Annotated in this window: 56 protein-coding genes (1 of these 56 running past the window's edge); 26 read left to right on the top strand and 30 right to left on the bottom strand. The window is 50.4% G+C overall.

From position 1 onward, the window contains the following. Positions 1–185: 185 nt before the first annotated feature. The gene (gene dps / locus MNO13_RS17055; protein WP_064548375.1) at positions 186–689 is read right to left on the bottom strand and encodes a DNA starvation/stationary phase protection protein Dps; all 504 of its coding nucleotides are present in this window, start codon (positions 687–689) and stop codon (positions 186–188) included. 307 nt (positions 690–996) lie between these two features. Continuing rightward, a complete protein-coding gene (rhtA, locus tag MNO13_RS17050) occupies positions 997–1,884 on the bottom strand; it encodes a threonine/homoserine exporter RhtA (protein ID WP_064548373.1) in 888 nt (295 codons plus the stop codon). Between the two features lie 492 nt (positions 1,885–2,376). Here rhtA and ompX point away from each other — a divergent pair, with 492 nt between their 5' ends. Next, the gene (gene ompX, locus MNO13_RS17045; protein ID WP_064548371.1) at positions 2,377–2,883 is read left to right on the top strand and encodes an outer membrane protein OmpX; all 507 of its coding nucleotides are present in this window, start codon (positions 2,377–2,379) and stop codon (positions 2,881–2,883) included. An 85-nt stretch (positions 2,884–2,968) separates the two neighbouring features. Here ompX and MNO13_RS17040 read toward each other — a convergent pair whose 3' ends face one another. Both MNO13_RS17040 and mntS read right to left on the bottom strand, forming a co-directional pair. Next, the gene (locus tag MNO13_RS17040; RefSeq protein WP_241939042.1) at positions 2,969–4,555 is read right to left on the bottom strand and encodes a phosphoethanolamine transferase family protein; all 1,587 of its coding nucleotides are present in this window, start codon (positions 4,553–4,555) and stop codon (positions 2,969–2,971) included. A 314-nt stretch (positions 4,556–4,869) separates the two neighbouring features. Next, complete coding sequence (gene mntS, locus MNO13_RS17035; RefSeq protein ID WP_064548364.1) at positions 4,870–4,998, bottom strand: manganase accumulation protein MntS; 129 nt, start codon at positions 4,996–4,998, stop codon at positions 4,870–4,872. Between the two features lie 190 nt (positions 4,999–5,188). Between mntS and mntR the strand changes: the two genes are divergently transcribed. Further along, on the top strand, positions 5,189–5,656 hold the full coding sequence (gene mntR, locus MNO13_RS17030; RefSeq protein WP_064548362.1) for a manganese-binding transcriptional regulator MntR: 468 nt from the start codon (positions 5,189–5,191) through the stop codon (positions 5,654–5,656). 2 nt (positions 5,657–5,658) lie between these two features. Beyond that, positions 5,659–6,768: an SLC13 family permease gene (locus tag MNO13_RS17025; RefSeq protein ID WP_064548360.1), complete on the top strand. Its 1,110-nt coding sequence runs from the start codon at positions 5,659–5,661 to the stop codon at positions 6,766–6,768. Positions 6,769–6,844: 76 nt separating this feature from the next. Here the strand turns inward: MNO13_RS17025 and MNO13_RS17020 are convergent, their stop codons facing one another. Further along, positions 6,845–7,660 (bottom strand): Cof-type HAD-IIB family hydrolase, encoded by an 816-nt coding sequence (locus tag MNO13_RS17020; RefSeq protein WP_241939041.1) that lies wholly within the window; start codon positions 7,658–7,660, stop codon positions 6,845–6,847. Beyond that, positions 7,657–8,880, bottom strand: coding sequence for an MFS transporter (locus MNO13_RS17015; RefSeq protein WP_133522477.1), 1,224 nt, complete (start codon positions 8,878–8,880; stop codon positions 7,657–7,659). The genes MNO13_RS17020 and MNO13_RS17015 overlap by 4 nt, the downstream gene beginning before the upstream one ends. Positions 8,881–8,986: 106 nt before the next feature. Between MNO13_RS17015 and MNO13_RS17010 the strand changes: the two genes are divergently transcribed. Then, entirely contained in the window at positions 8,987–9,532 is a 546-nt protein-coding gene (locus MNO13_RS17010; RefSeq protein ID WP_064548353.1) for a TetR/AcrR family transcriptional regulator, read from the top strand. Between the two features lie 159 nt (positions 9,533–9,691). Then, a complete protein-coding gene (locus tag MNO13_RS17005) occupies positions 9,692–10,927 on the top strand; it encodes an MFS transporter (protein WP_241939040.1) in 1,236 nt (411 codons plus the stop codon). A 70-nt stretch (positions 10,928–10,997) separates the two neighbouring features. Here MNO13_RS17005 and MNO13_RS17000 read toward each other — a convergent pair whose 3' ends face one another. Then, entirely contained in the window at positions 10,998–11,795 is a 798-nt protein-coding gene (locus tag MNO13_RS17000) for an SDR family NAD(P)-dependent oxidoreductase (RefSeq protein WP_241939039.1), read from the bottom strand. Positions 11,796–12,049: 254 nt separating this feature from the next. Further along, the gene (locus MNO13_RS16995; RefSeq protein ID WP_064548347.1) at positions 12,050–13,732 is read right to left on the bottom strand and encodes an aspartate:alanine antiporter; all 1,683 of its coding nucleotides are present in this window, start codon (positions 13,730–13,732) and stop codon (positions 12,050–12,052) included. Positions 13,733–14,089: 357 nt separating this feature from the next. On the opposite strand from MNO13_RS16995, the gene MNO13_RS16990 reads away from it, so the two are divergent. After that, entirely contained in the window at positions 14,090–14,455 is a 366-nt protein-coding gene (locus tag MNO13_RS16990) for an inner membrane protein YbjM (protein WP_064548345.1), read from the top strand. 49 nt (positions 14,456–14,504) lie between these two features. Here MNO13_RS16990 and MNO13_RS16985 read toward each other — a convergent pair whose 3' ends face one another. Further along, positions 14,505–14,777 (bottom strand): GrxA family glutaredoxin, encoded by a 273-nt coding sequence (locus MNO13_RS16985; protein ID WP_034456459.1) that lies wholly within the window; start codon positions 14,775–14,777, stop codon positions 14,505–14,507. 181 nt (positions 14,778–14,958) lie between these two features. Between MNO13_RS16985 and MNO13_RS16980 the strand changes: the two genes are divergently transcribed. From MNO13_RS16980 to rlmC, 13 genes are all read left to right on the top strand, one after another. Next, positions 14,959–15,258, top strand: a complete 300-nt coding sequence (locus MNO13_RS16980) for a YbjC family protein (RefSeq protein ID WP_241939038.1) — start codon at positions 14,959–14,961, stop codon at positions 15,256–15,258. Continuing rightward, entirely contained in the window at positions 15,242–15,964 is a 723-nt protein-coding gene (nfsA, locus tag MNO13_RS16975; RefSeq protein ID WP_064548341.1) for an oxygen-insensitive NADPH nitroreductase, read from the top strand. The genes MNO13_RS16980 and nfsA overlap by 17 nt, the downstream gene beginning before the upstream one ends. A 154-nt stretch (positions 15,965–16,118) precedes the next feature. After that, on the top strand, positions 16,119–16,952 hold the full coding sequence (gene xapA, locus MNO13_RS16970; protein WP_241939037.1) for a xanthosine phosphorylase: 834 nt from the start codon (positions 16,119–16,121) through the stop codon (positions 16,950–16,952). A 43-nt stretch (positions 16,953–16,995) separates the two neighbouring features. Further along, positions 16,996–18,252: a nucleoside permease gene (locus MNO13_RS16965; RefSeq protein ID WP_133522562.1), complete on the top strand. Its 1,257-nt coding sequence runs from the start codon at positions 16,996–16,998 to the stop codon at positions 18,250–18,252. Positions 18,253–18,320: 68 nt separating this feature from the next. Next, positions 18,321–19,238: a LysR family transcriptional regulator gene (locus tag MNO13_RS16960; RefSeq protein ID WP_241939036.1), complete on the top strand. Its 918-nt coding sequence runs from the start codon at positions 18,321–18,323 to the stop codon at positions 19,236–19,238. A 64-nt stretch (positions 19,239–19,302) separates the two neighbouring features. Next, complete coding sequence (rimK, locus tag MNO13_RS16955) at positions 19,303–20,205, top strand: 30S ribosomal protein S6--L-glutamate ligase (RefSeq protein ID WP_064548418.1); 903 nt, start codon at positions 19,303–19,305, stop codon at positions 20,203–20,205. Between the two features lie 129 nt (positions 20,206–20,334). Then, positions 20,335–20,814: a YbjN domain-containing protein gene (locus MNO13_RS16950; protein ID WP_064548332.1), complete on the top strand. Its 480-nt coding sequence runs from the start codon at positions 20,335–20,337 to the stop codon at positions 20,812–20,814. A 380-nt stretch (positions 20,815–21,194) separates the two neighbouring features. Further along, entirely contained in the window at positions 21,195–22,307 is a 1,113-nt protein-coding gene (gene potF / locus MNO13_RS16945; RefSeq protein ID WP_064548331.1) for a spermidine/putrescine ABC transporter substrate-binding protein PotF, read from the top strand. A 113-nt stretch (positions 22,308–22,420) separates the two neighbouring features. Beyond that, positions 22,421–23,554, top strand: coding sequence for a putrescine ABC transporter ATP-binding subunit PotG (gene potG / locus MNO13_RS16940; protein WP_157092963.1), 1,134 nt, complete (start codon positions 22,421–22,423; stop codon positions 23,552–23,554). 9 nt (positions 23,555–23,563) lie between these two features. Then, the gene (gene potH / locus MNO13_RS16935) at positions 23,564–24,517 is read left to right on the top strand and encodes a putrescine ABC transporter permease PotH (RefSeq protein WP_241939035.1); all 954 of its coding nucleotides are present in this window, start codon (positions 23,564–23,566) and stop codon (positions 24,515–24,517) included. Beyond that, positions 24,514–25,359, top strand: a complete 846-nt coding sequence (gene potI, locus MNO13_RS16930) for a putrescine ABC transporter permease PotI (RefSeq protein WP_121813971.1) — start codon at positions 24,514–24,516, stop codon at positions 25,357–25,359. The genes potH and potI overlap by 4 nt, the downstream gene beginning before the upstream one ends. Before the next feature lie 111 nt (positions 25,360–25,470). Then, the gene (locus MNO13_RS16925) at positions 25,471–25,905 is read left to right on the top strand and encodes a YbjO family protein (RefSeq protein ID WP_269811517.1); all 435 of its coding nucleotides are present in this window, start codon (positions 25,471–25,473) and stop codon (positions 25,903–25,905) included. 45 nt (positions 25,906–25,950) lie between these two features. After that, complete coding sequence (gene rlmC / locus MNO13_RS16920; protein ID WP_241939034.1) at positions 25,951–27,078, top strand: 23S rRNA (uracil(747)-C(5))-methyltransferase RlmC; 1,128 nt, start codon at positions 25,951–25,953, stop codon at positions 27,076–27,078. Between the two features lie 570 nt (positions 27,079–27,648). Here the strand turns inward: rlmC and artJ are convergent. The 6 genes from artJ to MNO13_RS16890 all read right to left on the bottom strand — a co-directional run bounded on the left by artJ (position 27,649) and on the right by MNO13_RS16890 (position 32,152). After that, a complete protein-coding gene (gene artJ / locus MNO13_RS16915; protein WP_232886478.1) occupies positions 27,649–28,380 on the bottom strand; it encodes an arginine ABC transporter substrate-binding protein ArtJ in 732 nt (243 codons plus the stop codon). A 162-nt stretch (positions 28,381–28,542) separates the two neighbouring features. Continuing rightward, the gene (gene artM / locus MNO13_RS16910) at positions 28,543–29,211 is read right to left on the bottom strand and encodes an arginine ABC transporter permease ArtM (RefSeq protein WP_064548304.1); all 669 of its coding nucleotides are present in this window, start codon (positions 29,209–29,211) and stop codon (positions 28,543–28,545) included. Then, a complete protein-coding gene (gene artQ, locus MNO13_RS16905) occupies positions 29,211–29,927 on the bottom strand; it encodes an arginine ABC transporter permease ArtQ (protein ID WP_133522486.1) in 717 nt (238 codons plus the stop codon). The genes artM and artQ overlap by 1 nt, the downstream gene beginning before the upstream one ends. A gap of 5 nt (positions 29,928–29,932) precedes the next feature. Then, positions 29,933–30,664 (bottom strand): arginine ABC transporter substrate-binding protein ArtI, encoded by a 732-nt coding sequence (artI, locus tag MNO13_RS16900; RefSeq protein ID WP_241939033.1) that lies wholly within the window; start codon positions 30,662–30,664, stop codon positions 29,933–29,935. Positions 30,665–30,683: 19 nt separating this feature from the next. Further along, complete coding sequence (gene artP / locus MNO13_RS16895) at positions 30,684–31,412, bottom strand: arginine ABC transporter ATP-binding protein ArtP (RefSeq protein WP_064548321.1); 729 nt, start codon at positions 31,410–31,412, stop codon at positions 30,684–30,686. Between the two features lie 212 nt (positions 31,413–31,624). Then, on the bottom strand, positions 31,625–32,152 hold the full coding sequence (locus MNO13_RS16890) for a lipoprotein (protein ID WP_121813970.1): 528 nt from the start codon (positions 32,150–32,152) through the stop codon (positions 31,625–31,627). Positions 32,153–32,259: 107 nt separating this feature from the next. On the opposite strand from MNO13_RS16890, the gene MNO13_RS16885 reads away from it, so the two are divergent. Beyond that, positions 32,260–32,583, top strand: a complete 324-nt coding sequence (locus MNO13_RS16885) for a heavy metal-binding domain-containing protein (RefSeq protein WP_064548296.1) — start codon at positions 32,260–32,262, stop codon at positions 32,581–32,583. Beyond that, positions 32,580–33,425 carry an N-acetylmuramoyl-L-alanine amidase gene (locus tag MNO13_RS16880; protein ID WP_064548294.1) on the top strand — a complete coding sequence of 282 codons (846 nt, stop codon included), beginning with the start codon at positions 32,580–32,582 and terminating at the stop codon, positions 33,423–33,425. Before MNO13_RS16885 ends, MNO13_RS16880 begins: the two co-directional genes overlap by 4 nt. Positions 33,426–33,491: 66 nt before the next feature. On the opposite strand, the gene MNO13_RS16875 is transcribed toward MNO13_RS16880, so the two are convergent. From MNO13_RS16875 to aqpZ, 9 genes are all read right to left on the bottom strand, one after another. Next, positions 33,492–34,457, bottom strand: coding sequence for a glycosyltransferase family 2 protein (locus MNO13_RS16875; protein ID WP_241939032.1), 966 nt, complete (start codon positions 34,455–34,457; stop codon positions 33,492–33,494). A 34-nt stretch (positions 34,458–34,491) separates the two neighbouring features. Next, the gene (locus MNO13_RS16870; protein WP_237930119.1) at positions 34,492–35,505 is read right to left on the bottom strand and encodes an NAD-dependent epimerase/dehydratase family protein; all 1,014 of its coding nucleotides are present in this window, start codon (positions 35,503–35,505) and stop codon (positions 34,492–34,494) included. Positions 35,506–35,596: 91 nt separating this feature from the next. Beyond that, positions 35,597–37,045, bottom strand: a complete 1,449-nt coding sequence (locus tag MNO13_RS16865) for an SDR family oxidoreductase (RefSeq protein ID WP_064548292.1) — start codon at positions 37,043–37,045, stop codon at positions 35,597–35,599. 17 nt (positions 37,046–37,062) lie between these two features. Continuing rightward, positions 37,063–38,064, bottom strand: a complete 1,002-nt coding sequence (gene ltaE / locus MNO13_RS16860) for a low-specificity L-threonine aldolase (protein ID WP_064548290.1) — start codon at positions 38,062–38,064, stop codon at positions 37,063–37,065. 38 nt (positions 38,065–38,102) lie between these two features. Further along, the gene (gene poxB, locus MNO13_RS16855) at positions 38,103–39,824 is read right to left on the bottom strand and encodes a ubiquinone-dependent pyruvate dehydrogenase (RefSeq protein WP_064548288.1); all 1,722 of its coding nucleotides are present in this window, start codon (positions 39,822–39,824) and stop codon (positions 38,103–38,105) included. A 104-nt stretch (positions 39,825–39,928) separates the two neighbouring features. After that, positions 39,929–40,897 (bottom strand): NADH oxidoreductase, encoded by a 969-nt coding sequence (gene hcr, locus MNO13_RS16850; protein WP_241939031.1) that lies wholly within the window; start codon positions 40,895–40,897, stop codon positions 39,929–39,931. Between the two features lie 9 nt (positions 40,898–40,906). After that, entirely contained in the window at positions 40,907–42,559 is a 1,653-nt protein-coding gene (gene hcp, locus MNO13_RS16845) for a hydroxylamine reductase (protein WP_064548284.1), read from the bottom strand. Between the two features lie 143 nt (positions 42,560–42,702). Next, positions 42,703–43,602, bottom strand: a complete 900-nt coding sequence (locus tag MNO13_RS16840) for a LysO family transporter (protein ID WP_064548282.1) — start codon at positions 43,600–43,602, stop codon at positions 42,703–42,705. 159 nt (positions 43,603–43,761) lie between these two features. After that, entirely contained in the window at positions 43,762–44,457 is a 696-nt protein-coding gene (aqpZ, locus tag MNO13_RS16835; RefSeq protein WP_064548280.1) for an aquaporin Z, read from the bottom strand. A 417-nt stretch (positions 44,458–44,874) separates the two neighbouring features. Here aqpZ and MNO13_RS16830 point away from each other — a divergent pair, with 417 nt between their 5' ends. Continuing rightward, complete coding sequence (locus MNO13_RS16830) at positions 44,875–46,530, top strand: ATP-dependent endonuclease (RefSeq protein WP_064548278.1); 1,656 nt, start codon at positions 44,875–44,877, stop codon at positions 46,528–46,530. A 13-nt stretch (positions 46,531–46,543) separates the two neighbouring features. Here MNO13_RS16830 and MNO13_RS16825 read toward each other — a convergent pair whose 3' ends face one another. Next, positions 46,544–47,491: a VirK/YbjX family protein gene (locus MNO13_RS16825; protein WP_133522491.1), complete on the bottom strand. Its 948-nt coding sequence runs from the start codon at positions 47,489–47,491 to the stop codon at positions 46,544–46,546. A 140-nt stretch (positions 47,492–47,631) separates the two neighbouring features. Here MNO13_RS16825 and macA point away from each other — a divergent pair, with 140 nt between their 5' ends. Then, positions 47,632–48,747: a macrolide transporter subunit MacA gene (macA, locus tag MNO13_RS16820; RefSeq protein ID WP_133522492.1), complete on the top strand. Its 1,116-nt coding sequence runs from the start codon at positions 47,632–47,634 to the stop codon at positions 48,745–48,747. Further along, positions 48,744–50,690, top strand: coding sequence for a macrolide ABC transporter ATP-binding protein/permease MacB (gene macB, locus MNO13_RS16815; protein WP_064548272.1), 1,947 nt, complete (start codon positions 48,744–48,746; stop codon positions 50,688–50,690). Before macA ends, macB begins: the two co-directional genes overlap by 4 nt. Positions 50,691–50,791: 101 nt before the next feature. Here macB and cspD read toward each other — a convergent pair whose 3' ends face one another. Continuing rightward, a complete protein-coding gene (gene cspD / locus MNO13_RS16810) occupies positions 50,792–51,019 on the bottom strand; it encodes a cold shock-like protein CspD (RefSeq protein ID WP_064548270.1) in 228 nt (75 codons plus the stop codon). A 324-nt stretch (positions 51,020–51,343) separates the two neighbouring features. Here cspD and clpS point away from each other — a divergent pair, with 324 nt between their 5' ends. Then, positions 51,344–51,664 (top strand): ATP-dependent Clp protease adapter ClpS, encoded by a 321-nt coding sequence (gene clpS, locus MNO13_RS16805; RefSeq protein ID WP_034456405.1) that lies wholly within the window; start codon positions 51,344–51,346, stop codon positions 51,662–51,664. A gap of 27 nt (positions 51,665–51,691) precedes the next feature. Further along, on the top strand, positions 51,692–53,965 hold the full coding sequence (clpA, locus tag MNO13_RS16800) for an ATP-dependent Clp protease ATP-binding subunit ClpA (RefSeq protein WP_064548268.1): 2,274 nt from the start codon (positions 51,692–51,694) through the stop codon (positions 53,963–53,965). 116 nt (positions 53,966–54,081) lie between these two features. Here the strand turns inward: clpA and infA are convergent, their stop codons facing one another. From infA to cydD, 4 genes are all read right to left on the bottom strand, one after another. Next, positions 54,082–54,300 carry a translation initiation factor IF-1 gene (gene infA, locus MNO13_RS16795; RefSeq protein ID WP_002211347.1) on the bottom strand — a complete coding sequence of 73 codons (219 nt, stop codon included), beginning with the start codon at positions 54,298–54,300 and terminating at the stop codon, positions 54,082–54,084. 291 nt (positions 54,301–54,591) lie between these two features. Beyond that, positions 54,592–55,284 (bottom strand): leucyl/phenylalanyl-tRNA--protein transferase, encoded by a 693-nt coding sequence (gene aat, locus MNO13_RS16790; protein WP_121813961.1) that lies wholly within the window; start codon positions 55,282–55,284, stop codon positions 54,592–54,594. 53 nt (positions 55,285–55,337) lie between these two features. Next, positions 55,338–57,059 (bottom strand): heme ABC transporter ATP-binding protein/permease CydC, encoded by a 1,722-nt coding sequence (cydC, locus tag MNO13_RS16785; protein WP_237930126.1) that lies wholly within the window; start codon positions 57,057–57,059, stop codon positions 55,338–55,340. Further along, positions 57,059–57,671, bottom strand: partial view of a heme ABC transporter permease/ATP-binding protein CydD gene (gene cydD, locus MNO13_RS16780; protein WP_241939030.1) — the 3' end only. 1,154 nt of this gene lie beyond the right edge of the window; 613 of the gene's 1,767 nt are visible here — the last part of the coding sequence; the start codon falls outside the window, past its right edge — the gene reads right to left on this strand; the stop codon is at positions 57,059–57,061. Before cydD ends, cydC begins: the two co-directional genes overlap by 1 nt.

Genomic DNA, 57,671 nt, shown 5'->3' with positions numbered 1-57,671 from the left:
ATTGAGGAACGATGAAGTCTAGTTTTACCGCAGATTAAGGCGGTAAAACAATCGGCTGTTAACGATTGTGTGAAGTGATTATTACAAATGAGTAACTTTTGCGGCAGGGATAACCATTTTTATGCGCTAAAACAGTGCATCCATCCTCCCGGAAATGGGAGGATGAAGTAACAATCTGCTAGCAATTAATCGATATTTGACTCAATGAACCACAGGAACTTGTCCAAGTCTCGCGAAGCCGCAGTCAGAATATCGGCGGTATCTTCGTCTTTCGTTTCACTGATTGCCTTACGCACATCGTTCGCCACAATCGCGTAACGGTCGGCCAACTCTTTAAGGTGATCCTGAACACTGTGAATATCCAACGGATAGCTTTTCAGTGGTGTTTTACTGTTAATGACTTGCGTTGTACCCAGTGCGACACCGCCAAGTTGAACGGCGCGTTCTGCCATGGTGTCGAGATGGTCAGTCAGGGCGGTGCGGAAACCGTCAAGCATTTCATGAACGGCAATAAAGTTTGCACCACGCATATTCCAGTGCGCTTGCTTGGTAATTAACGACAAATCAATGAACTGGATGACCTGGCGATTCAGCAGCTCAACGGTGGCTTTCTTTTCGCTGTCTGAAACATCATTACGGGTATGCAGTAGGTTGGTAGATTTGGTTTTTACCAGTTTAGCGGTAGTCATAATCTTTCGTCCTCTTGATGTTATGTCCAATGAATTACCGGAAATAAGTATAGCACCTGATTTCGTATTCGAAGGAGCAGGTTGTACCTATCAGATTAATAGCAATGAAAGGATAGAATTTAGTAACTCATTGTTAGTCAATAAGTTTCAATTTTGTATTTCGAGTGGTAATTGAATTAAACAAAGAGTGATTGTTGAATGGGAATAATTATTATTTTGTGAAGGTAAGAGAGGGAAATATAAGTGGTTGAACGCAGAGGTTATTTACCGTGGGAATCGTAACCACGGTAAATAATATTAGAGTGGGCTACTTTACATCGACCTGAGTAATCTGCGTTTCACGCTTGAGAGTCAGCGTTGACCCGATGGATGCGGCAATAATGGAAAGCAATGCCAGCCATTGCACCAGAGTCAGATGCTCACCAAGGAACAGCATTCCCGACAGTGCAGCGAGCCCAGGCTCCATACTCATCAGCGTGCCAAAGGTGCGGGTCGGTAAACGCGTCAGGGCGATCATTTCCAGCGAGTAGGGCAGTGCTGTCGATAATACCGCAACACCGAGACCTAACGGTAAAAGTGACCAGTGCCAAAAAACATCACCCGCTTGCCATGCGCCAATCGGTACAAAGATTATTGCTGCTATCAGCGAACCGAATGCCACGGTTGCTGGCCCATGATCGACACCGGCTTTTTGTCCAAACAGGATGTATATCGCCCAACATGCCCCGGCTCCCAGTGCATAGGCGGCACCGGCTAAATCGACATGCGAAATTGACTGCCCCAGCGGTAATAAGAACCAGAGACCCAATACCGCCAGAATCACCCAGATAAAATCCACCGCTCGACGTGATGAAAACAGTGCCACGGCCAGTGGGCCGGTGAACTCAAGGGCGACGGCAATCCCCAGGGGAACCGTCTGAATCGATAAATAGAACAGGTAGTTCATGCCGCCGAGCGCCAGCCCGTACATCAGCAAAGGGATGCGCTGCTCCGCTTTGAAGCGCAAACGCCACGGCTTAAAGACAACCACCAGGATGAATGTCCCCAGGAACAGGCGCAAAGCGGTCACTCCTGGTGCTCCGACTAACGGGAAGAGTGATTTTGCAAGTGATGCGCCACTTTGAATCGAGGTCATGGCAATCAAAAGAACAACAATGGGTAACCATAAGGGGGTTTTACGTGGCGATAAGGGCATCCAGCATCCTGTCAGTCAGTGTCTATACCATCATCCTTCAAGTTGCAGGGGTGTTGGCCGCAGACGCTCGCCCCAGTCACTTACTCAAGTAAGCTCCTGGGGACTCTCGTCCTTGCCTCCTACCTGAAACTCGAATGCTAATGGGTATATTTAAGTAAAGAAAATAAAAAGTGACCCAGTGTAAATGATTAAGTTATGGCTGGTTGAGATTTCATTGAAAAAAATCATGGCCGGATGCAGTAACATAACTGTGTGATTGCGTAAGATTTGTTCAAAAGTGTTTAAGAATTATCTGGATGACTATGTTGCAATTCATGACAACAATTAGGTCGTTTTTTGATAAAAAGGCTATAAATTTAAGGGAGTAGGGTGTAATGGAAATGATCTGTTACAGGAAAGGATTCATTAGACAACGTAAATATCGAAGAGTTTCCGATACAATTTTGATATATTAAAAACTTAGAAGTTACTTGAAGCATATTGAGGTGGATTATGAAAAAAATTGCATGTCTTTCAGCACTGGCTTGTGTTCTGGCCGTTTCCGTTGGTACCGCATCTGCTGCAACTAGCACCGTAACTGGCGGCTACGCACAAAGCGATATGCAGGGCGTTGCTAACAAAGCTGGCGGTTTCAACCTGAAATACCGTTACGAAAACGACACCCCACTGGGCTACATCGGTTCTTTCACTTACACCGAGAAAGACCGTTCTGAGTCAGGCGTTTACACCAAAGGCCAATACTACGGTATTACTGCTGGTCCTGCTTACCGCATCAACGATTGGGCAAGCATCTACGGTGTAGTCGGTGTTGGTTACGGTAAATTCCAGAGCACCTCTTTCCCGAACAAAGCTGACACCAGCGATTACGGCTTCTCTTACGGCGCGGGTATGCAGTTCAACCCAATCGAAAACGTTGCACTGGACGTTTCCTACGAGCAGAGCCGCATCCGTAACGTTGACGTTGGCACCTGGATCGCAGGCGTAGGTTACCGCTTCTAATTTCACTCTTTTATCGAGTGAAAATAAAAATCCGCCCCTTGAGGCGGATTTTTTTATTTCTGAATTCCCTGATTAGGGGATTAGCTTAACGAGTCTTGGTATCAAACACATCCGTCTGCAGATGAGTATAGTCCACCTTCTTGAGCTTAAAGTTGGTGATGTAGATTGGCCCCGCTTTTTGCTCAGAAATGAACTTGTACTTCGGCGTTAACTCTTTGGTTTTAATCCCTGTCCACGCTGAGAAGAAATTCAGGAAATCATTCGCTGAACGGCGCGCTTTTATCTGGCGATGCACTTTATCGTCGCTGGACAGCACCATAAATGGGACCTGGAAGTTTTGTTGGAACTCGTCACCATGCGCCAGATATTGCACCTCAGTGCCGCGCTCTTTAATTGCCAGACCGTGATCGGAGAAGTAGACCATCGAGAAACTCTGCCCGGTATTTTGTAGCTGTTGGTAGAGCTGCTTCAGCAAATCGTCGGTTTGCGTCATGGTGTAGAGATAGCAGGACGTTTCTTTCGACTGGACGAAATCTTTGTATTTACCCTGCGTGCGGTCGCATGCTTGCGGGTGTGAACCCATCAAATGCAGCACAATTAATTGTGGCGTGGTTCGTTGTGTCGCGAATACCTGAGCGGTCATTTTCAACAACGCTTCGTCACGGGTATTTTTGTCGGCTTCAAAATCACCGTTTTTCAGGAACTGCACTTCATCGGCACGTTTGGCGATGCTGGCAATGGCGGTATCGTATTCACCAATTTGCCCCTGGTTCGAGAACCACCAGGTCTGGAAGCCTGCCCGGTTGGCAAGCGTGATAATGCTGTCTTGATATTGCGGTTTGCCGTCAATGACACGGTTAAGCGTCATGCCCAGCGATTTCTGCGTTGAGCCGCTGGCCGCCACATAATCCATGAATATATTGCCATTCACCTGGCTGGCAAACGGGGTGTTATCCCAATGGCCACCGAATGCGCCTAATGCGTCACGGCGCGCACTTTCACCAATCACCACCACGTAAGTTTGATATTTAGGTTTAACCGCCAGCACATTCCAGGTGTCCTTCATCTGTGCGAAGGCCTTCATGCGCGTTTGCTCATCAATCACTTCCTGGTTATTGACCACAACATCTTTTACGAAGCGGAATACCGGGTAACCAGAGTCTTTGATTTTAAATACGCCGCCATACGCCAGGTTTTGTACCGGAGCGACAAAGAAACAGACCACGCTGACAACCAGGCATAAGCTATCAAAATGGCACCACAGGCGTTTTTTAGGTGCAACTTTGCGGCGCAGCGCAATAACGCCAAGCACCAGAATAAAGATCGACACCAAATAGCTGTACCACGGGAAGATAGTCATCAGTTCCGTGGATTCTTCGAAGTTAGTTGAGTGTAGGGCAAGCAGGGTATTAAAGTTCGGCGAGCCGTAGGCCTGGCCAAAAGGGAAATACATTGCTGCAATCAGGCTGCAAATCGCCAGCAAGCCTTTTTGGAATTTGGGCGCACTGCGCCATAGCAGCAGTAATACGCAACTAAATGCCACTGCATACAGAATGCTAAATTCATAACCGAGCGCAAAGTTAATCAGTAAAGACTGCAGGAAATAAAAGCCAGTCCACGGATTAAGCGCCACTGCGCGGATCGTCAGGGAATCTTTAAGCGTTAAATTCATGTTTATCGAGATCTACTAAACGCCATGCGAAAACCCTGGCGACGAGGGTAAGAACCTGCCTGACAGACGGAAAAGAAGGGATACTGGACCGCATCTGCGAGCCGCTTCATGTGCAGGGCTGCAAGAAGATAGAGCGGTACGATAAGAAGATCAACTGATAAGAGAAATGTGTTTTGCGAAGCAGGTAGCAAATCCAACAAATGGTAAGGTTAAAGCGCTGTTGCGTGAGGTATTCACTGAATCATCATGAAATGAAAAGTTACAAATAGATGAGCCGTTCAGAATGACTAAACCCGAAAAGGCAGGGCGACTGCCTATGACTTAGGTTTTTCGCCCTGTTGTGGTTTCCCGGAAACCAAATCACACAACATGTTGAGCAGCATTAGCCGCACTTGAAACGGGGAATGTGTAAACACGCTCATGCACCTCTTAAATTCGTTCATATAACCCTCCTGTTCACTTCTGCTGCCCTTGTTTCCCTTTAAGGCTGTCTGCATTACATACAGATATAGCACAGGCTATATTGTATAGCTATTGCTAATTCGTTAAATTTTTGTGCTTCCGTGATGCTGGTTTACAATGGGGCCGAACGTCGTCATTGGACGATGCCGCGCCACTGCAAGAGGAAGCATCATGAGCCGTACGCCTGGCCAAAAAAATAAACAGAAAGTGACGCAGTTGGTAAACGTTGAAGAGCATGTCGAAGGCTTTCGGCAGGTGCGGGAAGCGCACCGTCGTGAATTGATTGATGACTACGTTGAGTTGATTTCAGATTTGATTCGCGAAGTGGGGGAAGTCCGTCAGGTTGATATGGCGGCGCGACTCGGTGTTTCTCAACCAACCGTTGCGAAAATGTTAAAGAGACTCGCCTCGGTTGGGCTGATTGAGCAAATTCCGTGGCGCGGTGTGTTTTTAACTGCTGAAGGTGAAAAGCTGGCGCAAATCAGCCGCGAACGTCATCAGATTGTGGAAAACTTTTTCCTCGCGTTGGGAATTAGCCCGGAAACCGCAAGGATTGATGCCGAAGGGGTGGAGCATCACGTCAGCGAAGAAACCCTGGCGGCATTTCGTTTGTTTAGTGAGCAGCGAGGATTTAAGTAGCGATGCTGTTAAGCCTGGTTCGCCCGTTTGCTCGCGATCGATTCCTTCATCTATTGCTTCTGTGCGGTGTGGTATTAAGTTTCATCGCGCCATTTCATCCAACACTTTGGGTTCATGCCATTGATTGGCACACCATTATTACGCTTGCGGGCTTAATGATGCTGACCAAAGGCGTCGAGTTAAGCGGCTATTTCGATGTGCTGGGCCGTCGCATGGTGAAACGCTTTGATAACGAGCGAACGCTGGCGATGTTTTTAGTCAGCGCGGCGGCATTGCTCGCCACATTTCTGACCAACGACGTGGCCCTGTTTATTATCGTGCCGTTGACCATCACGCTGAAAAAACTGTGCGCCATCCCGATTAATCGGATCATCATCTTTGAAGCGTTGGCGGTCAATGCTGGCTCAATGCTCACGCCGATTGGTAATCCGCAGAACATTTTATTGTGGGGGCGCTCGGGTTTATCGTTCGGGGAGTTTAGCTGGCAAATGGCACCAATAGCGTTCGCTATCATGCTCAGCCTGCTGGCGCTTTGTTGGTTCTGTTTTCCCAACAAAAAACTCGTCTACCAAATCCATGATAAAAAGCACGACTGGCAGCCACGGCTGGTGCTGAGTTGTGTGGCTCTGTACGTGGTATTTATTGTCGCGCTGGAGCTAAAACAAGACATCTGGGGGCTGGTGGTTGTGGCCATGGGTTTCTTGCTGCTGGCTCGAAGAGTATTGCTCAGTATCGACTGGAGTCTGTTGCTGGTATTTATGGTGATGTTTATCGACGTCTGGCTGATCACGCAACTTCCGGTGTTACAGCACGCGTTAGCGGGCATTAATCAGCTTTCAGCCACAGGATTATTTGCATTGGGAATCGGTTTGTCGCAGTTGATTAGTAATGTTCCATCGACCATTTTATTACTGAATTACGTCCCCGCTTCGATGCTGCTAGCCTTTGCAGTGAACATTGGCGGTTTCGGTCTGCTGCCCGGTTCGCTGGCAAATTTGATTGCTTTACGTATGGCTAACGATCGCCGTATTTGGGTGCGTTTCCACTACTATTCATTGCCGATGTTGTTATGGGCGGCTGCGGTGGGTTACGGTCTGCTGTATTTGAGATAAATGTCGGATGACGCTGCGCTTATCCGACCTACGAAGGGTCGTTGTAGGAGCGCGTCATCCACCACTTTACTTAAAATCACACGTTAAACGGCGCTTCTTTTTTCAGTACCTTTTCAATCACATCCAGCACCGCTTGCTGATTGCAATGTCCTGCCTGATAAGTCGCAACTTGCTTAATTTTTTCAGGGGCATTGGCCATGGCAAATCCGTACCTGGCCTGACGCAGCATTTCAATATCATTGCCACCATCGCCAAACGTCACGACTTCGCTGTCAGCAATGCCCCATTTTTCCTGCAGGATCCGCAAGCCGTTAGCTTTATGAATACCGGGAATGATCAGGTCAATCGAGCCATGGCCACTGGTAACTGGCACCATAATACCGTCGAGAATGTCTGTCAGAGCGCTCATGGTGTCGTCTAACATACTGTCTGGCAGATTCAGCGCAAACTTAAAGAATACATCATCCAGATTTGAGAAATTATCTACTAATTCAAGGCGATGGTAGTACATGCGCGCCAGTTGGATGAACGCATCATCGTAGCTATTCAATGTATAACCGTGGTGCTTACCACAAGCGATAATATCTACGTGAGGCAGCGTCAGCAGATGGTCGATAACGGTGTTGAACTGCTGTTTTGTCAGTTCACCGTTAAAGGTGTCCTTTTCTTCACTGACCACCCAACCCCCGTTATCGGCTACGAACGAAATCTCGTGGGCAATTTCCGGGAAAAATGAAATTAGCTGGTAATACTGGTTGCCGCTGGCGACCACGAAGCGAATCCCTTGTTCTTTCATTTGTGCATAAAGGTCTGCAAAACGCGTGCGGTTGTACTCTTTATTATCGTCGAGGAAGGTCCCATCCATGTCGACGGCAATTAGTTTCACACTCATCGATTTCTCCGTTGAATTAATTCGGGTACAAGGTCTGTAGGTTTTGCGACGGCTTTCGCAACTAGCGCTGCAACAACCATCAAACTCAGTACTACCAGCATAGCCAGACGCAGGCCGTAATGTTCGCCGAGGAAGCCCAATAGCGGCGGCCCCACAAGGAATGCAATATAGCCAGAAGCGGCAACGACACTGACGCGAGTTGCCGGGTCTGGGCCGGTATCGCCCGCGGCAGAAATGGTGAGCGGGAAGCCGAGCGAGGTGCCCAGGCCCCACAAAATCACGGAAATGCCAGCGACAAAGGCATTATCGACAAAGATGATTAAGCCGATGCCCAAAATCCCCATCACTGCACAGGCGCGAACCACGGTTACCCGGCTGTAGCGGTCGATAAACCAGCCGCCAGTGAAACGGCCCACGGTCATACCCAGCGTAAAGCCGACATAAATCATTGAACCAGACGTTGGGCTAAAACCATGACCATCGACCATCAGCAATGGCAACCAGTCATTGGCGGAGCCTTCTGCAAATGCCATCGCCAGCACAATAGTACCAATCAATATCAGTTGTAGATCTTTATAAAAAGGAGGGTGTGGCTCGTGGGTATCAGCGGAATTCGCGTCGGCATTGTCTTTGCCTACACCATGCGGGATGGCGGTAATCGCGATAATAATGGGGGTAATCACGATTAAGCCAATCACCAACAAATGCCCATAAGCCGTGACGTTAAAGGCTGTCAGGCTCATGCCAATACCTGCGCCTGCCAGCGTGCCAAGGCTGTAAAAACCGTGCATCATCGGTAACACTGTCTTTTTCAGCAGCCCTTCAACTATGGCGCCTTCTACGTTCATCGCCACTTCAGATGAACCAAGACCTGCACCTAAAATCGCCAGCCCCAGCGCAAACAGCCACGGGGAAGAAAAGAACAGTGCAACGCCCATCACCAACATGCCGGTGACCATTAGCGTCATACCGCTACGGATAATATTACGCGTACCAAAACGCTTAACCAGCCAGCCGGAAAAGAGAATGCCGCTCATCGAACCAACCGACAGACCAAACAGCACAATACCCATACCGGCGGTCGACACACTGAGCGTGTCCCGAATGGCTGGAGTACGTGTAGCCCAGGAGGCCATAACAAGACCAGGCAGGAAGAAGAAGGCGAACAATGCCCAGGTGCGACGTTGGGTTGCTTTACGTTGGCTAATAGCGGCAGACATGGAAATACCGGTTGGCGGTGAATGAGAATGACACTAGCAAGAATGTGTACATTTGTACACATTGCCTGGTAAACTCTTTTTAGTCCGGCTTAACCGAGTATAAATCATGAGCAAAGCCCCGCGCCGTAACGATCCAGACCGACGTGAAAGAATTGTGCAAGCTACGCTGGATATGCTGGTGGAACACGGTATTAGCCATATCACACACCGTAAAATTGCCGAAGCAGCAGGCGTTTCGTTAGGGTCGATGACCTATTATTTCGACGGTATCGAATCATTGCTCAGTGAGGCATTCACGCAGTTCGCCCACCAGATGTCAGACGATTACCGTAACCGTCTGGCGCAAGCCAGTAATCGCAATGAGGCCTGCGAAGCGATTGTCGACATGATCTGTGGCGAGAAAATTGCCACCTCTTATAACTTGCAAGTGATGTATCAACTGTATGCTTACGCTAATCGTAATCCACAGCTAAAAATCATTATGCAGGACTGGATGTGCCGCAGCCAACAAGTGCTGGAAGCCTTTTTTGACCCGATTACCGCCCGAACCCTGGATGCTTTTATCGAAGGCATGACACTGCATTACGTGACGGATCGGCATCCGTTGAGCCGGGCAGATCTCAGCAGAATGCTGGCAAAAATTGTCGGATAAATTTGGCAGGTGATTTTTTGCCTGTTGTTAGCTAGAGTTTGAAGCAGTTTCCTAATGTGAGTCCCTTACCAATGTAGTTGTCCCCTTAACGATAAACACAGCTTTAAAGCCGACGAAATCGTCGGCGACTTCTTTGTGCTTGTTGATAAGGGATAACACATGTTTTTTCTCATTCTGCGTACGCTTCGCCAGCACCGCTGGTTTGCCCTGCTTGGGGCGGCATTACTGCTTTCTTCTGTCGGGAATGGCCTGACTTATGTCATTGTTTTTGGGAAGCTCCTCGCACTCGAAGCAAAACCTTCAGTACTGACGCTTGCCTATATTCTCGCGCTAGCACCCGGCTTCCCGGGGAGTTATCTGGCAGAAAAATTGCTCACCAAAATGGCACCTATTCCGGTCATGATTTTGTCTGAAATCATCGGGCTGTTGGGATTGTCTCTGCCGGCGTGGTCGTTATATAGCGATAACCTGATCCTGCTGCTTTCAAGCCAGGCGGTGGCGGCCTTTGCGGGGGGCATGATGGTGCCGGTTTTAAGCCAGACGTTAAAGAGCGGCCTTAAACCCACGGAACTCCCCGCTGCATCGGGCCTGGAAACCTTTATCTTTGCGGCAAACGTCATCCTTGGCATCGGCATTGGTACCTTGCTTTATGGGCACCTGCCTGCAGTGGCTATTCTCGCTCTGGATGCGCTGAGTTTTGTTCTGGGTATCGTGCTGCTGTTCGCTACACACCGGGCATTTCGGCCAGTGTGTGTGCCGGAAAATGGTGAGGTTATAGGCAACCTCAGCTGGCGAAGACTCACACAATTACAACGCCGAAGTCTGCTTTTTCTCCCGGCGATTGCGCTTGTCGGTGCTCCAGCAATGGCACTGTTACCGGCACTGGCGACAAACTTTAGCGGCTCATCCACTGACACGGGGTTGATGTTGTTACTGGCTCGCAGTACAGGGCAGCTTATCGGCCCGTTGCTGTTGTCTGAAGCACAGCTGCAACGCCACTCGGGGAAACTCAATGTACTGATCATTTCGCTCGCGTTGTTTATCTGCTGCTACGCACTGGTTTCGATCACCGATAAGCAATGGCTGGCTATGTTGCTGATAGTTATGGCGCACATCTTCACCAACATTGTCTATGTGCTGGCGACGCTAAACATCATGCAATCGTTTCCTGCCTCTGTCACCGGCAGGGCGATGGCGAAGGCCTGGCGCGTACAACTGATTATCACCTTGATTCTTCCGGTAATAGCAGGCTTGGCAGCTGACACTTTCGACCCTGCGTGGGTGCTGTACCTCAGCTCTGGCGGTGGGTTTGTGGTGCTGATTTGTGTACTCGCCACGAATCATTTAGCTGGGCGAAGAGAGGGAACGGCTTTGAATCTTAAAAATAGTGGCTAATTCCCGGTAGTCGCAACAGGTTTTAGTCAGGCGGTAAGGAGCGGGGAGTGCCAACCTTTACCGCCTATTTTTAGTCGAGAGTTGTACCAGCAGTCATATTGACCACCGTTGCCGTCATTGCGCCTGCATGATCCGATGCCAAAAATGCCATGAGCTCGGCAATTTGCGAGAGTGTTGGCAGACGTTTCAGCATGGTGCTTTGCGCAGCACCCGCCACCCACTGTTCCACCGTCAAACCCGCTGCTTGTGCCTTTGGTGCAAACACTTCGCCGGTATAGGAACCCGCCTGAATAGCGCCGTCTAGCGCATGTGAACGCACACAGATGACTCGAATATTCTTTGGCGCTAGTTCGCAGGCCAGAGCCCTTGTGAAGGCTTCCATACCTGCGCTGCCGACAACATGACCCAGGTGGCCTGGAATTGCCATTGGCCCTGCGGGTGCGACCACCGAGAGGATGACGCCTGCGCGGTCACCGCCCATATAGGGAATGACTGCCTTGCATAGGTTGAATTGTGCTGCCAGGAACGGGTCTATTCCTTGCCTGAATTCTGTGAGGGATAACTCCGTAATTCCTTTGCCTTGATTATGGACAAAACCGGTGGCGTTTATCACCACGTCAAAACCACCAGTCTGTAGTGCAAGCTGTGCAACGTGCTCGCTGGTGGACTGCTCGTCGAGGACGTCGATGAGGAATGTTTCGGTCTTTCCACCCGCTGCGCGAATCTCATCAGCAACACTGCTCAATTTATCCTGGTTGCGTGCACCCAAATACACCTGTGCGCCCTCGCGTGCCAGAGCATGCGCAACGGCGCTACCGATAGCACCACTTCCACCGAAGATCACCGCTACTTTGCCTTCAACTAACATCGCGCAACCCCATTTAGCCCACCAGTATGACTCAAAAGTATGGGTGTTAAGTGATAGGTTGCAAGCGGAGGGAGTCTGCGGACACGGATTTCAGGCAATAAAAAACCCATCAACCTTGAACCAAAGAGGCGGGGTTGATGGGCTCCACAAATTGGGGACATCAAAGAAAAGCAGTGGCACTAATTAAGACTTTGCCCAAGGTAAAAAGTTCGCAATGTCTTAAAAAAATCTTTTTTCTTTGTCTGCGGCACAGATCACAAACCAGGCCATATGATTACGATAAGCGTCCCGGCCAGGGTTAACAACACGTTAGCGATAGCGTAGGTTCCGGCGTAACCCAGTGCCGGGATGTTGCTGCGCGCGGTGTCGCTGATGATTTCCATTGCCGGTGCACAGGTACGTGCCCCCATCATTGCGCCAAACAGCAATGCGCGGTTCATACGTAAAACGTATGCTCCAAACAAGAAGCAGATCACTACCGGAACAAGGCTGACGATCAGCCCGGCAACCAGCATTTGCCCGCCAATCGCACCTAAACCGTTGCCAATGCCGCTGCCTGCGCTTAAACCTACACCCGCCATAAATACCATCAAGCCGAATTCTTTCACCATATTCAGCGCCCCTTGCGGGATGTAGCCGAAAGTAGGGTGGTTGGCTCGCAGGAAGCCCAGCATAATTCCGGCGAACAGTAAGCCTGCTGCATTACCTATGCCAAAGCTAAAGGAGCTGAACTGGAAGGTGATCATGCCGATCATCAAACCAATAATGAAGAAGGCACAGAAAGCGAGCAGGTCGGTAATTTGGCTGTGAATTGAGATAAAGCCGATACGTTCTGCCACAGTTTTTACGCGTCGGGCGTCACCGCTGACCTGTAAAACGTCGCCTTTGTTGAGCACGATATTGTCGTCAATCGGCATTTCAATTTGGCTACGGATAACGCGGTTGAGGAAGCAGCCATGATCGGTCAGCTTTAATTGGGCCAGTCGGCGGCCAACGGCATTGTGGTTTTTCACCACAATTTCTTCGGTGACGATGCGCATGTCCAGCAGGTCGCGGTCGAAAACTTCTTTACCGTTACGGAAACTTGGGTCGAGGCGGGAATGCGCATCCGGATAGCCTACAAGCGAAATTTCATCGCCTTTTTGTAGTACTGCGTCACCATCCGGGTTTGCCAGAATGCCATTACGACGAATACGTTCAATGTAGCAACCGGTCTGGCGATAGATACCAAGTTCACGCAGATTTTTACCATCAGCCCAGGCGACCAGTTCAGAACCCACGCGGTAGGCTCGAATAACGGGCAGATAAACTTTGCGGGCGGCATCTGTATCTAACCCGCGTTCGCGAGCGATTTGCTGCGCGCTGGTTTGCAAATCCTGGTGCTGAAGTTTTGGTAAATAACGAGCGCCAACAATCAGGCTAACCAGGCCTATCAGATAAGTCAGGGCGTATCCGAGGCTCAGGTTATCCAGTGACGTGGCTAACTGGGCTCCGGCAACACCCGAATGGCGCAAAGTATCACCTGCACCAACCAGCACCGGCGTGGAGGTCATCGAACCTGCAAGCATCCCGGCGGTCAGGCCGATATCCCAGCCAAAGAGTTTCCCCAAACCTAACGCCAGCAGCATGGCGCTGCCGACCATCACCAGGGCCAACATCAGATAATTTTTGCCATCGCGGAAGAAAATTGAAAAAAAGTTTGGCCCAGCTTCCACGCCGACACAGAAAATGAACAGCATGAAACCCAAATTTAGGGCGTCAGTGTTAATCGAAAAATGTTGCTGGCCGAGTATTAAAGAGACCACTAAAACACCAATGGAATTACCCAGTTGGATAGAGCCAAGGCGTAATTTCCCCAGGCATAAGCCCAGGGTCAGAACAACAAATAATAACAGGATGTAATTCCCGCTTAACAAATCTGCGACGTTTATATTCACGAAGGCTAACTTCTTGTTTACTAGTAACTTGTTGAAAGAGATGGTTTTTTGGTTTAAGGTTTCTACTAATGACGACGCAATTTGATGTATTTTCTTTGCATTAAAATATCCAGTGCGCAGACCTGATAATGGCCAGTAGTTTAATCTTTATAAAGATTAACGGCTAGTAAGAATATTATGCTAATTGCGCGATGTATTTTTTTAGCAAGGATTGCTGAAACTTATCTGACTCGGGCAGATTCTGCGTGCAGAACTGTAATTTTAAGTTCTATACCCGTTAGCATTCGAGTTGCAGCCAACACCCATGCAGCTTGAAAGATGACGGTATATAGGCGAGCGTCAGGAGGATGTTTGTTCATGCGTGGACAACGTTGGTTTGGGGTCATTTGCTGCTTCGTGTTGTTTGTTGGCGTGTTTCTTTCTCAGAAATTAATGGCCGCCAACAGCTACCCGGGTGATAAGCACTCAGAGTGGGGAATGTTATTTTTTATCCTGCCTGGTGTTATCGCTAGCGTGTTTTCCCGCCATGGCAGAGTGATCAAACCGCTGATGGGCGCAGTACTGGCTTCACCGCTTTGTCTGCTAATCATTCAATTTTGGTTGTCGCCAACGCGAACGTTCTGGCAAGAAATGGCCTGGATGTTTAGTGCTGTGTTTTGGTGTGCTCTTGGAGCTTTGTGCTACTTGTTTTTACGTAGACTTCTCCGCCGTCAGCGGCGATAAAAAAAACGGCTCGGTTGCTTAAACCGAGCCGTTTTTTTTAGTTTGAGGCTTATTCTGCGTTCTGGAACAAACTCAGATGTTCTTTCGCGTAAGCTTCGAAATCAGTGCAACCACCAATGTGTTTCTGGTCGAGGAAGATCTGTGGAACGGTTTCAACCGGTTTACCGACAGTTTTTTCCAGATCGGCTTTGCTGATGCCTTCTGCATGGATATCAACATAACGGAAGTTGAAGTCGTCACGCTCAGCGGTCAGTTTCTCAGCCAACTCTTTAGCACGAACGCAATATGGGCAGCCTGGGCGGCCAAAAATTACTGCAAACATGGTATCTCCTTCATTTTTTATGGCCGAACGAAGCGGCGTATGGCATCTATAATGCCGCTAACTGTGATGAATGGGAAGAAGGTCTTGCCTGTTAGTCTGATACTCAGCACCTATATTGCGCGGACAAAACTGCTACCGGCCAGGGTATACTCAATCGATTATTGCCTATGGAGACAAGCGGATGCGCTCACTTGGTGCTTTGCCGAAACCGGTGTTAGTCCTTGAAGTTATTGGTATCGCTTTTTTACTGCTTTCATATCTTTCCTTGAATGGTTACGTCGTGTTGCCCGCTCCCATAGGCAGTGCCACTGCGGCCATAGTCATGGTTTTCGTCGGCATTGCGTTGATGATTCCAGCAGCAGCATTTATGGTGTGGGCGATGGCGCAAAATGTGGCACCGCTGCTGACTAAAGGCCAGCTACCCGTCGATAAATCTCTTTCAGAAAAGCCAAAGGATAAACGCAATGACGCCGACCATTGATCTGCTGCGTTCACACCGTTCCATTCGTCGTTTTACCGACGCTCCCATTACAGACGAACAGCGTGCAGCCATTATTGCCAGCGCCCAGGCGGCTTCAAGTTCTAGTTTTTTGCAATGCAGTTCGATTATTCGCATTACCGATAAATCACTGCGTGAACAGCTTGTTGCGCTGACGGGGGGGCAAAAACATGTGGCTCAAGCCGCAGAATTCTGGATATTTTGCGCCGACTTTAACCGCCATTTGCAAATCTGCCCTGAGGCACAGCTCGGTCTGGCTGAGCAATTACTGCTGGGAGTGGTGGATACCGCGCTACTTGCGCAAAACGCTTTTACTGCGGCGGAGTCTCTGGGTTTAGGCGGTGTCTATATCGGCGGTATTCGTAACAGTATCGAGACGGTGACCGAGCTATTAGCTTTGCCAAAACATGTTCTGCCATTGTTTGGTTTGTGTCTGGGTTGGCCTGATGAAGATCACGACATCAAGCCTCGTATGCCTGCTGCGATGGTAGTGCATGAGAATAGTTATAAGCCCGTCGACGCCGAGGTATTGGCGCAGTATGACGAAGAGATGGCGCAGTACTATCTTTCTCGCGGTAGCAATGCTCGCCGTGACACATGGAGTGACCACATTCGTCGCACCATCATTAAAGAAAACCGTCCTTTCATCCTCGATTATTTGCATAAGCAGGGTTGGGCAACGCGCTAGATCATTAAGCGGTGGCTCCCGCCACCGCCAATCAATACATTTTTACTATCAATCACCCGCCTAAACGGTATTGGTGGTGCGTAGTCGCGAGTCGGTATAACAGAGCTAGCCACACTTTCTGTGATTATTTCGACACGATGACAAGGAACACCCGATGCCGATGACGACTCTTGATAACTCCTCGTTTTACGCCGCAGATATTATCCGTTCACGTATTAATGGCCTGGTGCCACGCGTGGCTTTCATTCTGGGATCCGGGCTTGGCGAATTGGCTGAGAAAATCGAACAACCAGTGGTATTCCCATACGACGAATTGCCTGGATTCCCGGTTAGCACGGTACACGGTCATGCTGGCGAATTAGTGGTTGGTACTCTCGCCGGTGTTCCCGTCGCTTGTATGAAAGGGCGGGGTCACTTTTACGAAGGACGTGGCATGTCTGTGATGACCAATGCGATCCGTACCTTCAAATTGCTCGGTTGTGAAATCCTCTTCTCGACTAACGCGGCGGGTTCACTGCGCCCTGAAGTTGGCCCAGGTCAACTGGTTGCGCTTAACGACCACATTAATACCATGCCGGGTACGCCGACCGTTGGCCCTAACGATGACCGTTTCGGTGAGCGTTTCTTCTCTCTGGCGAACGCTTACGACGCTGATTACCGTGGCATTTTGCAGCATGTGGCTAAAGAGCAGGGCTTCCCACTCACTGAAGGGGTATTTGTTTCTTATCCAGGCCCAAACTTTGAAACAGCAGCCGAAATTCGCATGATGCAAATCATTGGCGGTGATGTGGTGGGGATGTCAGTGGTGCCTGAAGTGATCAGTGCTCGCCATTGTGGCCTAAAAGTGGTGGCGGTTTCGGCAATCACTAACTTGGCTGAAGGCCTCGGCAGCGTGCAGCTTTCCCACGCGCAGACTTTGGCGGCGGCAGCACTTTCGCGTCAGAACTTTATCAATCTGATCTGCGGTTTCCTGGGCAAGCTCGCCTGAGGCCATTCCAACACACCGGGTAAAACACATGGCGATTAACTCTATGGCGATAAAACCTCGCTTGAAAATCATGTTGTTTTTGCAGTATTTCATTTGGGGAGCCTGGCTGGTCACGCTGGGTTCATACATGATTAACACCCTCGGGTTCCGGGGCGCTGATGTGGGCATGGTCTACAGTACCAAAGGTATTGCTGCACTGTTAATGCCGGGGATTGTCGGCATTATTGCCGATAAATGGCTGCCTGCGAATCGTGTGTATGCTCTCTGCCACCTGGTGTGTGCGGCAATGTTGGCCTGGGCGGCCAGCATTAACCAGCCGGGGCTGATGTTTTGGGTGATGCTGGGTAATGCGATGGCATTTATGCCAACGATTGCACTGTCGAATACCATCTCTTATGCCAGTCTCGAAAAGGCAGGGCTGGATACCGTCAGCCATTTCCCGCCGATCCGCGTATTTGGCACCATCGGTTTTATTGCCGCGATGTGGACTGTCAGCCTGATGCGCTTCGAGCTCAGTAATCTCCAGTTATATATTGCTGCGGGCGCTTCTCTGGCGCTGGCTTTGTATTCACTGACTTTGCCAACTATTCCAGTGGTAAAGGGCGGCGTATCTCGCACGTGGGTGAGCCGCCTGGGGTTAGATGCGTTTGTGTTGTTCAAAAACCCGCGCATGGCCGTTTTCTTCCTATTTGCCATGTTGTTAGGTGCGGTTTTGCAAATAACCAATACCTTTGGCAATCCGTTCCTGCATGATTTTGCTCGCCAGCCTGAATTTGCCAATAGCTTTGTGGTGCAATATCCATCGATTCTGCTGTCTGTTTCTCAAATGTCCGAAGTGGCGTTTATCCTCACCATCCCATTTTTCCTACGTCGCTTTGGTATCAAACAAGTGATGCTGATGAGTATGGTGGCATGGGTGTTGCGCTTTGCACTTTTTGCCTGGGGCGACCCATCAGCGTTTGGCTTTGTGTTACTGCTGCTCTCGATGGTGGTATACGGTTGTGCCTTCGATTTCTTCAATATTTCCGGTTCGGTCTTTGTGGAACAAGAAGTGGATTCGCGCATTCGCGCCAGTGCTCAAGGGCTGTTCATGACGATGGTTAACGGGATTGGCGCATACGTGGGCGCGATTCTTAGCGGCTACGTGGTGGATTACTTCAGCGTGGACGGTGTGAAAGACTGGACGACCATTTGGCTAGTCTTCGCCGGATATGCGTTGGTGCTGGCGATTATTTTTCACTTTAGTTTCCAGTATCGCCACACGCCTTCGCTTAAGGCTTCGGCACCGCTCGCACATTAAGCGTCGGCTGGATTACAGCGCGTGGCAGGAGTGATAACTTATGGGGCTGCCAGAGCATAGGGAGCCTCATGAGTACTTCACAGCGAACATATCGTACCGATTTAAAACTACTGCGCTATTTTCAGGCGGTAGCGGAAGAGCTGCATTTTGGAAAAGCTGCCGCGCGGCTCAACATGTCGCAACCGCCGCTAAGCTTCCATATCAAAGAATTAGAATCCCAGCTCGGCACCGTTCTGTTTATACGCCATTCCCGTAGCGTCGCCTTGACGTATGCCGGTGAAGTGTTGCTGGAAGAAACCCGGCTGCTGCTCGATAGTGCAAACCAGGCCCTGGCTCGCGTGGAACAAATCGGCCGTGGGGAAGGTGGGCGAATTCATCTGGGCATTGTCGGTACGGCTATTTGGGGTGGTCTGCGTCTGCGGTTACAGCAATTTATCGCCGATTATCCCGCTATCGATATTTTGTTCCGTGAAAAGTCACCAGGTGACCAGCTTGCTTTGATTGACCGTCACGACATTGACGCCGGAATCTGGCGCATGGAAACCAATCCGCCTCCGGGTTTACGCAGCGAAAAACTTCACGACGCTACGTTTTTGGTCGCGTTGCCGGAAAAGCATCCTCTGGCAAAACAATCCGCCATTAATATTGAACAATTGCGCCGTGAAGCCTTTGTCACCATGACGGCAGTGCATTCTGACTGGACTTTTTTGCAGGGTGTTTGCCGCGAGGCTGGGTTTGTCCCACATGTGGTCAGGGAAGCGGTGGAACCGCAAACCGTACTGGCGCTTGTCAGTATTGGAATGGGGTTGACCATCATGGCCGACAGCTATGCGCAAATGAACTGGCCGGGTGTCACTTTCCGCCCACTGGCTCAGGCGATCCCCGCCGATCTTTACGTGGTGTACGATCCGCATCATCTGGCTTCCACGACGCGCCATTTAATTGACGTATTAAAACAATCGCCAGGCACATTGCCCATTCGTTGAAATGTCATGGCAGTGCTATGATAACCCCGCTTTCATTATTGGACTGGAAACGCTGAGGTACAGGGTGAAAATCGCCATTTTATCCCGGGATGGAACGCTTTATTCTTGCAAACGTCTACGTGAGGCGGCCTCTCGCCGTGGTCACGTCGTCGAAATCATCGATCCCCTTTCTTGCTACATGAACATCAATCCGGCGGCCCCCTCAGTGCACTATAAGGGACGTCAGCTTCCTCATTATGATGCGGTGATCCCGCGTATCGGTTCTGCTATTACGTTCTACGGCACCGCCGTGTTACGCCAGTTTGAAATGTTGGGCAGTTATCCGCTCAATGAATCGGTGGCGATCACTCGTGCACGTGACAAACTGCGATCGTTACAGTTGATGGCACGTCAGGGGATTGATTTACCGGTGACAGGTTTTGCCCACTCGCCAGATGACACCAGTGATTTAATCGACATGGTTGGTGGTGCGCCGCTGGTGGTGAAGCTGGTGGAAGGGACGCAAGGAATTGGCGTGGTGCTTGCGGAAACGCGGCAAGCGGCCGAAAGTGTGATCGACGCATTTCGCGGTCTGAATGCTCACATTCTGGTGCAAGAATACATAAAAGAAGCCAAGGGCAGGGATATTCGCTGTCTGGTGGTCGGCAACAAAGTAGTGGCAGCTATCGAACGCCAGGCAAAACCAGGGGATTTCCGCTCCAATTTGCACCGTGGGGGGGTTGCGCATCAGGTTACTATTACAGAGCGTGAACGCGAAATTGCCCTGCATGCTGCTGCAACTTTGGGGTTGGATGTGGCTGGTGTCGATATTTTACGTGCCAAACGCGGCCCGCTGGTGATGGAAGTGAATGCGTCACCGGGTCTTGAAGGTATTGAAAAGACCAGCGGTATCGATATTGCGACCTTAATGATCAAGTGGATTGAGCAACAAGCGCAACCCGGTTATTGCCTGAAAACGGGTGGCTAAATTCCAGCATCGGCACCCATGGGCGCATAATCATAGTATGAAGCGCTGTTTTTGCGTAAGCTATGGCGCGACTTCGAGCCTGTTTAGTCAGGCTCTAAATTACCCCCTTTAAAAGAGGCTACGGCATTTATGGATTCACTCGTTGTCCCTACTCTGGACATCTTACGCCGCTGGCTCGATGAAATCGGCGTGACCATTTTCGAGTGCGATACCTGCCAGGCGCTCCATCTGCCACACATGCAGAATTTTGATGGTGTCTACGATGCGAAAATCGATCTGGTCGATAATATCATCTTGTTTTCAGCCCTGGCTGAGGTAAAACCCTCTGCGTTGCTGCCCCTGGCATCCGATCTCTCGTCTATTAACGCCAGTTCGCTGACGGTGAAAGCCTTTTTGGATATCCAGGACGACAATTTACCTAAACTCGTGGTTTGCCAGTCGTTACAGGCCGAAGTTGGAATTACTCGCGAGCAGTTTGCTGCCTTTGTAAAACAGAGTGAAGAGCAAATCTCGATGGTAATTCTGGAAGCTTGCGCGAACCAGTTGCTCTTTATTTCCGACGAAGAAGAGCAAGACAGCACCGTTATTCAAACCCATTTCCTGCACTAATCGTTCCTTTCCTGACCGCAGCGGCTGCCATGTCCGCTGCTCTCCACATATTTTTATTCTGCTTTATTAACCACAACCAGCATGACTCTCGCCACTATGGCCAATTTGGGGCCATACCATAGATGTTTTATGGTTAAAAAATTGATAAAAGTCACTTTTCTGACTGGGCTATAGTCACTAAGTCTGGCTACAGTTATTCTTGCGGAGCGCTTAAAGCGTGCAATGTCTGCTGGGAAGGCGTCAGCCTTTTTTCACGGCAGTTTGAATAGAGATGCATGATTCTTGCATGTCCCAACGGCGAGAAAAAATGCGTAAAAGCTTGATTGCGTAAATTATGCTCGCGAAAGCGAGAATTGCCCTTTATTCAGAAGGAATAGACTATGTTCGCCCAACGTAAAAAATTGCTATCGGGTATGGTGGCGGGTTTGTTGATGACCGTGTCTGCCACCGCGTTTGCCGCTGAACAGAAGACGCTGCACGTTTATAACTGGTCTGATTATATCGCTCCAGATACGTTGGCAAACTTCACCAAAGAAACCGGTATTAAAGTGGTGTACGACGTCTTCGACTCCAATGAGGTTCTGGAAGGGAAGTTGATGGCGGGCAGCACAGGTTACGATCTCGTCGTGCCTTCTTCGCAATTCCTTGAGCGACAGGCTCAGGCCGGTATTTTCCAGCCACTTGATAAGAGCAAACTGCCGAACTACAAAAACCTCGATCCGGAAATGCTTAAGTTGGTGGCGCATAATGACCACGACAATAAATACGGTATTCCGTACATGATGGTCACTACCGGTATTGGTTATAACGTCGAAAAAGTTAAAGCGGCGTTAGGTAAAGACGCGCCAGTTGATAGCTGGGATCTTATTCTGAAACCAGAAAACCTTGAGAAGCTGAAAAGCTGTGGTGTTTCGTTCCTTGATGCGCCAAGTGAGGTTTATGCTAGCGTGCTGCACTATCTGGGCAAAGATCCTAACAGCACCGATCCAAAAGATTACACCGGTGCGGCGAATGATTTGCTGTTGAAATTACGTCCGTCAATTCGTTACTTCCACTCTTCCCAATATATCAACGATTTAGCCAACGGCGATATTTGCGTCGCGATTGGTTGGTCTGGCGATATTCTGCAGGCAGCTAACCGTGCCAAAGAAGCAAAAAATGGCGTGAATATTGCTTATACCATTCCTAAAGAAGGCGCGATGGTGTACTTCGATATGTTCGCTATGACTAATGACGCGAAAAATAAAGACGAAGCGTACCAGTTCCTGAATTACCTGATGCGCCCGGATGTGGTAGCGAATATCAGTAATCACGTTTATTACGCTAACGCGAATAAAGAGTCTACTCCGCTGTTGAATGCAGAGATCCGTGATAACCCAGGAATTTATCCACCGGCTGACGTGCGTGCCAAGTTGTTCACTCAGGGTGTGCAATCGCCAAAAGTGGACCGCGTGATTACCCGGGCGTGGACTAAAGTTAAAACTGGGAAATAGACCTATTTTTTAGTTGTAGGTCGGTTAAGCGCAGCGTCAACCGACAAAAGGTGGATGGCGCTGTCGCTTATCCACCCTACAACATCTCGAAAGAATTGCCGGAGAGCAACATATTGAACGACGCAACACCTCGTCCACACGCGAAAACTCGCAAAGCGCTCACCCCGCTGCTTGAAGTACGCAACCTCACAAAATCCTTCGACGGGCAACACGCCGTTGATGATGTGAATCTCACTATTTATAAAGGCGAAATTTTTGCGCTGCTCGGGCCGTCCGGCTGCGGTAAATCAACACTTTTACGCATGTTGGCAGGCTTTGAGCAACCGAGTGCAGGGCAGATCGTGCTTGATGGCGTCGATCTGTCGCATGTGCCGCCGTACCAGCGCCCGATCAATATGATGTTCCAGTCGTATGCGCTTTTCCCGCATATGACGGTGGAGCAGAACATTGCGTTTGGCCTCAAGCAAGACAAGTTGCCGAAAAATGAAATTACGCAGCGGGTGCAGGAAATGCTGACGCTGGTGCATATGCAAGAGTTTGCCAAACGTAAACCGCATCAGCTTTCTGGTGGGCAACGCCAGCGTGTCGCGTTGGCCAGGAGCCTGGCGAAACGGCCAAAACTGTTACTGCTTGATGAGCCAATGGGGGCGCTGGATAAGAAATTACGCGACCGCATGCAGCTTGAAGTGGTCGATATTCTTGAGCGTGTCGGCGCAACTTGCGTGATGGTGACACATGACCAGGAAGAAGCGATGACCATGGCGGGGCGTATCGCCATCATGAATCGCGGTAAATTCGAGCAAATCGGTGAACCGGAAGAAGTGTACGAATATCCGACGACACGCTACAGCGCTGAATTTATCGGCTCGGTGAATGTCTTTGAAGGCTTGCTGAAAGAACGCCAGGAAGACGGATTGGTGATTGACAGCCCAGGGCTTGTCCATCCACTCAAAGTTGATGCTGATATTTCCGTGGTCGATGGCGTGCCGGTGTATGTCGCGTTGCGTCCGGAAAAAGTGATGTTGTGTGAAGAACCTCCTGCTGACGGCTACAACTTTGCAGTCGGCGAAGTAGTGCATATCGCCTATCTTGGCGACCTGTCTATTTATCATGTTCGCCTGAAAAGCGGCCAGATGATCAGTGCACAGTTGCAGAACGAACATCGTAATCGTAAAGGAATGCCAACATGGGGCGACGAAGTGCGTCTGTGTTGGGATGCTGAAAGTTGTGTGGTTCTGACAGTTTAAGGGGGCGAAATGAGCACGATGACTGAACGCCCGGCTGAGCCACCGGCAAGCGGTTTCAAATTGTGGCTGGCTAAAATGCAAATGCGCCATGGCCGCAAACTGGTGATTGCATTACCGTATTTGTGGCTGATTCTGCTATTCATGCTGCCATTCTTGATTGTCTTCAAGATAAGCTTTGCTGAAATAGCGCGTTCGATTCCGCCGTATACCGATTTGATCACCTGGGCTGACGATCAGATTACCTTCGCGCTGAATCTGGCGAACTATCTCCAGTTAACCGATGATCCGCTATATGCGGAAGCCTATTTACAGTCGTTGCAAGTGGCTGGGGTGTCCACCATTTTCTGTCTGCTGTTAGGTTACCCATTGGCATGGGCGGTGGCGCACAGCAAATCATCGACGCGTAATATTCTGTTGTTGTTGGTCATTTTGCCATCGTGGACATCGTTCTTGATCCGCGTGTATGCGTGGATGGGGATCCTGAAAAATAACGGCGTGCTCAATAACGTACTGATGTGGCTGGGCGTTATCGACCAACCATTGGTGATTCTGCATACCAATCTTGCGGTGTATATCGGTATCGTTTATGCCTACTTGCCATTTATGGTGCTGCCGATTTACACCGCACTGACGCGGCTAGATTACTCGCTCGTTGAAGCCTCCTTAGATTTGGGCGCGCGTCCGCTGAAAACCTTCTTTAGCGTAATCGTGCCGCTGACTAAAGGCGGCATTATTGCCGGTTCGATGCTGGTATTTATCCCGGCAGTGGGCGAGTTTGTTATCCCTGAACTGCTTGGCGGGCCTGATAGCATTATGATTGGCCGCGTATTGTGGCAAGAATTCTTTAATAACCGCGACTGGCCGGTGGCATCAGCGGTGGCGATAACCATGCTTATCTTGCTGATTGTGCCGATTATGTGGTTCTACAAATACCAGAACAAAACTGCGGGGGACCACGCATGAACAACCTACCGGTAGTGCGCTCACCGTGGCGCATTTTGATTTTGGTGATCGGCTTCACCTTCCTCTACGCGCCAATGTTAATGCTGGTGGTGTACTCCTTTAACAGCTCCAGGCTGGTAACAGTCTGGGCGGGATGGTCGACGCGCTGGTATGTCGAGCTGTTCCATGACTCAGCAATGATGAGTGCCGTGGGGCTGAGCCTGACCATTGCAGCCGCAGCCGCTACGGCTGCGGTGATCCTTGGGACTATCGCCGCAGTGGTGATGGTGCGCTTTGGCAAGTTTCGTGGCTCCACGGGCTTTGCCTTTATGCTCACCGCGCCGCTGGTTATGCCGGACGTCATCACCGGCCTTTCGTTGTTGTTGCTGTTTGTGGCATTAGGGCACGCCATTGGCTGGCCGAATGACCGCGGCATGCTGACTATTTGGTTGGCACACGTCACGTTCTGTACCGCCTATGTTTCTGTGGTAATTAGTTCCCGTTTGCGGGAACTGGACCACTCAATTGAAGAAGCTGCCATGGACCTGGGCGCGACACCGCTGAAGGTTTTCTTCGTGATCACCGTTCCGATGATCGCTCCGGCGATTGTTTCTGGCTGGCTGTTGGCATTTACCTTATCGCTTGATGATTTGGTGATTGCGAGCTTTGTTTCCGGCCCAGGTGCGACAACCTTGCCGATGCTGGTATTCTCAAGCGTCAGAATGGGGGTTAACCCGGAAATCAACGCGCTGGCATCCATCATTTTGGGCGTTGTTGGTTTTATTGGGTTAATCGCCTGGTGGCTGATGTCGCGAGCAGAAAAGCAGCGTCTGCGCGACATCCAACGTGCAAGGCGTAGCTGAAAGTCTTAAAATCTGATAAAACCCACAGTGCCGCGGAAGACGCGGCACTGTATCGTATGGAACACGAGGTTTGCGGAAATTTTCAGGAAACGAACTCAAACACAGGCAAAATTGAACGCTCCCACATTAGTGCTGGTGGCGGCCATTGCTATTCTAACGACACGCATCCTCGATCTGATGTTGGTTTTCAACTTGCTCGGGGTCAGTGGCGCGCTTGATTTTATTCACCGCAGCGTGCAAACCTGGAGCCTGACGCTGATTTTCCTCGCCAGCCTGGTGATGCTGTGTGTCGAATTACGCTGTGCATTTGTCATTATGAAAGGGCGTAATTGGGGACGCTGGGTATTTCTTGCCACACAGGTTATTTCCGTTAGCTATTTATGGGCGGCGTCACTCGGTTGGGGCTATCCCGAGTTGTTTAGCATTCCAGGTGAGTCAAAACGAGAGATTTTACGTTCACTAATGACGCAAAAACTGCCCGACATTTTGGTGCTATTCTTGTTATTTATCCCTTCGCGAAGTCGGCTTTTTTTCAAACTTCAATGACTGCGTAGTGTTACAATCTGCGTCCAAATTCTTTAGGGCTTAATTATGTACTGCGCGCTATATCAGGCTAATCGTTGCCGTTCTTGTACGTGGATAGAACAGCCGATTTCCGAGCAACTCACCGCCAAAATGAATGAGCTTCAGCAATTGCTGGAGGGTATTGCGGTGAAAAAGTGGTGTGCACCAGTCAGCGGCCCTGAGCACGCATTCCGCAATAAAGCCAAAATGGTGGTCAGCGGTAGCGTAGAAAAACCGTTGCTGGGAATGCTCCATCGCGACGGTACATCTGAAGACTTGACCGAATGCCCGCTTTATCCGGCTTCATTCCAGGCTGTGTTTACCGCACTTAAACCGTTTATCGCGCGTGCGGGGCTGACGCCGTATAACGTGGCGCGTAAACGCGGTGAACTGAAGTATCTGCTTATCACTGAAAGCCAGCTAGACGGTGGCATGATGCTGCGTTTTGTACTGCGAAGCGATGCCAAACTAGAACAGTTACGCGCCGCATTACCCTGGTTGCAACAACAGCTCCCACAATTAAAGGTTATCTCCGCCAATATTCAGCCAGTGCATATGGCGATTATGGAAGGCGAGCAGGAAATCCCGTTAACCGAACAGCAGGCACTGGAAGAGCAGTTTAACGGTGTGCCACTGTATATCCGCCCGCAAAGTTTCTTCCAGACAAACCCGACGGTCGCGGCATCTTTGTATGCCACGGCACGCGAATGGGTACACGGGTTGCCAGTCAAACATATGTGGGATTTGTTCTGCGGGGTAGGTGGGTTTGGCCTGCATTGCGCAACGCCGGAGATGAAACTGACCGGAATTGAAATTTCCCCTGAGGCTATTGCCTGTGCACGTCAGTCGGCGGAAAAACTAGGATTAACCGATATTCACTTCCAGGCGCTGGATTCAACGAAATTTGCCACTGAACAGCAAGATGTTCCTGACCTGGTATTAGTGAATCCGCCACGGCGTGGCATTGGCCAGGCGTTGTGTTATTTCCTTAATAACATGGCCCCGCAATACATTATCTATTCAAGCTGCAATGCGCAGACGATGGCGCGGGATATAGCGTCGCTGGCGGGATATCGGGTAGAACGCGTGCAATTGTTCGATATGTTCCCGCACACCGCACATTACGAGGTGTTAGCGCTGCTGGTGCGCGGGTAGTTTTCCCCTCACCCTAACCCTCTCCCACAAGGCGAGGGGACTGGCTGGTTTCTCCCTCTCCGGTGGGATGTCTCTTATACACAACTCACCCTGGCAATTTTGTCAGGGTAAGATCTGTTAGCCTCGCAGGTTTTCCGTTCACCCGTGCGTTCAGTTATCTCTGTAATTCCCGCAAACGGTGCGACTGAAGCCGGGAACAAGGTCAAAACCGGTCTGGCTTTTGACTTTGACCTTGAATTTCGGGTCCGGCTTAAATCGCCTCCATTTTGACTCCAGGTGGCAGGGTCCAGCCGTCGGGAACGGCTGGAGGGCGCGATCGTCTGGAACGAATCGCAACCGACCCTGACACGGAGGCAAAATGGAGGTTTACCGCTTGCGGCGATTTATTTGCCGGGAGTCAGGGTTCTTAGGGTGGCGACGGTGGCCACCCTAAGACGTTCACCGGTTCAGTCGCGACATAAACACGCTGTCGCCTGGTGAACGGAACCTTCTCCGGCTTGGCAGGAACCGTCCCTCAAAGTTGTGTATAAGAGACAGCTCCTGTGGGAGAGGGCAGGGTGAGGGCAATAATTACTGCGGGAACCACTGCTCACTAATCTTCTGATACGTCCCGTCAGCTTTAATTGCCGCCAGTGCCGTATTCAGTTTAGTTAACAGCGCCTGGTTATCCGGACGCACCGCAATACCCAGCCCAGTACCGAAGTATTCTGCGTCGGTCACATGCTCACCGACGGTGCCTAGCTGCGGGTTAGTTTTCAGCCACTCATTTACCACTGCTGTGTCACCAAACACCCCATCAATACGGCCATTCTTCAGGTCGATAATCGCATTCTGGTAGCTATCGTAAGAAACCGTTTTAATTTCAGGATGTTTTTCCTGGAGATATTTCTGGTGTGTGGTGCCATTTTCCATCCCGATACGTTTGCCTTTCAGTTCGTCAAAAGATTTAAACGCACCTTTTTTGGCAATCACAACCGCCGAGTTGGCGTAGTACGGCGTGGTGAAGGAAACTTGTTTGCTACGCTCAGGCGTAATGTCCATGCCTGAAATCACCGCGTCATATTTGCGGAATTTAAGCGACGGGATCAGGCTGTCAAACGCGTGGTTTGTGAATGTGCATTCAGCCTGCATTTGTTTGCATAAAGCTTTCGCCAAATCGATATCAAAACCGACAATCTGATTGTTGGCATCAAGCGATTCAAATGGCGGATAAGTGGCCGAAGAGCCAAAGTTGATTTTATCTGCTGCGGCCACGCTAAATGCGGCTGTAGCGAACATAGCGGCCAAAATAAACTTCTTCATGTGTGTTGCTCCCGTCTGTCGTGTTTTATTGTTTTCACCGTTTCCCGGCGTCAAAAAATCATGCCAGTAAATGAATTTATATGCAAATAAAACGTATAATTATATTTATATGGGTGCAAAAAAGGCGGGGAGTCCCCGCCTTTATGATTCATTAACGATCTCTTAGTTACGGCGTTCGAACGCCAATGCGCGGCGCTCTATCACTCGCATTAGCAGCGTCAGTAATCCGTTAACGACCAGATAAACCAGACCAGCAGCCCCGAATACCATCACATCGTAAGTGCGTCCGTACAGCAGTTGCCCGTGCCCCATCACTTCCATTAGCGTAATGGTGTACGCCAGAGAAGTACTTTTAAACACTAAAACCACTTCGTTCGAGTAAGAAGAAAGTGCGCGTTTAAATGCATAAGGCAGCAAAATCGCCAGGGTGTCTTTCTTGCTCATACCCAAAGCACCGCATGACTGCCACTGCCCATCAGGGATAGCGCGGATCGCACCGTAAAATAGTTGTGTTGTATAGGCTGCACTGTTCAACGACAGCGCAATCAATGCGCACAACCACGGTTCAGAAAGCAGGTGCCACAAAACTGGGTAATTCTGAATCGCCGGAAATTGACCTGGGCCGTAGTAAATCAGGAAGATTTGCACCAGCAAAGGCGTACCGGTAAACAGAGTAATGTAGACACGCACAAAGTGAACCAGCACTGGTGTTTTCAGCGTCAGAACGATGGTGAAAAACAGCGATAAAATCAGTGCGACGACAATCGATGCCACGGTGAGAGTCAGGCTGGTGTGCAGGCCTTTAAACAATTCTGGTAAATACTCAAGCATCAGCCAGGCCTCCGTTCAAAACGTGTCGCTCGCTGGTCAATACGCTTGAGAACGTACTGGCTAATGAGTGTGATCACGAGGTAGATGGCTGCCGCTACTACATACCAGGTAAATGGCTCCTGAGTACGGGTGGCGATGCTTTTAGTTTGTAGCATCAAATCATTAACGCTAATCAGCGAAACCAGTGCGGTATCTTTCAGTAAAACTAACCACTGATTACCTAAACCCGGTAACGCATGACGCCACATTTGCGGCATCACCAGACGGAAGAAAATTGCAGCTTTCGACAGACCTAAAGCCTGACCGGATTCCCATTGCCCAATTGGCACGGCTTTGAGTGCACCACGCAAAGTCTGCGAAGCATAAGCCGAATAGAGCAGGGAAAGCGCAATCACGCCGCACAAGAACGGGCTGACATCGAAATTCTCAATTTGTAATTGGATGGGGATTTGTACAAAACCGAGGTTGAGGACAAAACCATCCGAGAGGATCAGCAGTAGCTGTGAGGAGCCGAAATAAATAAACAGCACCACCAGAATTTCAGGCAGGCCGCGCAGCACCGTTACCAGAGCTGAACCCAGCCAGGCAATTGGGCGCCATTTCGCAGACTCCCATACGGCGAAAACCATCGCCAGAGCCAGGCCGATTGCCAGCGCACAAACGGCAAGGCCGACGGTCATCCCGGCGGCGCTCGCTAAAGGAAACATTTCGTTCATTCAGATTACTTCTGGAACCATTTTTCGTAGATGGTCTGATAAGTCCCATCTTTCTTCACTTTTTCCAGCGCCGTGTTGAACTTAGCCTGTAAATCAGTGTTGCCCTGACGAACCGCGATGCCCAGACCGGTACCGAAGTAACCTTTGTCTGTTACTTTATCGCCAATAGCGGCCAGTTTTGGTTCAGCTTTCAGCCATTCGGTCACGACAGCTGTGTCACCAAATACCGCGTCGATACGGCCATTTTGCAGATCCAGTTTCGCGTTCTGGTAGCTATCGTAAGGAACGGTAGTGATTTCCGGATGTTTATCCATGATGAATTTCTGGTGCGTGGTGCCGTTCTGTACGCCAACTTTCTTGCCTTTCAGCGCCGCAATATCAGCAACTTTGCTTTTCTGGCCGATAAACAATGCAGAGTTATCGTAGTAAGGGGTGCTGAACAGAACTTGTTTTTCACGCTCTGGAGTGATGTCCATACCGGCCATAACCGCGTCGATACGACGGAATTTCAGGCTTGGGATCAGGCTGTCAAAAGACTGGTTTGAGAAAGTGCAGGTTGCATCAATTTCTTTACACAGTGCGTTTGCTAAATCGACATCAAAACCAACGATTTTATTGCTGGCATCCATAGATTCAAACGGAGGGTAAGACGCTTCCGTAGCAAAACGAATCGTTTGTGCAGCCGTCGCGGAAAGGCTCAGGCTGGCTAATAATGTGGCAAGCAGAACTTTTTTCATGGTTATTTTCCCGGATACATCAGTGTGACAGATAGAATTTAAACGCTTCGGTCTGTGGTTTTGCGAAACAACTCGCATCACCTTGTTCAACGATGTGGCCATTTTCCATGTAAACCACGCGGCTTGCGGTTTTACGCGCAACTTCCACTTCGTGGGTCACGATGACCTGAGTGATGTTGGTTTCAGCCAACTCACGAATAATGCTGACGATTTGTGCGGTGATTTCTGGGTCCAGCGCTGCGGTTGGTTCATCAAACAGCAGAATCTGTGGTTCCATCATCAATGCTCGGGCAATCGCGACACGCTGCTGCTGGCCACCGGAAAGGTGGAGAGGATAGCGGTCCATGTAAGGTTTCAGGCGTAAACGCTCAAGCAGTTTATCTGCACGAAGGCGGGCTTCATCTTTGCTGATCCCAAGGACGCGGCAAGGCGCTTCCATCAGGTTTTGCAGCACAGTGAGGTGAGGCCAAAGATTGTATTGCTGGAACACCATGCCCACATTGCGACGTAACTCACGAATGGCTTTATCGCCAGGCGCTTTTGTAAAGTCGAAATGGTTGTCTGCAATGGTGAGTTGCCCGGAGCGCGGCATCTCAAGCAGGTTGAGTACGCGCAAAAGCGAGCTTTTGCCTGCGCCGCTTGGACCAAGCAGCACCAGCGTTTCGCCCTGTGGGCAACTAAGGGTGATATCGAACAGCGCTTGATGTGCGCCGTAAAAACAATTAATGCCGTTTAGTTGAATACTCATGCGCATAACTTGAATAGCAATTGAAGCCGCAAAGGGTACCTTTAACAGAATAGTTATGCAATCTTTGTGCGTTAAAACCTAAAAATAACTACTCCCACGCCTTAAAGGTAGCACAATATAGCGGGGCGGGAGGGGGGCAAGAATAAATGTCGGAGTTATCAGAAAATTCCAGACTATTTACATGGGTTACCTTACCTCTCCCGCAGGGAAAATTACTCGGTTTCTATTGCCTGACGCAGGCTGCCAGAAGGCGCATGGCTGTTTATCCCGAGATAACGCACGTCATCGACCGCCCAGCACTGGCCTGCACGAATCATCAGCACCTCATCTTGCCAGCTTTGACTGCCTTTTGTGAGGTCCACTCGTAGCGGGATATTGCGCGCATCGGTGTTAGGAATAGTTGACGAAGAAGCCACTGTTGCACTGTCTGCGCCATCTGCGTTGCTGGTAAACATGTTGCTGCGCATAAACTCATTTTGTGCATTTGGCGAAGCGCTGGCTTTTTGCATTTGTGCAGCAAGGTCATCACTCAGATACGGACGCAAGCCGGTAATGGCGCTGCTGCCCTGAGTTTTATGGCTTATTTGATAGTCGTAAAATTTCTGTGCCACGCTATCCGGGCCACCTTCAATACAAGGGCCGTTGCGGGTACCAATATCTTTAAACGCGGGTGTTACGGGGGTAGTACAGGCCGTGAGGAACATCGCGCACGGAAGAAGAACCAAAACTGAGCTGCGCATTTTTATTTCCTTATTTTCTCAGGAGGACTAACTTAGCATAGCGTATCGCTGTCAAAATGCGTGGCAGGTTCTACGCTAAGATATTGATCCAAAGAGAGGAGAAGCTTATGCAGTTTACAACGACCCCTACGCTCGAAGGGCAGAGCATCACAGAGTATTGTGGCGTGGTGACAGGGGAGGCGATTCTGGGCGCCAATATTTTTCGCGACTTTTTCGCTGGAGTCCGCGATATCGTCGGTGGCCGTTCCGGTGCATACGAAAAAGAGTTGCGTAAAGCGCGTGAAATCGCGTTTAGAGAATTGCAGGAACAAGCAGAAAGTTTGGGCGCTAATGCCGTGGTCGGTATCGATATTGACTACGAAACCGTGGGAAAAGAAGGGAGCATGCTGATGGTGAGCGTCACCGGTACTGCGGTGAAAACGCAACGATGAAAGGCCGTCTAGCCACATTTTTAATCGCGATTTTGCTGGCGGGGTGTGCCAGCAAACCTCAAGTTGCCGATAAAACCGTTGTTGATAAAGGCGATTTTAAAGTCGACACCAGCCACACTGCGCGGGCAGCTTATCCACGTGTGAAAGTGTTGGTTATTCACTACACCGCCGATGATTTTGCCGGTTCGTTATCCACGTTGACTGACCAAAATGTCAGTTCTCACTACTTGATACCCGATACGCCACCGACATCCGGCGGCAAACCGGTTATCTGGCAACTGGTGCCTGAAAGTGAACTGGCGTGGCATGCCGGGGTAAGTTTCTGGCGTGGTGCCACCCGCATTAATGACACCTCGATTGGTATTGAACTGGAGAATAAAGGTTTCACGCGCCAGGGCCGCGCAAAGCAGTTCTATCCGTTCAATGCGCCGCAGATCTCGGTGCTGGAGAAACTGGCGAAAGTGATTATCGCTCGCTATCAAATCCAGCCGCAAAACGTGGTCGCACATGCGGATATTGCCCCGCAGCGTAAAGTTGATCCTGGCCCGTTATTCCCGTGGCAGCAACTGGCACAGCAGGGTGTGGGTGCCTGGCCGGATGCTAACAGAGTTGCCTTTTATCTGAATGGCCGTGGTCCGTACCAACCGGTGGATAAACGAGGTTTGCTTGATTTGCTATCGCGTTATGGTTATCAGGTGACGCCTGAAATGACGTCGGAGCAGCAAAAGAGAGTGATTCAGGCTTTCCAGATGCACTTCCGTCCAAAAGAATATTCTGGCCAGCCGGATGCGCAAACGGAGGCAATTGCAGAAGCGTTACTTGAGAAGTACGGGCAGGGGTAAACCTGCCTTTCTACCACTTGAATTAGCGAGTCTAATTACCGATGCAAAAGTTTTCGCAGCGGTAATTTATTTTTTCCTCATTCTCACAATTGTACTCAGATATAGCGGCAGAATAATTATCTGCATTTTTCTGGAAAGCCTGAACTCACCTATAAACGTCATTAGAGCGGTTCTTAACTTCAACTGTTCTTTAACGGGGAGTTTTGAGTTTTTATTTTTTATAATGGTATATTTTATAAAATTGAAAACGCGTTGAACAGTAGGGAATAAAATCTCTAATGTATCAGGTTTGTCTTGCGCCATTTTTGCAAGGGCGCAGACAACATATACTAAATCTAAAAGATCTTTTTGTCTGAAGGTTTGTGTAATGCTTTTTTTATGGAAACGATACCAGATGAGGGATTTGCTAATACCATAAATACATTTACTGTTTAAATATAGAGCAGGGATAGTACTCATGTCTTCATATAGTCTTCCAGTCGGGAACTCCACGTTGTTATCCAAAAACAGCGAGGTTTTGTAAACCCTGGCCCATGGATACCACTTACAACGCTGAAATGCTGGCTTGAGCTGATTGATTGAACATATCTGATTTTTCCTGGTAAAAACTGCACAGTCGATATGCTCGACAATATTGCTGGTTTCATGCTCAAACTGCTCTGCATTAAACTCAATAATATCAACTGTAGAATCGTTGAGGACGGGTAAAATCTCTGACCAGAAGTCACTATGGTAAAAATCATCTGAGTCTAACAGGGATATGTATTTGCCTTGCGCTACATGTATCCCTTTATTTCTTGATGCAGAAAGTCCCGCATTTTCCTGGGTTATAACTTTAATGTTTTTACCAGGATATTGTTGAACAGTGTCTGTAATGATATCCAGACTATTATCTGTAGAACCGTCGTTTATCACGATGACTTCAATGTTTTCATCAATAAACGGTAGGACAGAAAGCAAGCATTCGGAAATATACTCAGATGAGTTATAGCATGGAATTATAATGCTTAGTGTTATGCGACTACAATCCATGCTAAATCCTTAAATCAATTTTCTTTGATATTACTTATTTTTTTGATATTTGACCGTGATCGCGTAACCACAGCGCGGTACGCCGAATGCCTTCATCTAACGTCACAATCGGCTGATAACCCAATTCTGTTTCTGCACGTGTGGTATCCAGCGTTAAATCAAAATTAAGTTTCGATACACCATAATGCGTTAGTGCAGGTTCCTTGGCGGATTTGTCGCCAAAACGCTCCATGCTGCGAGCGATAATATCCAGCATTGGATACGGAACAGAGCGAATGCGGCACTTAATCTCTAAGTCATCAATCAGCTTTTGCACGATAACGCGCAACGGGCGAGCTTCCATATTGGTGATGTTATACGCGCGCCCCGAGGGTAACGATTCGCAACGCTGAGAGGCGAGCCACATCGCATGCACCGCATTCTCAAGATAAGTCATATCCACCATCGCATCGCCGCCGCGTGGCAACAAAACGCTGCCGTAGTGGCGCATCATATGCACCAGGCGTGGGAAAAAGACTTTGTCATGCGGGCCAAACAAACTTTGTGGGCGCAAAATGGTGAAGCGTGTGTGCGGGTTTGATTGCGCTAACAGCTGAATCACTTCTTCACTGGCGGCTTTACTGCGGGCAAATTCGTTAGCAAAGCGGACAGGGCGAAATTCTTCGCTGATATTGCGATGGTGGTGGTAATCAAAGTAGAGCGACGGCGAGGAAATATGCACGAAGTTACGTACACCCCAGGCAACGGCCCATTCACCTAAGCGACGAGTGGCACGGACGTTAGCCAGATCGAACGCTTGCTGAGTCCCCCACGGTGAGGTGAAGCTCGAGCAATGCCAAAGCGTATCGACATCAGCCAGCATTACCTTGGCCTGCGAGGAAACCAATTCGGTAAGGTCAGCGTGAATAAACTCTGCACCCATTTTTTCCAGCAGTTTACCCATGGCTTCATTGCGCCCGGTAGCCCGAACGCTGATGCCTTTAGCGCAAAGAAACTCGACCGCGTTTCGGCCTAAGCCGCTGGTGGCGCCCGTTACCAGTACCTTCATGTCAACCAACTCATGATAATTGAGATTTACGCTGCGCATTTTTCCGTGAAATGGCAGCGCTTGCAATGGGAATACCAAAGATTAGGAGAACTTAACGGACTTTATGTGACAATTGTTCGGAAAGTTGACAAATCCGTCTGGCCATACCACGGAAAATAAACAGATGCGCGGGGATCATCACCAACCAGTAGAACAAACCGGCTGTTCCGTGCGGATGCCACCATGCGCGCACATCAAGCGAACGATGCTTGCCGTGGTCGCGTAAGGTGAATGAAAGCCTCCCAAGCCCTGGCGCTTTCATCCCAAATAACAGCGTCAGCTCTTTTTGCGGCTCAACAATAATCACTTTCCAGCTATCAACTTGATCACCGACTTCGAGCATGTCGCGTGGCGGACGGCCTTTTGCCAGTTTATGCCCGACTAACAAATCCATGTAGCCGCGGGTTTTCCACAGAATATTGCCGAAGAAATAACCCTCTTTGCCGCCAATCTGATTCACTACTTGCCATAAATCTGCCAGTTCAGCCGTGGTATTTAGCGTACAACCTGCTTGCTTCGGGAAGTAGCCATACTCGGGACGCCAGCGGGCAAAGGCCTGTGCGTCGTATCCCCAGTCTTGTGAATTCGCGAGTTTATTTTCGTCTTCAAGCGTGATGCGCACTGCATCATCAAAATTCAGGAGTTGTTGCGGGATCAACGCGCGTAATTCGCGATCGTCCGCCAGAAGATCGTGTTTTAACCCCTGGATCAGCGCCTTGGCAATGGTCGGCGGCACGGAGGTGATCATGTTCAGGAACCACACTGAGATCCAACTGGTCGGCAGTGGAATCGGGATCAACGGGCGGCGTTTGCCGCTAATCGCCATAAAGCGCTCGAATTGTTGTTGGTAGCTCAATACTTCAGGGCCAGCGGCTTCAAAGACACGGTTTTCCTGTGAAGGATGCTTCAGTAGTTCGACTAAATAATGCAGTAAATTCTCAAGAGCGATAGGCGTAGTACGTGAGCGAACCCAGCGTGGCGGAGTGAGCACCGGTAGGTTGTAAACCATATCGCGCATCACTTCAAAAGCGGCGGAACCCGCGCCGACAATGATCCCCGCACGGACTTCAGTTACCGGTACGCCAGCATCACGTAAAATATCGGCGGTAAGCTGGCGAGCACGCAGGTGCTCAGAATCACCATCACCTTCCGGAGCTTGCAGCGAGCTGAGAAATATCAGCTGTTTTACCGGATGCGCGCGCAGTGCATCGCGCAAGTTGAGCGCTGTCTGGCGTTCATGGGCCACGAAATCCGCTCCGTCACCCATGCTATGCACCAGATAATAGAGCGTATCGACATCTTCCAGCAGCGCGGGGAGGGTCTCCGGCCATTGCAAATCGACATGGCGGCAGACGACCGAATCCCAGGGTTGTTTTTCCAGCCACTCAACCCGCCTTGCGGCGGCGGTAACATGATGCCCTGCCAGGGCAAGTTGCGGCACCAAATGCTGCCCTATATAGCCGCTTGCGCCGAGCACCAGAATATTTTGTGGCTGTGTCATCGTCCCTGAACCCTCACTTAGCGCTGTAAAAATGCCTGCCAGTGGGCAACCACTTCAGCCAGTTGTTGGCGATTCACATCAAGGTGCACGACCAGACGAGTGATTGGCCCTGCGCTCATCAGAACACCGCGTTCTTTCATGAACTTGCCAAGGCTTTCAGCCTGCTCAACCGGAACACGCGCAAACACCATATTGGTGTCCTGACGGGTCACATCGACGCCAATTTCACGTAATTCACCCGCCAGCCAGTGCGCGTTGTCGTGGTCTTCTTTCAGGCGCTGCACGTTATTCTCAAGAGCGTACAAACCTGCGGCTGCCAGAATACCGGCCTGACGCATACCGCCGCCGACCATTTTGCGCCAGCGCGTCGCACGTTTGATGTATTCGTGGCTGCCGACTAACAAAGAACCAACCGGCGTGGCGAGGCCTTTTGAGAGGCAAATCGTGAAGGTGTCGCAGTAGCGCACCACTTCTTCCAGCGTGCAGCCATATTCCACCACGGCGTTAAAGATACGCGCGCCGTCAACGTGCAAAGCCAGATTATGGTTGCGGCTAAATTCCCAGGCCTGCTTCAGATACTCACGCGGCAGAACTTTGCCGTTATGGGTATTTTCGAGGCTGAGCAGTTTGGTGCGCGCAAAGTGGATATCGTCTGGTTTAATCTTCGCGGCGACTTTATCAAGCGGCAGTGAACCATCTGGATTAGCATCAATAGGCTGCGGCTGAATACTGCCTAACACCGCAGCGCCACCGGCTTCGTAGAGGTAATTGTGCGCCAGTTGCCCAACAATATACTCTTCGCCACGTTCGCAATGGCTCAACAGCGCCACCAGGTTTGCCTGGGTGCCGGTTGGCAGAAATAGCGCCGCTTCTTTGCCGCTAAGTTTGGCGGCGTAATCTTGTAGTTCGTTGACCGTAGGGTCATCACCATAAACGTCATCGCCCGTTGGGGCTGCCATCATACGTTTGAGCATTTCTTCGCTCGGGCGGGTTACGGTGTCGCTGCGCAAGTCAATCACGGTCGATCCTTATTATTATCCTCAATTAAAGGAATGTTTTACCGGAACCAGTTGGTTTTCGCCAGTTCGATAACTTCATCACCGCGTCCGCTGATAATCGCACGCAGCATGTAAAGGCTGAATCCTTTGGCCTGCTCAAGCTTGATTTGCGGTGGGATCGCCAGCTCCTCTTTCGCCACTACCACGTCCACCAGAACGGGGCCGTCAATGCTAAAAGCACGCTGCAACGCGTTATCCAGCTCCTCGGCTTTTTCAACCCGAATACCCGTGATTCCGCAGGCGTTGGCGATATTGGCAAAATTAGTGGCATGCAGCTCGGTTCCGTCAGTCAGATAGCCGCCTGCTTTCATTTCCATCGCCACAAAACCCAGCACGCTGTTGTTAAACACCACAATTTTGATCGGCAACTTCATTTGCACGACCGAGAGAAAATCGCCCATCAACATGCTGAAACCGCCGTCGCCACACATCGCGACAACCTGTCGGTTTGGTGCAGTGGCTTTTGCGCCAAGCGCTTGCGGCATGGCGTTGGCCATTGAACCGTGAGTGAAAGAACCTAACAGGCGGCGTTGGCCGTTCATTTTCAGATAGCGCGCAGCCCAGACCGTTGGCGTGCCAACATCACAAGTAAAAATGGCGTCTTCGTCGGCAAAGTGGCTGATTTGCTGGGCGACATATTGCGGATGGATAACGTTGCCATCGCCAGCTTGTGCCAGTTCATCGAGGCTTTCACGGGCTTCGCGATAGTTATCCAGCGCTTTATCGAGGAAGCTGCGGTCGGTTTTTTCTTCCAGAAGTGGAAGCAGTGCCGCAAGCGTCGCTTTAACATCGCCAATTAACGCCATGTCCACTTTACTGTGAGCGCCGATACTGCCAGGGTTGATGTCTATTTGAATAATTTTCGCGTCCGTCGGGTAGAACGCGCGATACGGGAATTGGGTGCCAAGCAAGATCAGCGTGTCGGCATTCATCATGGTATGGAACCCGGACGAGAAGCCGATTAAGCCGGTCATACCGACATCATAAGGGTTGTCATACTCAACATGCTCCTTGCCGCGTAGCGCGTGAACAATCGGCGCTTTAAGGGTGGCGGCAAACTGCACTAATTCTTCATGCGCACCGGCACAACCGCTACCGCACATCAGAGCGATGTTGTCGTTATAGCGCAGTAATTGAGCAAGCTTTTTAAGCTCTTCGTGTGCCGGAATGACGACCGGTTGTGGCGCGGAATACCAGTGCGTGCTGGCGGTTTCTGGCGCGGGTTTTAACGCCACGTCGCCCGGTAAAACTATGACTGACACGCCACGATTAAGCACCGCTTTGCGCATCGCAATCGCCAGTACCTGGGGAATTTGTTCCGGGGATGACACCAGCTCGCAATAGTGGCTGCATTCGCGGAACAACTCTTCGGGATGGGTTTCCTGGAAATAACCGCTGCCAATTTCACTCGACGGAATATGTGCGGCAATCGCCAGCACTGGAACGCGGTTGCGGTGGCAGTCAAACAGGCCATTGATTAAATGCAAGTTACCAGGCCCGCACGAACCAGCACAAACCGCCAGTTCGCCGGAAAGATGCGCTTCCGCGCCTGCGGCAAACGCCGCGACTTCTTCATGGCGGGTGGGCATCCACTGGATAGTGCCCATGCGGTTCAGGCTGTCACTCAGGCCATTGAGGGAATCGCCAGTGACACCCCAGATACGTTTAACACCTGCGCTTTCGAGAGTTTTTGCCAGATAAGCGGCTACTGTCTGTTTCATTACTGCTCCTTGTCACGATTCAGTTAACGTAAACAAGCTTAGTCAAGGAAACAGAAGATACGGAGCAGAAAGTGCCACTCAAAATCAGAGTGGCACTAGTGGGTTCAAGCGAGAACTAAATCACCTTGCGGATGGCAACAGCAGGCCAGCACATAACCATTAGCAATGTCAGTGTCGGTCAGCGTCATCGTGCTGCTGACCGTGTAATCACCGGATTCGACTCGGGTTTTGCAACTTCCACAAACTCCTGCACGGCACGCGGCATTGACCGGAACACTGTTGCTTTCCAGCGCGGCCAGCAAGGTGCTGCCGACTGGTGCGTAGAACTCACGCAGCGGCTTTAAAGTGGTGAACTTCAAACCGTTATCGACGGGTGCTGCGACGGGGGTGAAGAATTTCTCCGAATAAAATTCACTCACGCCCAATGCTTTGACTTCTTTCTCAACCATTTCCATATAAGGCGCAGGGCCGCAGGTCATGACAGTACGCGAGGCAATGTCCGGAACGCTAGCCAGAATGTTATGCGTCAGGCGTCCAGCGATAAAACCATGCGTCGCATTATTCTCAGCAACCAGCGTCACCTGATAATTACGCCACTCCTGCGCAAAGATGACGTCTTCCGGTGAGCGGACGTTATAAATAACCTGTACATCGGCTTGTGGGCGATGTTTTGCTAACCAGCGGCGCATCGCCATAATTGGCGTTACGCCACAACCTGCCGCTAATAACAGGAAACGTTCGGCAGCCAGCTCTTCGCAGGTAAATTCCCCCTGGCCTTCTGACAGCCACAGGTAATCACCGACCTTCACTTGTTTTGTCAGCCATTGAGAGCCAACGCCATTCTCGATGCCACGGATAGTCAACGTAATGAACGGGCTGATTCCTGGTGTCGAAGAAATCGTGTAAGCGCGTAGTGTTTCGTCACTATTACGAATACTCACCAGCGCATATTGCCCGGCCTTGTAGGGATAAAAGTCGTGATTAATCAGCGACAGCGTCCAGACATCCGGCGTTTCCTGGTGAATATGGTGCACCTGCATACGATGCGGGCACAGTGGCGTTGGCATAGTCATGGTTGCTCCTTATGCGCTCATCAGCTGTTCAATATCTTGCTCAACGGTGGTAATGGCACGCAGGCCAAACTTCTCGTTCAGAACAGCTAACAGATTTGGCGTCAGGAAGCCTGGAGCGGTCGGGCCGGTGACGATGTTTGTCACGCCCAGCGACAGCAGGGTAAGAAGGATGACAATCGCTTTTTGCTCAAACCAGGACAGAACCAGGCTTAACGGCAAATCGTTGACGCCACAGCCGAGTTTTTCTGCGAGGGTGACAGCAAGAATAATCGCCGAATAAGCATCGTTACATTGACCGGCATCTACCAGGCGCGGCAAGCCTTCGATGTCACCGAAGTCCAGTTTGTTAAAACGATATTTACCGCAGGCAAGGGTCAGAATCAGGCAATCTTTCGGCACGCTGGTGGCGAAGTCGGTGAAGTAGCTACGTTCGCCGCGCTCGCCGTCACAACCGCCGACCAGGAAGATGTGGCGCAGTTTTTCGCGGCTGACCAAATCAATCAGTGTATCGGCAGCACCCAGCAGAGTCTGACGACCAAAGCCGACAGTGATCAGATGTTCGATTTCGCTGTACGGGAAGCCCGCCATTTGTTGCGCCTGGGTAATCACTGAGGTGAAATCATCGCCTTCAAGGTGACTAACGCCCGGCCAGCCAACGATGCTGCGTGTCCAGATGCGGTCGGTATAAGAGCCGACTTCTGGGTTAATGATGCAGTTGGAAGTCATCACTATTGGGCCAGGGAAACGGGCAAATTCGCTCTGTTGATTCTGCCAGCCGCTGCCGTAGTTACCGACCATATGCTTGAATTTACGCAGTTCCGGATAACCGTGTGCTGGCAGCATTTCGCCATGGGTGTAGACGTTTACGCCTGTGCCTTCAGTCTGTTCCAGCAGGTTGTAGAGATCTTTCAGGTCGTGGCCGGAGATCAAAATACATTTGCCTGCAACCGGACGGACATTCACTTGCGATGGGGTCGGATGGCCGTATTTTTCGGTTTCACCGTGATCCAGAATGCTCATCACTTTGAAGTTCATCTGGCCGATTTCCATCGAGCATTCCAGCAGTGCGCCCATATCTGCAGGCCAGGTGCCGAGCCACGCCATAATTTTATGGTACTGCGCGTAGATGTCGTTGTCGTACTGACCGAGTACGTGGGCGTGTTCCATGTACGCTGCGGCGCCTTTCAGGCCGTACAGGCATAACAGGCGCAGACCAAGAATATCTTCACCGATTTCTGCTTTATCACGGTTTGGCGCGAATTCTGCCGCCTGGCGTTGCAGGTCGCCCAAATCGCTGCTGACCAGTTGCAGTTCAGCCATTGGGTTAGTGACGGTGGTGTTTGGGTTAATCGCCAGAGTGCGTGCTTTCAGGCTTTCGCGCAGCGCGATGGCTTCTTGCGCGTAACCGACAATGCGTGGCGAGTCGAAGTTAACGTTAGTGAGGGTTGAGAAGAAAGCGCGTGGCGCAAAGTTGTCGATGTCATGGTCGATAATGCCGGCTTCACGTGCGGCAATCGCCCATGCAGACAGCCCCTGTAATGCAGCAATCAGCAGATCCTGGAGATCAGAAGTTTCAGCCGTTTTGCCACACATCCCCTGAGCGTAAGAGCAGCCGTTGCCTGCCGGGGTGCGGATTGTTTGTTCACATTGCACACAAAACATAATCGTACCTTTTAAAGTTATATTTGATATACATCTTTAAGGTTATGCTCAGTACTGCACCGGGAAAAGGTATTTTTAATGCAACTTAAAAGGAGATTGATTTAGCGCAATTTTGGCGGCAGGAACCTACCGCCAATGAGGTATCAGGAGGCGAAAAAAGCCATTAATAGCGGAGTCAGTAAGCTGAGGATAAAGCCGTGAACAATCGCCGCCGGGACAATTTCCAGACCGCCACTGCGTTGCAGTACCGGGAGTGTGAAATCCATTGATGTTGCGCCGGACAACCCGAGAGCGGTTGAACGACTGCGGCGCACCAGACCGGGAATCAACATGATGGCAATCAGTTCCCGCGCCAGGTCGTTGAAGAACGCCGCGCTGCCGATCACCGGGCCATAAGATTCCGTCATCAAAATACCGGAAAGTGAATACCAGCCGAAGCCTGACGCCATGGCTAAGCCGGTTTTGATTGGCAGGTCGAGAATAAAGGCGTTGATGACGCCGCCCGCCATTGAGCTGAGCACCACAACAACGGCGACAATCATGCCGCGGCGATTTAATACGATCTGCTTTAAGGTCATGCCGCTATTACGCAGTTGAATCCCCACCAGTAATAACAGGAAGATTAGCGTGTATTCACTGGCGTCTGTAGCGTGTTGCAGAATCGGCCATGCCGTTAGACCGAGTGCAAATCCTGCAATCACCACGCCGCACAGTTTGAGAGATTCCAGCGCCATCGCTATGCGCGAAGGAAGCTTTTCTTGTTCATGATTGTGTCGCCATGGCATAGAGCGCTCAAGCCACAGCAACGCTGCCGCATTGCAAAGCAATAACACCACAACGCTAACCGCGGCATATTGAAATATCGCCAGCAGGTTACTGGCCAGGTTATCGAGAAATGCGAGGCTGATGCCCATGAAAAATAGAATGACATAAACAATCCAGCTCAGCAGGCGATTAATAAGCTTGAGCAGACTGGTTTGTTTTAATGGAATGAGATAACCGACGATCAGCGGTACTAAGATAATTAACAATCCCGAAAACATGGTGCGGACAATCCTTGCAAAAAAAGTAACGGCGTATGTCACACTACCCAAAGAAAGGGAATGAGTAAAGCTACGAAAAAAGAGGTTTTTTATGCAGATTACATGCGGCGGGATAAAGCTTTTGGCGTAGGGCAGAAGAATCCGCCCTACGCGAGTCAATTAGTGACGTTTTTCCAGCAATGTGCGGTAGATAACGCCGCCCAGGATACCGCCAATAATTGGCATCACCCAGAATAACCACAGCTGTTGTAAGGCCCAACCCCCCTGGAAGATAGCCACCGCAGTACTACGCGCTGGGTTCACAGAAGTATTAGTCACTGGAATGCTGATCAAGTGAATCAACGTCAGTGCCAGGCCGATAGCAATCGGTGCAAAACCGGCGGGAGCAAATTTATCTGTTGCGCCATGAATAACAATCAAGAAGCCGCAGGTTAATACGATTTCAATAATGATTGCTGACAGCATGGAATAATGGTCTGGCGAATGTTCGCCATAGCCATTTGAAGCAAAGCCACTAGCCGCCGCATCAAAACCACTTTTACCGCTGGCAATTAAATAGAGAATACCGGCAGCCACGATGCCGCCAATAACTTGCGCAACAAGATAGCCAATGACTTCTTTGGCAGGGAAACGACCGCCGGCCCATAAACCCAGAGTAACAGCAGGGTTAAAGTGACCGCCGGAAATATGACCGACAGCATAAGCCATCGTTAATACGGTTAAGCCAAAAGCTAATGCAACCCCAGCAAAACCTATTCCTAATTGCGGATAAGCCGCCGCCAGTACCGCACTCCCACAGCCACCAAATACTAACCAAAACGTACCAAAAAATTCTGCCGCTAATTTCCTAAACATAACCACCTCTGCATTTCAAAAAATTGAATTCCGGGCGAGGTATATAATGGCACCTACCCGATTATTGTTTGTTACAACCATGAAAGATGTAACGTTAATAATAAAAGAGCAGTGATATTAATGAGTTCGCTATGTCATAACTAGTCTATTAAATCCTCATAAATTGACGTGGGGCAATGCGATGTCATTCTTTTCAACAACATACGCGTTTATTGTGTACAAAGTTTATTAATAAATAAGAATCATCTTGGAATGAAAATGTTTTACAACAGTCAGATAAAGCGTAGGTAATAATGGAAAAATCGGCTGTTTTTTATTGTATAAAGTTTGGCCGAGATGTACGCATAATCTGTCGCTATACTCGAACTATGCAGCCGGTCAGGTAAAGGAAAGCGCAACAACCAATCTGGAGGGGTTATGTTTCTTGAGCGTGTAGAGATTGTCGGATTCCGGGGGATTAACCGCCTTTCGTTAATGCTTGAACAAAATAACGTGCTGATCGGTGAAAACGCCTGGGGTAAATCCAGCCTGCTGGACGCATTAACGCTATTATTGTCGCCGCATCAAACGCTCTATCACTTCAATCGCGATGATTTCTATTTCCCGCCCGGGGACGTACAGGGCCGGGAACATCATTTACATATTGTACTGACCTTTCGGGAAACCGCGCCCGGCCATCATCTTGGCCGACGTTATCGTTCGCTTGCGCCGGTATGGGTGGCAGGTGAGGAAGGTTTTCATCGCATTATGTATCGGCTGGTGGGGGAGCTCGCGGAAGATGGTTCTATTCTGACGCTGCGCAGTTTCCTCGATGAGAAAGGCCATGCTATCGAACTTGATGACATTGACATTTTTGCCCAGCAAATCATCCGCCTCAATCCAGTATTACGTTTGCGTGATGCGCGTTTTATGCGGCGTTTACGCAATGACAGCATTCCCGCCATGCCAGACACCGAAATGACCGCCCGCCAGCTTGATTTTCTGGCGCGTGAACTGGTTTCGAGTCCACAAAATCTTACCGATGCCCAGCTGCGGCAAGGTTTGTCGGCGATGGTGCAATTGCTTGAGCACTATTTTGCTGAGCAAGGTGCTACCGCGCATCAACGCTTGTTACGTCGCCGCTCGCACGATGAACAACGCAGCTGGCGTTATCTGGACATCATCAACCGCATGATCGACAAACCCAACAGCCGCACTCATCGAATGATTTTACTGGGGATGTTTTCAACCTTGCTGCAGGCTAAAGGCAACGTGGTTCTGGATAAAGACGCGCGGCCATTGCTGCTGGTGGAAGATCCTGAAACCCGACTGCACCCGATTATGTTGTCGGTGGCCTGGCATTTGCTCAATCTGCTGCCGCTGCAAAAAATCACCACTACCAATTCGGGCGAATTGCTATCGCTCACGCCTGTCGAGAACGTTTGCCGCCTGGTGCGTGAATCGTCAAGGGTTGCGGCCTGGAGGCTCGGCCCTGGCGGCATGAATGCAGAAGACAGCCGTCGTATTGCCTTTCATATCCGCTTTAATCGCGCTTCTTCATTGTTTGCCCGCTGCTGGCTGTTGGTTGAAGGGGAAACGGAGGTGTGGGTGATGAACGAACTGGCACGTCAGTGCGGGCACCATTTCGATGCCGAAGGGGTGAAAGTTATCGAATTTGCGCAGTCGGGTCTGCGCCCATTGATCAAGTTTGCACGGCGCATGGGCATTGAATGGCATGTGCTGGTGGATGGCGATGAAGCGGGGAAAAAATATGCGTCAGTGGTGCGTGGTATTTTGGAAAATGATCGTGACCAGGAACGTGAGCATCTTACCGCGCTCCCGGCGATGGACATGGAACACTTCATGTATCGTCAGGGATTTTCCGATGTGTTCCATCGCGTGGCGCAAATCCCCGAAAACGTACCGATGAATATGCGCCGCGTTATTGTGAAAGCTATTCATCGCTCTTCCAAGCCCGACTTAGCGATAGAAGTGGCGATGGAAGCGGGGAGGCGTGGAGTCGATGCCGTGCCGTCACTGTTGCGAAAAATGTTCTCGCGAGTGTTATGGCTGGCGCGTGGCCGGGCTGATTAGCCCGGCGGTTAATTCATAGCCGCTGCTCGATTTGCTCCATCATCTCATCTAGTAAACTGTAGCGGCGGCGGTACTCCGCGCGCTTTTTGCTGGCAATCTCTTCAACAGGTTTGCGGGCCACTCCCAGTGGCAGCTCAAAGTAGCCTTCTGGGGTTAATTCGCCGCTCATCGATTCCCAGAAACTATCGTAATCGGCATGAATTTTGTCCTGCTTCTTTTTTGCATAACGCCACGAGCGATAGATATGTGCGCGGTTACTCACGGCCAGAATCTGGTTCACCCCTAAATGACGAGCTAACAAGCAAGCCGCTTCCAGCACCAGGCGTTTCGGGAATAATCCGTGACACGCTTTGGTCGCGACCTGGATATATTCATGTGGGATATCACTTTTGGCACCCTGCAAGCCACCAATAAACAGCGTCGATTTCTGCTGGTGACAGCATAGGGTGAAGGTCAAGCCTGCTAAAACAACGCCATCGTGGCGGGTCAGTGTTAGTGTGGCTTCACCTTCTTTATCGACAAAGGGGTCGGCGCGGAAATCAAGATGGTAGAAGTTCTCATCTTTACCCGTTATTGTTGCCAAACGTGCTCCGTCAGTTGAGTAGTGTTGTAGTAACAAGCGTTTCGGCAGTGCTGCGTTCAGTACGCGGTAGTGGAAAGACAATGCGCTTGCCGCCGCCTTACGGTTAAAATTCACCGATAAATAAGGGCGATGAAGACGACAAGGTAACCCTGGTTGCACCGCCAGCAATTTTTCCAGCAAAGGTTGATGCGATAAATCGTTCAACAAGCGAGCGGTAGAAAGTGGGCTGGTCAGTGAACGCAGGACGAATTTTCGACGATAGGCTGGGTTCTGCCACGCAATCCCCGGCGTCCATTGTCCCTTTGCTAAAGAAAGAAACAACCGCCAGCCATTGAGTTGAGCTGTTGATCGGAATTCGTTTTCGGCAATTGACGACATGATTGAAACCTGGTTGAGAAACATTGGGGTTATTTCACCATTTGTGAATTCAACGTAGGTTCAATCACCGTAACGCCGATACGGGTTTACAACTTTTGTTGATACTTCATTTAATTAGCCAGTCTTTTTGCAGGATACCTATGAGATTCAAGGGAAAAATAAAAAAACGCTATTGGCTTCTGGGCCTGTTAGTTCTGTTGTTGGGCGTCTGGCTGTGGAAGTTTCTGAACGCGCCGACGCCGGTTTATCAGACGATGATTGTGCGCAAAGGCGAGTTGCAGCAAAGCGTGCTGGCAACGGGGAAGCTGGATGCATTGCGCAAAGTTGATGTCGGTGCGCAGGTCAGTGGGCAGTTGAAAACGCTGTCGGTGAACATCGGCGATAAAGTGAAAAAGGATCAGCTGTTGGGGGTTATCGATCCCGAACAGGCACAAAACCAGATCAAGGAAGTTGAGGCAACGTTAATGGAGTTGCGCGCGCAGCGGCGGCAGGCTGTGGCGCAGGCAAAACTTGCGCAAGTGACGCTGAATCGCCAGAGAGCACTGGCCAAAACTCAGGCTGTATCACAACAAGATCTCGATACCGCAGTGACCGATCTTGAAGTGAGGCAAGCACAAATTGGCACCATTGACGCGCAAATCAAACGCAATCAGGCCTCTTTAGACACCGCGAAAACCAACCTCGATTACACGCAGATTGTTGCACCTATGGCGGGTGAAGTGACCGAAATCACCACCAAACAAGGCCAGACAGTGATTGCCGCGCAGCAAGCGCCAAACATTCTGACGCTTGCCGATCTGGGTACCATGCTGGTGAAAGCACAGGTTTCTGAAGCTGACGTGATTCATCTTAAACCAGGCCAAAAAGCCTGGTTCACCGTGCTGGGCGACCCTCTAACACGCTATGAAGGTTTGTTAATCGATATTCTGCCAACGCCGGTGAAAGTGAACGATGCGATTTTCTATAATGCACGTTTTGAAGTCCCGAATCCGCAAGGGGTATTGCGCCTGGAAATGACCGCGCAAGTGCATATTCAACTCGGTGGCGTGAAAGAGGTGCTAACCATTCCGCTTGCAGCACTGGGCGAGCCGGTAGGGGATAACCGTTACAAAGTGTCAGTGCTACGTAATGGTGAAACTCGCGATCGTGAAATTACCATCGGTATGCGCAATGACACCCAGGTACAGGTTGCTACGGGTTTGACTGAAGGCGAAGAAGTGGTGATTGGCAAAAGCACCGCCGGGAGCGCCCCATGACAGCACTGCTTGAGCTGCGTGATATTCGCCGTAGCTATCCGTCGGGTGACGAACAAGTTGAGGTGCTAAAAGGCGTTAATATCACCATTGAAGCGGGTGAAATGGTGGCGATTGTCGGGGCATCGGGTTCTGGCAAATCAACGCTGATGAATATCCTCGGCTGCCTCGATAAACCCAGCAGCGGCAGTTACAAAGTGGCCGGGCAAGATGTCGCGTTGCTTGATAGTGATGCGCTCGCCACGCTGCGGCGTGAACATTTCGGTTTTATCTTCCAGCGCTATCACTTGCTCTCGCATTTGAATGCTACGCAAAACGTCGAAGTCCCGGCAGTGTATGCCGGAACGGCGCGAGTTTATCGTCAACAACGGGCGCGCGCTTTGCTGATGCGTCTGGGGCTTGCGGATCGCGTCGATTATCTGCCGTCACAGCTTTCTGGTGGCCAGCAGCAACGTGTCAGTATCGCTCGCGCGCTGATGAATGGCGGGCAGGTGATTCTTGCCGATGAACCGACAGGCGCGCTGGATAGCCATTCCGGTGAAGAAGTGATGGCCACACTCAAGCAACTGCGCGAGTTGGGCCATACGGTTATTATTGTGACGCACGACCCGACGATTGCCGCGCAGGCACAGCGAGTCATTGAAATACGTGACGGGGAAATTATCAGTAACCCGCCGTCGGTCTCTCAACCACCCGCGGCCCAGAAAGAGCTGAAAACCCAACCGGTTAACTCGCCATTTCAGCAGACCATCAGCAGCTTCCGTGAAGCTCTGACCATGGCCTGGCTGGCGCTGGCGGCGAATAAAATGCGCACGCTGCTGACGATGCTGGGGATTATTATTGGTATCGCGTCAGTGGTGTCGATTGTGATTGTCGGTGATGCGGCTAAACAGCTGGTGTTGCAGGATATTCGCTCCATCGGCACTAACACCATTGATGTCTATCCCGGCAAAGATTTTGGTGATGACGACCCGCAATACCAGCAAGCGCTGAAATACGACGACCTGGCGGCCATCAGCCAGCAACCGTGGGTTAGTTCAGCCACGCCTTCGTTGTCGAGCAATTTACGCGTGCGCTATGGCAACGTTGATGCCGCCGCCAGCGTCAATGGTGTCAGCAGCCAATATTTTAATGTCTACGGCATGACGTTTAGCGAAGGCAATACCTTCAACGATGAACAACTCACAGGCCGTGCGCAGGTGGTGGTGCTGGACAGCAATACCAAACGGCAGTTGTTCCCTGATAAAGCCAAAGTGGTTGGCGAAATCGTGCTGGTGGGGAATATGCCTGCGACGGTTATCGGCGTGGCGCAAGAGAAGCAGTCAATGTTTGGCAGCAGCAAGATTCTGCGTGTCTGGTTGCCGTATAACACCATGGCGGGTCGTGTGATGGGGCAAAGTTGGCTGAACTCGATAACGGTGCGGGTGAATGAGGGCTATAACAGCCACGAAGCCGAGCTGCAGCTCAATCGTTTGTTGCAGCTACGTCACGGTAAGAAAGATTTCTTCACCTACAATATGGATGGCCTGTTGAAAACGGCGGAAAAGACCACACGTACTCTACAGATGTTCCTGACATTGGTGGCGGTCATCTCATTGCTGGTGGGCGGGATTGGCGTGATGAATATCATGCTGGTGTCGGTAACTGAGCGTACCAAAGAGATTGGTATCCGCATGGCAGTGGGCGCTCGCGCTAGTGATGTGTTGCAGCAGTTTTTGATTGAAGCTGTGCTGGTGTGTCTGGTGGGTGGTGCGTTGGGGATTTCGTTATCTCTGCTGATTGCCTTCACGTTGCAACTGGTTTTGCCGGGCTGGGAAATTGGTTTCTCACCGATGGCGTTGTTCACCGCATTTGCTTGTTCGACCGCAACAGGAATTATTTTTGGTTGGTTACCGGCGAGAAATGCGGCGAGATTGAACCCAATTGATGCTCTGGCGCGTGAATAATTTTCATCTGAGTTATGACGATTGGTTATAGACCCGAAATAAAAATGCCAGCTCGTGGGCTGGCATTTTGAACTGGGGATGTACACAATGAAACAAAAGGGTCAGGCGACCGCTGCTGCCTCGAGTTCCAGAGGCACAATCAAACTAGCGTGATTGCCTTTTGGCCCCTGATGTACATCAAACCTGACAGTTTGTCCGGCTTTAAGCGTTCTGTAACCATCCATCTGAATGGTGGAGTAATGCGCGAAGATATCTTCGCCGCCGCCTTCTGGGCAGATAAAACCGAACCCTTTAGCGTTATTGAACCATTTAACAGTACCCGTCTCCATGCTTCTACATCCTTCGTAAATCTTATAAGTGAGATGGAATGAACCGGTGGGGTGAGGGCGGGCTGTTCAAAACCTCGCCACCTCACGCTTGTACAATGTAGATAATTTAACCATGTCGTCAAGCGTTGCACGGGGGGGTAAGAATGAAAATGAGTCAAAAATTTGAAGCAGTTAACGCTATTGTGATTAATGTGACAGAACTCTCTATTGTTAGTGACTGTGCCTTTTTAACACGATGACTCGCGTTCACTGAAAGCGTATTACACTCAACCTATGGGCTTCGCCTTAATGACAATGGGCGATTTAACATGATGACGATTTGCAATGGGTAAGACGAACGATTGGTTGGATTTCGACCAGCTGGTGGGTGACAAACTGCGCGAAGCGCTAAAGCCACCGTCGATGTATAAAGTGATGTTAATGAACGATGACTACACGCCGATGGAATTTGTTATTGACGTGCTGCAAAAGTTCTTTTCTTATGATGTAGAACGTGCAACGCAATTGATGCTCACTGTGCACTATCAGGGTAAAGCTATCTGTGGCATTTTTACTGCAGAAGTAGCGGAAACCAAAGTCGCGTTAGTGAACCAGTACGCAAGGGAGCATGAGCATCCGCTGCTGTGTACGCTAGAAAAAGCCTGAAGAAGGCAAAATTTGGGGGAGGTGCCTATGCTCAATCAAGAACTGGAACTCAGTTTAAATATGGCTTTCGCCAGAGCGCGCGAGCACCGACATGAGTTTATGACTGTCGAGCACCTGTTGCTGGCTTTGCTCAGCAACCCGTCAGCTCGCGAAGCGCTGGAAGCGTGTAGCGTAGATCTGGTGGCGCTACGACAGGAACTCGAGGCCTTCATCGAACAAACCACACCGGTTCTGCCAGCCAGTGAAGAAGAGCGTGATACTCAACCTACGCTTAGCTTCCAGCGTGTGCTGCAACGTGCGGTGTTCCACGTCCAGTCTTCTGGTCGCAGTGAAGTCACTGGCGCAAACGTGCTGGTGGCTATTTTCAGCGAACAGGAATCCCAGGCAGCGTATCTGCTGCGTAAACATGAAGTCAGCCGCCTTGATGTGGTGAACTTTATCTCTCACGGTACACGTAAAGACGAACCTAATCAGGCACCGGGTGCAGATAATCCGGTCAATGAAGAGCAAGCAGGCGGGGAGGAACGTATGGAAAACTTCACCACCAATCTCAACCAGCTTGCACGTGTGGGAGGGATCGATCCGCTGATTGGCCGCGAGAAAGAGTTAGAGCGCGCCATTCAGGTTCTGTGCCGTCGCCGTAAAAACAACCCGCTGTTAGTGGGTGAATCAGGCGTAGGTAAAACGGCGATTGCTGAAGGTCTTGCCTGGCGTATTGTGCAGGGCGATGTTCCGGAAGTGATTGCCGATTGCACCATTTATTCGCTGGATATCGGTTCGCTGCTGGCGGGTACCAAATATCGTGGTGACTTTGAAAAACGTTTCAAAGCGCTGCTAAAACAGCTCGAACAGGATCAAAATAGCATCCTGTTTATCGATGAAATTCATACCATTATCGGTGCGGGTGCCGCGTCCGGTGGGCAAGTTGATGCCGCAAACTTGATTAAGCCGCTGCTGTCGAGTGGCAAGATCCGGGTTATCGGTTCAACCACTTACCAGGAATTCAGCAATATCTTCGAAAAAGACCGTGCTCTGGCGCGTCGCTTCCAGAAAATTGATATTACTGAGCCAAGCGTTGAAGAAACCGTGCAGATTATTAACGGCCTGAAACCGAAATACGAAGCGCACCACGACGTGCGTTATACCGCGAAAGCGATTCGTGCGGCGGTGGAACTGGCGGTGAAATATATTAACGATCGCCATCTTCCCGATAAAGCGATTGACGTTATCGACGAAGCCGGGGCTCGCAGCCGCCTGATGCCGGTGAGTAAACGTAAGAAAACGGTCAATGTCTCAGACATTGAAACCGTGGTCGCACGTATTGCCCGTATCCCTGAGAAAAGCGTATCAGCGAGCGACCGCGATACGCTGCGTAGCCTTGATGACCGCCTGAAAATGCTGGTGTTTGGCCAGGATAAAGCCATTGAGGCGTTAACCGAAGCCATCAAAATGAGCCGTGCCGGATTGGGGCACGATCACAAGCCTGTCGGTTCATTCCTGTTTGCCGGGCCAACAGGTGTCGGTAAAACGGAAGTCACCGTGCAGCTGGCGAAATCACTGGGCATCGAATTGCTGCGCTTTGATATGTCGGAATACATGGAACGCCATACGGTGAGCCGTTTGATTGGCGCACCTCCGGGTTACGTTGGTTTCGACCAGGGCGGCTTGTTGACGGATGCGGTCATTAAACATCCTCACTCTGTGTTGCTGCTCGATGAAATCGAAAAAGCGCACCCCGATGTCTTTAACCTGTTATTGCAGGTGATGGATAACGGTACGCTGACCGATAACAACGGGCGTAAAGCGGATTTCCGTAACGTGATTCTGGTGATGACCACTAACGCCGGTGTACGTGAAACTGAGCGTAAGTCTATTGGCTTGATTCGTCAGGACAACAGCACTGACGCGATGGAAGAGATCAAGAAGATCTTTACCCCAGAATTCCGTAACCGTCTGGACAACATTATTTGGTTCAACCATCTGTCTACAGATGTGATTCACCAGGTAGTCGACAAGTTTATTGTTGAGCTTCAGGTGCAGTTGGATCAGAAAGGTGTGTCGCTGGAAGTGAGCCAGGAAGCCCGTGATTGGCTGGCAGAAAAAGGCTATGACCGCGCAATGGGCGCACGTCCAATGACGCGTGTTATTCAGGACAATCTGAAGAAACCGCTGGCGAACGAACTGTTGTTTGGTTCCCTGGTGGATGGTGGGCAAGTGACGGTAGCTCTGGATAAAGAGAATCAGAAACTGATTTATAATTTCCATGGTGCGCAGAAACATAAACCGGAAACGGCTCATTAATCCAAAGTACGCAGATATAAAAAAAGGCCAGGTTAATCACCTGGCCTTTCTATTATTGAATTTCTAAAACTAATTTTTTACGCCGCCCGTTGTTTCCGCAGCGCTAAATAAAACTATCAGCGACTACGGAAGACAATGCGGCCTTTGCTCAGGTCGTACGGGGTCAGCTCTACAGTGACTTTGTCACCCGTCAGGATGCGGATATAGTTTTTACGCATTTTACCGGAGATATGAGCGGTTACCACGTGCCCGTTTTCCAGCTCAACGCGGAACATGGTGTTAGGTAACGTATCAAGAACGGTACCCTGCATTTCAATATTGTCTTCTTTGGCCATCTAATCCTCGAGGGTATCACTACCATAGTTTTGAACCGGCAAGATAATGCCCAAGTTCACGTATCATGTAAAGAATTGTTGGTGAAATCACCAGCGAAAGTGCAATTTGCGCATTACCCAAAACCCACTCAAAAGCTGCACTATAGGCGCTTACGATGAGGGCTGCGAAGAGATAAACGATGGGCTGTCCCTGTTAAAGCTAATCCCATACGGCGGCGGGGTAATGAGCAGAGCTCACTCTGCGGGGCTAATTATAACACTCTTAACAGTAATGTGCCGTAAACATTATCGTTACGACAGGATTTGTGGTACCCAGCAATAAGATGCAAGCTGATGTGGGCGAAATATGGACAGCTGCTCCAGATATTCGCGGCGAGGAATTTCTATCGCCCCAAGCGATGCGGTATGAGCATTAAGCACCTGGCAATCAATAAGCTTGCCGCCATAACTCATAAAGTGCTGGCAGAATACCAGCAGAGCCGTTTTTGAGGCATTTTCCCGACGGCTAAACATGGATTCGCCACAGAACAACGCACCTTGTGCCACGCCGTACATGCCACCGACTAGCTCATTATCTTCCCAAACTTCAACCGAATGCGCATGCCCCAACTCATGCAGCCGTTTATAGGCGTCAATGATATCAGGAGTTATCCAGGTGCCTTCATCGCGGTCGTCGGCACATTCGCTAATCACGCGTTCGAAAGCATGGTTAAGCGTGACGCGGTATGGGGAGTTTCTGTGGAATCGCTTCATGCTGCGGCTGAGATGAAATTGTTCAGGAAAAAGCACCGCACGTGGATCGGGCGACCACCATAAAATAGGGTCGCCAGGCGAGAACCACGGAAAGATGCCGCGCTGATAAGCCATCAACAAACGAGCCGGGCTTAAATCGCCCCCGAGCGCCAGTAACCCATTAGGTTCACGCAACGCGCCTTCCGGTGAGGGGAAGGCGATTGAGTCACGGGAAAGCTGAATAAGGCGCATGACGTCCAAACTCCAGGGAGCAATAATTATTGATAATAGACTAACTACCGGGTCTACAAACGCTGGTGGAAATGATAATAACGTCCACCGCTCGCCATTAATTCGGCGTGAGTACCTTGCTCAATAATTTGCCCGTTGTCCATCACAATTACACTGTCGAAATCTGCCAATCCACGCAGGCGATGGGTGACCATCAATACTGTTTTATCTTTGGTGACTTCAGCCAGCAAATCAAGAACCTGGCGTTCAGTTTCCGCATCTAAACCCTCGGTTGGTTCGTCAAGTAAGAACAGCGGGGCATCGTGCAGTAAAGCACGCGCAATGGCTAAGCGGCGCAATTCGCCACCCGAAAGCTGGCGACCGCCTTCACCCAGCCAGCTATTGAGGCCTGCATCGTCCAGTAACTTCTCAAGGCCAACGCAAGTCAGGACTCGACTTAAATCTTCATCGCTGGCCTGTGGTGCAGCAAGCAGCAAGTTGTCGCGCAGTGTGGCACTAAACAAATGAACGCGTTGCGATACGACACTGGTGGACGCGCGTAATGCCGTTTCATCAAACTGGCTCAGCGCTTCACCATTCAGGCGGATCTCGCCTTGCTGACATTCCCAGGCGCGCGTCAGCAATTGCAGCAGTGTCGATTTACCGCAACCGGTACGCCCCAAAATAGCTATGTGTTGGCCTGCCTCAACCTTGAGCGAGATACCCCGAAGTGCCATTTGAGACTGTTCGGGCCAGGCAAAACTCAGATTGTTAATCTCCAGAGCCACGCGCTCAGGAATTGCATGAGGTTGTTCGGTAAAAATCACTTCGGGTTTTTGACTGGTAATTTCAGTCACGCGCAGTGCGGAGGCGATAACCTGGCCAAGATGCTGAAAAGCTCCGGTGACCGGTGCCAGCGCTTCGAATGCAGCCAGCGCGCAGAACACAAACAGCGCGATAAGTGCGCCTGGTGTGGTATTTCCACCCACGCCCTCGGCTGCCATCCACAGCATCAAGATGACGGCGATACCGCTGATTAGCAGCATGATGGCTTGTGACAGTGCTGTAAGCTCGGCCTGGCGGCGTTGCCCTTCTTGCCAGTGATCCTCCGTTTTATCCAGTTGCTCACGATAACGTTGGGAGGCACCAAAAATGGTTAGTTCAGCATGGCCTTGTAACCAGGCGGTGAGTTGCTGGCGATATTGCCCGCGTTGCGCGGTAATCGCCTCGCCGGTGGCTTTCCCTGCGTAATAAAATATTGGCGGAAGCAAAACTAAGGTTGCCAGTAAAATCGCGCCTAAGGTGAGGGCTAATTGTACGTCCAGCCAGCTCAAACCAAAGGTCACCACTACGATCACCACAAACGCACCGACCATTGGTGAAATCACACGCAGGTAAAGGTGATCCAGGGTATCGACGTCTGCAACTAAGCGATTGAGTAATTCACCCTGGCGAAAACGCGCCAGCCCAGCAGGGGAGAGTGGGAGCAATTTGCTAAATGTGGAAACACGCAAATGCTGAAGTACGCGGAATGTCGCATCATGGCTGACAAGACGCTCAAAATAACGCCCCGCAGTACGGGTAATTGCACCGCCCCGAACGCCTGCTGCAGGTAGCATATAGTTAAAACTATAAATCCCCGCGACACCGACAACCGCCGAGGCCGAGAGGAACCAGCCTGACAAAGTCAGCAGCCCAATGCTGGCCAGAAGAGTGACAATCGCTAACACCACGCCAAGCATCAGTAGCCATTTATGACGGCCGTACAGCGCTAAATAGGGGAGTAAAGCTCGCATTAGATTTCCTCCTGGCGATGAGCTAGTAACGTCGTAAACGGGCCTTCCTGTGCGGCAAGCGTGGCGAAATCCCCTTGTTGTACGATACGACCTTCGCGCATCACCCAAACCTCGTCCCAGTCGTTGATGTAATCCAACTGGTGAGTCACCATCAATGTGGTTTGCTGACGGGAAGCGCTACTTAACGCGTCCATCACACGCTGCTCACTGTGGGCGTCCAGACTTGCAGCCGGTTCATCCAGCAACAGCAATCCACATGGCATCAGCAATGCGCGCGCGACGGCGACCCGCTGGGCTTGCCCAACAGACAAACGCGCAGCTGCTTCACCCAGCGGTGTATCAACCCCTTGTGGTAGCAACGGGAGGAACTCACTGACAGAGGCTTTGTCCAGGGCAGCAGTTAGCTGCTCAGCACTGGCACTGGGTGCCGCTAACAGCACATTTTCGCGGATAGTAGGAGCCGGAAGCTGCGGGTTTTGTCCAACCCAACTGAGTTGTTCACGCCACCATTTCTGGTCAAGGGCCGAAAGATCTACACCATTAATCAGCAATTGGCCTTGATAGGGCAAAAAGCCAGACAACACGTTGAGCAGTGAACTTTTACCTGCACCG

The organism is Buttiauxella ferragutiae (assembly GCF_022637515.1).
Taxonomy (GTDB): domain Bacteria; phylum Pseudomonadota; class Gammaproteobacteria; order Enterobacterales; family Enterobacteriaceae; genus Buttiauxella; species Buttiauxella ferragutiae.
This window is presented reverse-complemented; position numbering and strand designations above follow the sequence as displayed.

Bases quoted from the DNA above. Each gene is read 5' to 3' on its own strand.
- potI (WP_121813971.1), top strand. From the start codon at position 24,514: ATGAACAACCTACCGGTAGTGCGCTCACCGTGGCGCATTTTGATTTTG.
- aqpZ (WP_064548280.1), bottom strand. From the start codon at position 44,457: ATGTTTAGGAAATTAGCGGCAGAATTTTTTGGTACGTTTTGGTTAGTA.
- artM (WP_064548304.1), bottom strand. From the start codon at position 29,211: ATGCTTGAGTATTTACCAGAATTGTTTAAAGGCCTGCACACCAGCCTG.
- artQ (WP_133522486.1), bottom strand. From the start codon at position 29,927: ATGAACGAAATGTTTCCTTTAGCGAGCGCCGCCGGGATGACCGTCGGC.
- MNO13_RS16990 (WP_064548345.1), top strand. From the start codon at position 14,090: ATGCGTGGACAACGTTGGTTTGGGGTCATTTGCTGCTTCGTGTTGTTT.
- MNO13_RS17000 (WP_241939039.1), bottom strand. From the start codon at position 11,795: ATGTTAGTTGAAGGCAAAGTAGCGGTGATCTTCGGTGGAAGTGGTGCT.
- ompX (WP_064548371.1), top strand. From the start codon at position 2,377: ATGAAAAAAATTGCATGTCTTTCAGCACTGGCTTGTGTTCTGGCCGTT.
- aat (WP_121813961.1), bottom strand. From the start codon at position 55,284: ATGCGCCTTATTCAGCTTTCCCGTGACTCAATCGCCTTCCCCTCACCG.
- MNO13_RS16965 (WP_133522562.1), top strand. From the start codon at position 16,996: ATGGCGATAAAACCTCGCTTGAAAATCATGTTGTTTTTGCAGTATTTC.
- dps (WP_064548375.1), bottom strand. From the start codon at position 689: ATGACTACCGCTAAACTGGTAAAAACCAAATCTACCAACCTACTGCAT.
- nfsA (WP_064548341.1), top strand. From the start codon at position 15,242: ATGACGCCGACCATTGATCTGCTGCGTTCACACCGTTCCATTCGTCGT.
- MNO13_RS16950 (WP_064548332.1), top strand. From the start codon at position 20,335: ATGGATTCACTCGTTGTCCCTACTCTGGACATCTTACGCCGCTGGCTC.
- potF (WP_064548331.1), top strand. From the start codon at position 21,195: ATGTTCGCCCAACGTAAAAAATTGCTATCGGGTATGGTGGCGGGTTTG.
- hcr (WP_241939031.1), bottom strand. From the start codon at position 40,897: ATGACTATGCCAACGCCACTGTGCCCGCATCGTATGCAGGTGCACCAT.
- MNO13_RS17015 (WP_133522477.1), bottom strand. From the start codon at position 8,880: ATGTCTGCCGCTATTAGCCAACGTAAAGCAACCCAACGTCGCACCTGG.
- MNO13_RS16985 (WP_034456459.1), bottom strand. From the start codon at position 14,777: ATGTTTGCAGTAATTTTTGGCCGCCCAGGCTGCCCATATTGCGTTCGT.
- hcp (WP_064548284.1), bottom strand. From the start codon at position 42,559: ATGTTTTGTGTGCAATGTGAACAAACAATCCGCACCCCGGCAGGCAAC.
- MNO13_RS16875 (WP_241939032.1), bottom strand. From the start codon at position 34,457: ATGGATTGTAGTCGCATAACACTAAGCATTATAATTCCATGCTATAAC.
- macA (WP_133522492.1), top strand. From the start codon at position 47,632: ATGAGATTCAAGGGAAAAATAAAAAAACGCTATTGGCTTCTGGGCCTG.
- MNO13_RS17040 (WP_241939042.1), bottom strand. From the start codon at position 4,555: ATGAATTTAACGCTTAAAGATTCCCTGACGATCCGCGCAGTGGCGCTT.
- MNO13_RS16825 (WP_133522491.1), bottom strand. From the start codon at position 47,491: ATGTCGTCAATTGCCGAAAACGAATTCCGATCAACAGCTCAACTCAAT.
- infA (WP_002211347.1), bottom strand. From the start codon at position 54,300: ATGGCCAAAGAAGACAATATTGAAATGCAGGGTACCGTTCTTGATACG.
- MNO13_RS17010 (WP_064548353.1), top strand. From the start codon at position 8,987: ATGAGCAAAGCCCCGCGCCGTAACGATCCAGACCGACGTGAAAGAATT.
- MNO13_RS16830 (WP_064548278.1), top strand. From the start codon at position 44,875: ATGTTTCTTGAGCGTGTAGAGATTGTCGGATTCCGGGGGATTAACCGC.
- mntR (WP_064548362.1), top strand. From the start codon at position 5,189: ATGAGCCGTACGCCTGGCCAAAAAAATAAACAGAAAGTGACGCAGTTG.
- rhtA (WP_064548373.1), bottom strand. From the start codon at position 1,884: ATGCCCTTATCGCCACGTAAAACCCCCTTATGGTTACCCATTGTTGTT.
- MNO13_RS17025 (WP_064548360.1), top strand. From the start codon at position 5,659: ATGCTGTTAAGCCTGGTTCGCCCGTTTGCTCGCGATCGATTCCTTCAT.
- MNO13_RS16880 (WP_064548294.1), top strand. From the start codon at position 32,580: ATGAAAGGCCGTCTAGCCACATTTTTAATCGCGATTTTGCTGGCGGGG.
- macB (WP_064548272.1), top strand. From the start codon at position 48,744: ATGACAGCACTGCTTGAGCTGCGTGATATTCGCCGTAGCTATCCGTCG.
- MNO13_RS17020 (WP_241939041.1), bottom strand. From the start codon at position 7,660: ATGAGTGTGAAACTAATTGCCGTCGACATGGATGGGACCTTCCTCGAC.
- MNO13_RS16980 (WP_241939038.1), top strand. From the start codon at position 14,959: ATGCGCTCACTTGGTGCTTTGCCGAAACCGGTGTTAGTCCTTGAAGTT.
- artJ (WP_232886478.1), bottom strand. From the start codon at position 28,380: ATGAAGAAGTTTATTTTGGCCGCTATGTTCGCTACAGCCGCATTTAGC.
- xapA (WP_241939037.1), top strand. From the start codon at position 16,119: ATGCCGATGACGACTCTTGATAACTCCTCGTTTTACGCCGCAGATATT.
- poxB (WP_064548288.1), bottom strand. From the start codon at position 39,824: ATGAAACAGACAGTAGCCGCTTATCTGGCAAAAACTCTCGAAAGCGCA.
- mntS (WP_064548364.1), bottom strand. From the start codon at position 4,998: ATGAACGAATTTAAGAGGTGCATGAGCGTGTTTACACATTCCCCGTTT.
- MNO13_RS16840 (WP_064548282.1), bottom strand. From the start codon at position 43,602: ATGTTTTCGGGATTGTTAATTATCTTAGTACCGCTGATCGTCGGTTAT.
- artP (WP_064548321.1), bottom strand. From the start codon at position 31,412: ATGAGTATTCAACTAAACGGCATTAATTGTTTTTACGGCGCACATCAA.
- cspD (WP_064548270.1), bottom strand. From the start codon at position 51,019: ATGGAGACGGGTACTGTTAAATGGTTCAATAACGCTAAAGGGTTCGGT.
- artI (WP_241939033.1), bottom strand. From the start codon at position 30,664: ATGAAAAAAGTTCTGCTTGCCACATTATTAGCCAGCCTGAGCCTTTCC.
- MNO13_RS16960 (WP_241939036.1), top strand. From the start codon at position 18,321: ATGAGTACTTCACAGCGAACATATCGTACCGATTTAAAACTACTGCGC.
- cydC (WP_237930126.1), bottom strand. From the start codon at position 57,059: ATGCGAGCTTTACTCCCCTATTTAGCGCTGTACGGCCGTCATAAATGG.
- rlmC (WP_241939034.1), top strand. From the start codon at position 25,951: ATGTACTGCGCGCTATATCAGGCTAATCGTTGCCGTTCTTGTACGTGG.
- clpS (WP_034456405.1), top strand. From the start codon at position 51,344: ATGGGTAAGACGAACGATTGGTTGGATTTCGACCAGCTGGTGGGTGAC.
- clpA (WP_064548268.1), top strand. From the start codon at position 51,692: ATGCTCAATCAAGAACTGGAACTCAGTTTAAATATGGCTTTCGCCAGA.
- MNO13_RS17005 (WP_241939040.1), top strand. From the start codon at position 9,692: ATGTTTTTTCTCATTCTGCGTACGCTTCGCCAGCACCGCTGGTTTGCC.
- potH (WP_241939035.1), top strand. From the start codon at position 23,564: ATGAGCACGATGACTGAACGCCCGGCTGAGCCACCGGCAAGCGGTTTC.
- MNO13_RS16885 (WP_064548296.1), top strand. From the start codon at position 32,260: ATGCAGTTTACAACGACCCCTACGCTCGAAGGGCAGAGCATCACAGAG.
- MNO13_RS16870 (WP_237930119.1), bottom strand. From the start codon at position 35,505: ATGAAGGTACTGGTAACGGGCGCCACCAGCGGCTTAGGCCGAAACGCG.
- MNO13_RS16890 (WP_121813970.1), bottom strand. From the start codon at position 32,152: ATGCGCAGCTCAGTTTTGGTTCTTCTTCCGTGCGCGATGTTCCTCACG.
- MNO13_RS16865 (WP_064548292.1), bottom strand. From the start codon at position 37,045: ATGACACAGCCACAAAATATTCTGGTGCTCGGCGCAAGCGGCTATATA.